This is a genomic window from Candidatus Brevundimonas phytovorans (genome assembly GCA_029203145.1).
GTDB lineage: Bacteria > Pseudomonadota > Alphaproteobacteria > Caulobacterales > Caulobacteraceae > Brevundimonas > Brevundimonas phytovorans.
Genome location: CP119309.1, coordinates 2,664,655 through 2,719,948, shown reverse-complemented (window position 1 = coordinate 2,719,948; position 55,294 = coordinate 2,664,655). Strand labels below are relative to the sequence as shown.

58 protein-coding genes (2 of these 58 running past the window's edge) are annotated in these 55,294 nt (G+C 68.1%); 35 read left to right on the top strand and 23 right to left on the bottom strand.

Translation table 11 applies throughout. The annotated features are described in order from the left end of the window. Positions 1-1,135, top strand: partial view of a TonB-dependent receptor gene (locus tag P0Y52_13370; protein ID WEK57515.1) — the end only. Its footprint begins 1,697 nt before the window's first position; 1,135 of the gene's 2,832 nt are visible here — the last part of the coding sequence; its start codon lies beyond the left edge, outside the window; the stop codon is at positions 1,133-1,135. A 190-nt stretch (positions 1,136-1,325) separates the two neighbouring features. After that, positions 1,326-2,738: a dihydrolipoyl dehydrogenase gene (gene lpdA, locus P0Y52_13365; GenBank protein WEK57514.1), complete on the top strand. Its 1,413-nt coding sequence runs from the start codon at positions 1,326-1,328 to the stop codon at positions 2,736-2,738. Between the two features lie 111 nt (positions 2,739-2,849). Here lpdA and P0Y52_13360 read toward each other — a convergent pair whose 3' ends face one another. Beyond that, a complete protein-coding gene (locus P0Y52_13360; protein ID WEK57513.1) occupies positions 2,850-3,176 on the bottom strand; it encodes a hypothetical protein in 327 nt (108 codons plus the stop codon). A gap of 184 nt (positions 3,177-3,360) precedes the next feature. On the opposite strand from P0Y52_13360, the gene P0Y52_13355 reads away from it, so the two are divergent. Together P0Y52_13355 and P0Y52_13350 are read left to right on the top strand one after the other, a co-directional pair. Then, positions 3,361-3,813, top strand: coding sequence for a hypothetical protein (locus P0Y52_13355; GenBank protein ID WEK57512.1), 453 nt, complete (start codon positions 3,361-3,363; stop codon positions 3,811-3,813). Between the two features lie 132 nt (positions 3,814-3,945). Then, positions 3,946-4,737, top strand: coding sequence for an SDR family oxidoreductase (locus P0Y52_13350; protein ID WEK57511.1), 792 nt, complete (start codon positions 3,946-3,948; stop codon positions 4,735-4,737). Here P0Y52_13350 and P0Y52_13345 read toward each other — a convergent pair. From P0Y52_13345 to fsa, 4 genes are all read right to left on the bottom strand, one after another. Beyond that, positions 4,688-5,731: an aspartyl protease family protein gene (locus P0Y52_13345; GenBank protein ID WEK57510.1), complete on the bottom strand. Its 1,044-nt coding sequence runs from the start codon at positions 5,729-5,731 to the stop codon at positions 4,688-4,690. The genes P0Y52_13350 and P0Y52_13345 overlap by 50 nt on opposite strands. Before the next feature lie 66 nt (positions 5,732-5,797). Beyond that, complete coding sequence (locus P0Y52_13340) at positions 5,798-6,727, bottom strand: tyrosine recombinase XerC (protein ID WEK57509.1); 930 nt, start codon at positions 6,725-6,727, stop codon at positions 5,798-5,800. Beyond that, a complete protein-coding gene (locus P0Y52_13335) occupies positions 6,709-7,410 on the bottom strand; it encodes a DUF484 family protein (protein ID WEK57508.1) in 702 nt (233 codons plus the stop codon). Before P0Y52_13335 ends, P0Y52_13340 begins: the two co-directional genes overlap by 19 nt. A gap of 24 nt (positions 7,411-7,434) precedes the next feature. Next, complete coding sequence (gene fsa / locus P0Y52_13330; protein ID WEK57507.1) at positions 7,435-8,088, bottom strand: fructose-6-phosphate aldolase; 654 nt, start codon at positions 8,086-8,088, stop codon at positions 7,435-7,437. Positions 8,089-8,256: 168 nt separating this feature from the next. Here fsa and P0Y52_13325 point away from each other — a divergent pair, with 168 nt between their 5' ends. Further along, on the top strand, positions 8,257-10,419 hold the full coding sequence (locus tag P0Y52_13325) for a primosomal protein N' (protein ID WEK57506.1): 2,163 nt from the start codon (positions 8,257-8,259) through the stop codon (positions 10,417-10,419). Between the two features lie 158 nt (positions 10,420-10,577). On the opposite strand, the gene P0Y52_13320 is transcribed toward P0Y52_13325, so the two are convergent. Both P0Y52_13320 and P0Y52_13315 read right to left on the bottom strand, forming a co-directional pair. Beyond that, positions 10,578-11,384, bottom strand: a complete 807-nt coding sequence (locus P0Y52_13320; protein ID WEK57505.1) for a glutaminyl-peptide cyclotransferase — start codon at positions 11,382-11,384, stop codon at positions 10,578-10,580. 2 nt (positions 11,385-11,386) lie between these two features. After that, the gene (locus tag P0Y52_13315) at positions 11,387-12,214 is read right to left on the bottom strand and encodes a TerC family protein (protein ID WEK57504.1); all 828 of its coding nucleotides are present in this window, start codon (positions 12,212-12,214) and stop codon (positions 11,387-11,389) included. A gap of 324 nt (positions 12,215-12,538) precedes the next feature. Between P0Y52_13315 and P0Y52_13310 the strand changes: the two genes are divergently transcribed. The 5 genes from P0Y52_13310 (at position 12,539) to P0Y52_13290 (ending at position 17,439) form a co-directional block, all read left to right on the top strand. Further along, a complete protein-coding gene (locus tag P0Y52_13310; GenBank protein ID WEK57503.1) occupies positions 12,539-13,093 on the top strand; it encodes a F0F1 ATP synthase subunit delta in 555 nt (184 codons plus the stop codon). A gap of 67 nt (positions 13,094-13,160) precedes the next feature. Continuing rightward, on the top strand, positions 13,161-14,693 hold the full coding sequence (gene atpA, locus P0Y52_13305) for a F0F1 ATP synthase subunit alpha (GenBank protein ID WEK57502.1): 1,533 nt from the start codon (positions 13,161-13,163) through the stop codon (positions 14,691-14,693). Positions 14,694-14,723: 30 nt separating this feature from the next. Next, positions 14,724-15,602 carry a F0F1 ATP synthase subunit gamma gene (locus tag P0Y52_13300; protein ID WEK57501.1) on the top strand — a complete coding sequence of 293 codons (879 nt, stop codon included), beginning with the start codon at positions 14,724-14,726 and terminating at the stop codon, positions 15,600-15,602. Between the two features lie 37 nt (positions 15,603-15,639). Next, positions 15,640-17,166 carry a F0F1 ATP synthase subunit beta gene (gene atpD, locus P0Y52_13295; protein WEK57500.1) on the top strand — a complete coding sequence of 509 codons (1,527 nt, stop codon included), beginning with the start codon at positions 15,640-15,642 and terminating at the stop codon, positions 17,164-17,166. Positions 17,167-17,169: 3 nt separating this feature from the next. Beyond that, complete coding sequence (locus P0Y52_13290; GenBank protein WEK57499.1) at positions 17,170-17,439, top strand: ATP synthase F1 subunit epsilon; 270 nt, start codon at positions 17,170-17,172, stop codon at positions 17,437-17,439. 72 nt (positions 17,440-17,511) lie between these two features. Here P0Y52_13290 and P0Y52_13285 read toward each other — a convergent pair whose 3' ends face one another. After that, on the bottom strand, positions 17,512-17,994 hold the full coding sequence (locus P0Y52_13285; GenBank protein WEK57498.1) for an RNA pyrophosphohydrolase: 483 nt from the start codon (positions 17,992-17,994) through the stop codon (positions 17,512-17,514). Positions 17,995-18,070: 76 nt separating this feature from the next. On the opposite strand from P0Y52_13285, the gene P0Y52_13280 reads away from it, so the two are divergent. Further along, a complete protein-coding gene (locus tag P0Y52_13280; GenBank protein ID WEK57497.1) occupies positions 18,071-18,475 on the top strand; it encodes a Tat pathway signal protein in 405 nt (134 codons plus the stop codon). A gap of 85 nt (positions 18,476-18,560) precedes the next feature. Here the strand turns inward: P0Y52_13280 and P0Y52_13275 are convergent, their stop codons facing one another. Next, positions 18,561-19,535 (bottom strand): ABC transporter ATP-binding protein, encoded by a 975-nt coding sequence (locus P0Y52_13275; GenBank protein WEK57496.1) that lies wholly within the window; start codon positions 19,533-19,535, stop codon positions 18,561-18,563. Positions 19,536-19,721: 186 nt separating this feature from the next. On the opposite strand from P0Y52_13275, the gene P0Y52_13270 reads away from it, so the two are divergent. From P0Y52_13270 to P0Y52_13225, 10 genes are all read left to right on the top strand, one after another. Beyond that, positions 19,722-20,015, top strand: coding sequence for a hypothetical protein (locus P0Y52_13270; protein WEK57495.1), 294 nt, complete (start codon positions 19,722-19,724; stop codon positions 20,013-20,015). Between the two features lie 58 nt (positions 20,016-20,073). Further along, complete coding sequence (locus P0Y52_13265) at positions 20,074-20,310, top strand: zinc-finger domain-containing protein (GenBank protein WEK57494.1); 237 nt, start codon at positions 20,074-20,076, stop codon at positions 20,308-20,310. Between the two features lie 3 nt (positions 20,311-20,313). Next, a complete protein-coding gene (locus tag P0Y52_13260) occupies positions 20,314-20,754 on the top strand; it encodes a VOC family protein (protein WEK57493.1) in 441 nt (146 codons plus the stop codon). A gap of 1 nt (position 20,755) precedes the next feature. Next, positions 20,756-21,373 carry a hypothetical protein gene (locus tag P0Y52_13255; GenBank protein WEK57492.1) on the top strand — a complete coding sequence of 206 codons (618 nt, stop codon included), beginning with the start codon at positions 20,756-20,758 and terminating at the stop codon, positions 21,371-21,373. 159 nt (positions 21,374-21,532) lie between these two features. Continuing rightward, positions 21,533-22,150, top strand: a complete 618-nt coding sequence (locus P0Y52_13250; GenBank protein ID WEK59501.1) for a nicotinate-nucleotide adenylyltransferase — start codon at positions 21,533-21,535, stop codon at positions 22,148-22,150. A 116-nt stretch (positions 22,151-22,266) separates the two neighbouring features. Beyond that, the gene (gene rsfS, locus P0Y52_13245) at positions 22,267-22,698 is read left to right on the top strand and encodes a ribosome silencing factor (GenBank protein WEK57491.1); all 432 of its coding nucleotides are present in this window, start codon (positions 22,267-22,269) and stop codon (positions 22,696-22,698) included. 21 nt (positions 22,699-22,719) lie between these two features. Next, positions 22,720-23,184, top strand: a complete 465-nt coding sequence (rlmH, locus tag P0Y52_13240) for a 23S rRNA (pseudouridine(1915)-N(3))-methyltransferase RlmH (protein ID WEK57490.1) — start codon at positions 22,720-22,722, stop codon at positions 23,182-23,184. Between the two features lie 47 nt (positions 23,185-23,231). Further along, complete coding sequence (locus P0Y52_13235) at positions 23,232-24,278, top strand: peptidoglycan DD-metalloendopeptidase family protein (protein ID WEK57489.1); 1,047 nt, start codon at positions 23,232-23,234, stop codon at positions 24,276-24,278. 144 nt (positions 24,279-24,422) lie between these two features. After that, positions 24,423-25,793 (top strand): S41 family peptidase, encoded by a 1,371-nt coding sequence (locus P0Y52_13230; protein ID WEK57488.1) that lies wholly within the window; start codon positions 24,423-24,425, stop codon positions 25,791-25,793. A gap of 299 nt (positions 25,794-26,092) precedes the next feature. Further along, on the top strand, positions 26,093-27,298 hold the full coding sequence (locus P0Y52_13225; protein ID WEK57487.1) for a divergent polysaccharide deacetylase family protein: 1,206 nt from the start codon (positions 26,093-26,095) through the stop codon (positions 27,296-27,298). A gap of 351 nt (positions 27,299-27,649) precedes the next feature. Here P0Y52_13225 and P0Y52_13220 read toward each other — a convergent pair whose 3' ends face one another. Beyond that, positions 27,650-28,087 (bottom strand): SufE family protein, encoded by a 438-nt coding sequence (locus tag P0Y52_13220; GenBank protein ID WEK57486.1) that lies wholly within the window; start codon positions 28,085-28,087, stop codon positions 27,650-27,652. A 165-nt stretch (positions 28,088-28,252) separates the two neighbouring features. Here P0Y52_13220 and P0Y52_13215 point away from each other — a divergent pair, with 165 nt between their 5' ends. After that, entirely contained in the window at positions 28,253-29,947 is a 1,695-nt protein-coding gene (locus P0Y52_13215; GenBank protein ID WEK57485.1) for a HAMP domain-containing sensor histidine kinase, read from the top strand. Here the strand turns inward: P0Y52_13215 and bioB are convergent. The 3 genes from bioB to P0Y52_13200 all read right to left on the bottom strand — a co-directional run bounded on the left by bioB (position 29,944) and on the right by P0Y52_13200 (position 33,910). Beyond that, positions 29,944-30,960: a biotin synthase BioB gene (gene bioB, locus P0Y52_13210; protein WEK57484.1), complete on the bottom strand. Its 1,017-nt coding sequence runs from the start codon at positions 30,958-30,960 to the stop codon at positions 29,944-29,946. The two genes, P0Y52_13215 and bioB, sit on opposite strands and share 4 nt — an antisense overlap. Positions 30,961-31,026: 66 nt before the next feature. Beyond that, complete coding sequence (locus P0Y52_13205; GenBank protein WEK57483.1) at positions 31,027-32,355, bottom strand: amidohydrolase family protein; 1,329 nt, start codon at positions 32,353-32,355, stop codon at positions 31,027-31,029. A gap of 73 nt (positions 32,356-32,428) precedes the next feature. Next, positions 32,429-33,910, bottom strand: a complete 1,482-nt coding sequence (locus P0Y52_13200; protein ID WEK57482.1) for a globin-coupled sensor protein — start codon at positions 33,908-33,910, stop codon at positions 32,429-32,431. Positions 33,911-34,139: 229 nt separating this feature from the next. Between P0Y52_13200 and ahcY the strand changes: the two genes are divergently transcribed. Next, positions 34,140-35,531 (top strand): adenosylhomocysteinase, encoded by a 1,392-nt coding sequence (gene ahcY / locus P0Y52_13195; GenBank protein ID WEK57481.1) that lies wholly within the window; start codon positions 34,140-34,142, stop codon positions 35,529-35,531. A 126-nt stretch (positions 35,532-35,657) separates the two neighbouring features. Here the strand turns inward: ahcY and P0Y52_13190 are convergent, their stop codons facing one another. Together P0Y52_13190 and P0Y52_13185 are read right to left on the bottom strand one after the other, a co-directional pair. Further along, entirely contained in the window at positions 35,658-36,779 is a 1,122-nt protein-coding gene (locus tag P0Y52_13190; protein WEK57480.1) for a hypothetical protein, read from the bottom strand. A gap of 103 nt (positions 36,780-36,882) precedes the next feature. Then, complete coding sequence (locus P0Y52_13185; GenBank protein ID WEK57479.1) at positions 36,883-39,042, bottom strand: TonB-dependent receptor; 2,160 nt, start codon at positions 39,040-39,042, stop codon at positions 36,883-36,885. Positions 39,043-39,190: 148 nt separating this feature from the next. Here P0Y52_13185 and P0Y52_13180 point away from each other — a divergent pair, with 148 nt between their 5' ends. Both P0Y52_13180 and P0Y52_13175 read left to right on the top strand, forming a co-directional pair. After that, a complete protein-coding gene (locus tag P0Y52_13180; GenBank protein ID WEK57478.1) occupies positions 39,191-39,394 on the top strand; it encodes a twin transmembrane helix small protein in 204 nt (67 codons plus the stop codon). 30 nt (positions 39,395-39,424) lie between these two features. Continuing rightward, a complete protein-coding gene (locus P0Y52_13175) occupies positions 39,425-39,997 on the top strand; it encodes a cob(I)yrinic acid a,c-diamide adenosyltransferase (protein WEK57477.1) in 573 nt (190 codons plus the stop codon). Positions 39,998-40,058: 61 nt separating this feature from the next. Here P0Y52_13175 and P0Y52_13170 read toward each other — a convergent pair whose 3' ends face one another. Further along, positions 40,059-40,397 (bottom strand): hypothetical protein, encoded by a 339-nt coding sequence (locus P0Y52_13170; protein WEK57476.1) that lies wholly within the window; start codon positions 40,395-40,397, stop codon positions 40,059-40,061. A gap of 124 nt (positions 40,398-40,521) precedes the next feature. Between P0Y52_13170 and P0Y52_13165 the strand changes: the two genes are divergently transcribed. The 7 genes from P0Y52_13165 (at position 40,522) to arfB (ending at position 46,620) form a co-directional block, all read left to right on the top strand. Beyond that, a complete protein-coding gene (locus P0Y52_13165) occupies positions 40,522-41,286 on the top strand; it encodes an electron transfer flavoprotein subunit beta/FixA family protein (GenBank protein ID WEK57475.1) in 765 nt (254 codons plus the stop codon). Continuing rightward, positions 41,286-42,215, top strand: coding sequence for an electron transfer flavoprotein subunit alpha/FixB family protein (locus tag P0Y52_13160; GenBank protein ID WEK57474.1), 930 nt, complete (start codon positions 41,286-41,288; stop codon positions 42,213-42,215). Before P0Y52_13165 ends, P0Y52_13160 begins: the two co-directional genes overlap by 1 nt. A 244-nt stretch (positions 42,216-42,459) precedes the next feature. Next, positions 42,460-42,741, top strand: a complete 282-nt coding sequence (locus tag P0Y52_13155; protein ID WEK57473.1) for a DUF167 domain-containing protein — start codon at positions 42,460-42,462, stop codon at positions 42,739-42,741. A 100-nt stretch (positions 42,742-42,841) separates the two neighbouring features. Continuing rightward, on the top strand, positions 42,842-44,332 hold the full coding sequence (locus P0Y52_13150; GenBank protein ID WEK57472.1) for an amidohydrolase: 1,491 nt from the start codon (positions 42,842-42,844) through the stop codon (positions 44,330-44,332). A gap of 3 nt (positions 44,333-44,335) precedes the next feature. Beyond that, positions 44,336-45,679, top strand: coding sequence for an amidohydrolase family protein (locus P0Y52_13145; GenBank protein WEK57471.1), 1,344 nt, complete (start codon positions 44,336-44,338; stop codon positions 45,677-45,679). Between the two features lie 84 nt (positions 45,680-45,763). After that, a complete protein-coding gene (locus P0Y52_13140; GenBank protein WEK57470.1) occupies positions 45,764-46,222 on the top strand; it encodes a YaiI/YqxD family protein in 459 nt (152 codons plus the stop codon). Next, positions 46,219-46,620: an alternative ribosome rescue aminoacyl-tRNA hydrolase ArfB gene (arfB, locus tag P0Y52_13135; GenBank protein ID WEK57469.1), complete on the top strand. Its 402-nt coding sequence runs from the start codon at positions 46,219-46,221 to the stop codon at positions 46,618-46,620. Before P0Y52_13140 ends, arfB begins: the two co-directional genes overlap by 4 nt. Before the next feature lie 8 nt (positions 46,621-46,628). Here the strand turns inward: arfB and P0Y52_13130 are convergent, their stop codons facing one another. From P0Y52_13130 to P0Y52_13120, 3 genes are read right to left on the bottom strand one after another with little or no spacing between them, the layout of a single operon-like run. Further along, complete coding sequence (locus tag P0Y52_13130; protein WEK57468.1) at positions 46,629-47,114, bottom strand: hypothetical protein; 486 nt, start codon at positions 47,112-47,114, stop codon at positions 46,629-46,631. 23 nt (positions 47,115-47,137) lie between these two features. Next, positions 47,138-48,721, bottom strand: coding sequence for a 2-polyprenylphenol 6-hydroxylase (ubiB, locus tag P0Y52_13125; protein WEK57467.1), 1,584 nt, complete (start codon positions 48,719-48,721; stop codon positions 47,138-47,140). Then, positions 48,709-49,491 carry a class I SAM-dependent methyltransferase gene (locus P0Y52_13120; protein ID WEK57466.1) on the bottom strand — a complete coding sequence of 261 codons (783 nt, stop codon included), beginning with the start codon at positions 49,489-49,491 and terminating at the stop codon, positions 48,709-48,711. Before P0Y52_13120 ends, ubiB begins: the two co-directional genes overlap by 13 nt. Positions 49,492-49,820: 329 nt before the next feature. Between P0Y52_13120 and P0Y52_13115 the strand changes: the two genes are divergently transcribed. Next, the gene (locus tag P0Y52_13115) at positions 49,821-50,117 is read left to right on the top strand and encodes a 4a-hydroxytetrahydrobiopterin dehydratase (protein WEK57465.1); all 297 of its coding nucleotides are present in this window, start codon (positions 49,821-49,823) and stop codon (positions 50,115-50,117) included. Further along, a complete protein-coding gene (locus tag P0Y52_13110; protein ID WEK57464.1) occupies positions 50,114-50,908 on the top strand; it encodes an SDR family oxidoreductase in 795 nt (264 codons plus the stop codon). The genes P0Y52_13115 and P0Y52_13110 overlap by 4 nt, the downstream gene beginning before the upstream one ends. A gap of 195 nt (positions 50,909-51,103) precedes the next feature. Here P0Y52_13110 and thrS read toward each other — a convergent pair whose 3' ends face one another. The 4 genes from thrS to P0Y52_13090 form a co-directional block, all read right to left on the bottom strand. Beyond that, entirely contained in the window at positions 51,104-53,044 is a 1,941-nt protein-coding gene (thrS, locus tag P0Y52_13105) for a threonine--tRNA ligase (GenBank protein ID WEK57463.1), read from the bottom strand. Then, entirely contained in the window at positions 53,041-53,289 is a 249-nt protein-coding gene (yidD, locus tag P0Y52_13100) for a membrane protein insertion efficiency factor YidD (protein WEK57462.1), read from the bottom strand. Before yidD ends, thrS begins: the two co-directional genes overlap by 4 nt. Before the next feature lie 80 nt (positions 53,290-53,369). Further along, a complete protein-coding gene (locus P0Y52_13095; GenBank protein ID WEK57461.1) occupies positions 53,370-53,840 on the bottom strand; it encodes an iron-sulfur cluster assembly scaffold protein in 471 nt (156 codons plus the stop codon). A gap of 27 nt (positions 53,841-53,867) precedes the next feature. After that, positions 53,868-54,590: a 3-deoxy-manno-octulosonate cytidylyltransferase gene (locus P0Y52_13090; protein WEK57460.1), complete on the bottom strand. Its 723-nt coding sequence runs from the start codon at positions 54,588-54,590 to the stop codon at positions 53,868-53,870. Between the two features lie 146 nt (positions 54,591-54,736). On the opposite strand from P0Y52_13090, the gene P0Y52_13085 reads away from it, so the two are divergent. Then, positions 54,737-55,294 carry the 5' portion of a cytochrome c family protein gene (locus P0Y52_13085; protein ID WEK57459.1) on the top strand. It continues 114 nt past the right edge of the window, so the window shows 558 of its 672 coding nt (coding positions 1-558); it begins with the start codon at positions 54,737-54,739; the stop codon falls past the right edge of the window.

Below are 55,294 nucleotides of genomic sequence, written 5' to 3'. Positions count from 1 at the left end.
CAACTTCGGCTACCATCTGGGCAACCAGTACGACAAAGGCCTGGTCGACGCCTATCTGGCCGCGGCCAAGGCCGCCTCGCCGCGCCGCATGCCTGACTCGCTGACGGCGGACTACACGGCCCAGGAAGACATCCTGGCCGGTTATGGTCAGGCGCGCTTCGACATCGGCGCCACCAACATCAGGGTCGGCCTGCGCGTCGAGCAGACCAGGTTCGATGGCATGGCCCTAAGCGTGGTCGATTTCGACGAGGACGATCCGACCACGGTCACGCCGGTCAACATCAGCCGCGACCACACCGACTTCTTCCCCAACCTGACTGTCCGTCACGCCTTCAGCGACAATCTGATTGGTCGTGCCGCCCTGACGCGTTCGATCTCGCGCCCGGAGTTCAGTCAGATCGTCCCGCGCCGCGTCGAGGAAACGGACGGCCTGGATATCGCCTACGAGATCGGCAACCCGAACCTTCAGCCCACGCTGTCGAACAATTTCGATGCCGGTCTGGAATACTATTTCGCCTCGCTGGGCGTCATTTCGGCCAACGTCTTCTACAAGGACCTGACCGACTATCGTTACATCCTGAACTATGAGGTCGAGCGTCCGGTCGTCGGTGAGCCGGACCCGGCCACGGATTCCTACGAGACTCCGATCAACGCGCCCGACGGTCATCTGATGGGCCTGGAGCTGAACTGGCAGCAGAAGTTCGGCTTCCTGCCGGGCTGGATGTCGGGCTTCGGCGTCTTCGCCAACTTCACGGTCACGGACGCCGAGATCAAGACGGCCCAGAGCTACGGCGGTCGCGACACCTTCGCCCTGCCGGGTCAGTCGGACACCAACTATAACGCGGCCCTCTTCTACGAGATGGGCGGTTTCTCGGCTCGCCTGTCCTACACCAAGCGCAGCGACTATCTGGAAGAGATCAACGCCGACACCGCTGACCTGGACCTCTACGTCGAGGGCCGCGAGCAGCTGGACTTCACCGCCAGCTACGACTTCGGCAACGGCTTTGAGGTCTTCGGCGAGGCCAAGAACCTGACCGACTCGGCCGGGATCAAATACTACGGCTCGCGCCAGCGGACCTATGAGTACGAGAAGTTCGGCTACAACGCCTTCGTCGGCGTGCGTTTCAAGTACTGATCGCTTCGATCAATGAACCACGGAGGGCCGGGCGGCGACGCCCGGCCCTTCTGTGTTTCGACTTTGGCTTTGGTCGGCATGGCCCCGGTTGCGATCACGGCCTATATGGGGGCTGGCGGTTGACCCCGCCGGGGTCGGCGCTAGTGTCCGCGCCGCTCCTTCCCCGCGCCAGACCGATCAGAGGAATTCCATGGCCGACGCCGCTCCCCAGACCTACGACGTAGTGATCATCGGCGGCGGGCCGGGCGGCTATAACGCCGCCATTCGCGCCGGCCAGCTGGGCCTGAAGGTCGCCATCATCGAAATGCGCGCCACCCTGGGCGGCACCTGCCTGAACGTCGGCTGCATGCCGTCCAAGGCCCTGCTGCACGCCTCGGAGCTGTATGAGGCCGCCAATACCGAATTCGCCGGCATCGGCATCGAGGTGAAGCCCAAGCTGAACCTGGCCCAGATGCACAAGGCCAAGGACGACAGCGTCGAAGCCCTGACCAAGGGCATCGAGTTCCTGATGAAGAAGAACAAGGTCGTCTGGCTGAAGGGCCGCGGCCGTATCGCCGGACCGGGCAAGGTCGAGGTCGAAGCCGCCGACGGCGCCAAGACGACCTATGAGACCAGGAACATCGTCATCGCCACCGGCTCCGAGCCGACCCCCCTGCCGGGCGTCGCCTTCGAGGACGGCAAGGTCATCGACTCGACCGGCGCCCTCTTCCTGCCCAAGGTGCCCAAGCATCTGATCGTCATTGGCGCGGGCGTCATCGGCCTGGAGCTGGGCTCGGTCTGGCGCCGCCTGGGCGCGCAAGTGACCGTGGTCGAGTTCCTCGACAAGGTCGGCGCCGGCATGGACGCCGAGGTCGCCACCGCCTTCCAGCGCGGCCTGACCAAGCAGGGCATGACCTTCCGCATGGGCACGAAGGTCACGGGCGCGACCTCGACCAAGGACGGCGTCGAGCTGACGATCGAGCCTTCGGCCGGCGGCGCGGCTGAGACCCTGAAGGGCGACGTGGTTCTGGTGGCCATCGGCCGTCGTCCCTACACCGCCGGTCTGGGCCTGGAGACGGTCGGCATCGAGACCGACAAGCGCGGCGTCATCCCCAACGACCACTTCAAGACCACGGCGCCGGGCGTCTGGGTCATCGGCGACGTCACCTATGGCCCGATGCTGGCGCACAAGGCCGAGGAAGACGCCGTGGCGGTGATCGAACTGATCGCGGGCAAGGCCGGTCACGTCGACTACGACTTGGTCCCCAGCGTTATCTACACCGGCCCGGAAGTGGCCTGGGTCGGCAAGAACGAAGAGCAGCTGAAGGCCGCGGGCGTCGCCTTCAAGAAGGGCAAGTTCCCCTTCGCCGCCAACAGCCGCGCCAAGATCAACCATGAGACCGAGGGCTTCGTGAAGGTCCTGGCCGACGCGACGACCGACAAGGTCCTGGGCGTGCACATCTATGGCCCCTCGGCCGGCGAACTGATCGGCGAGGCCTGCATCGCCATGGCCTTCGGCGGCTCGTCGGAAGACATCGCCCGCACCTGCCACTCGCACCCGACCCGCTCGGAAGCCGTCCGCCAGGCGGCCATGGCCGTCGAAGGCTGGGCCATGCAGGCCTAAGGCTCCCTCAGCCCGAACGCATCACGGCGCGCTCCGCAAGGGGCGCGCCGTTTTCGTTGGGGGGCTGTCAGAAGCGGTCGCAGCGAATGACAGCTAAGGGTGGATAGCGGACTACTTACTTCCTGGTGGCGAGAGGGGGTGGTAGTTTGGCCCAGCCTTGTACTCTTCCCATTCCATCGCCTTCGCTATGCGTCGAACACGGTCGTTGAACGCCGCGATTGTCGGAAGCTCTTGATACCCGTCGTACTGGTCGCTGATGTGCCAACCCAGCGCATGGCAGGCACGCTCAAGACCCACTCGAGAAGGGTCCACTTCGATGGCGTCAAGGAAACGGCGAAGATTGTTAAAGCCATACCAGGTGTCGGAGCCATGCGGGGGAGCGGGTTGCACCGCAAGCCACGCGTGAGCATCAGACACGACCTTCTGCAACTCGGACAATCAATCCTCCGCTCGGACCCACCGCGCTTCATAACTGGTCATGTGAAGGTCGCCTATGGGTCGATTTGCGAAGTTGGCGTCCTGCCGGAAGCCGGACGTTGGCCGGATCGGACGTCGCCAACTTCCGTTAGGGGTGTGGACCGGAAGTTGCGGCCCACACCAAAGTCATTGATGAATACAAACCATGGCTCCTCCGATTTCAATCGATCCTAAAACGGGAAGCATCTGTCTCGGCGATAGCGTTCGCCTGAGCGCAAACGACCCCAAAGCGGCGATCGAGCACAAGATTGCCGAATGGCTGCACGGCTCCCGCAACCATGGCAACGGCTACGAATGGCTTGACCTGCGCGGGTTTAGTTTCGGGGGGCATCCAGCCGCACTCTCTCTGTGTTTCCATGACGACTGCCTCGTGCAAGCGGCATGGGGCGTTCAACTGCCCAATGCGCCAAGCGAGGGAGGTTGGCCGACCCGCAAGGCGATTGATGATGAGGTGAAGTTCGTTCGGACAACCCTGACCAACATGATCGAGTTCAAGGATGGTTTCGGGCGCAGTCAGTTCCCTTGGGGCGAGGTCTGGAGCGATTTCGATAACAAGGGATTCCTGGCCAGCAATGGGCTTCGATACCGTCGCTCGTGACGTTCGCAATGGGTCGGAAGCGGGCTTAGGCTTCTGGCCCGGCGAGAACGACTTTTATGGACGCGGCCTCGCAATCGGTGACCCGCGTGACCATGTCGGGTGCTGACACTTTCACGACACCGGATCACCCTTATGGACCTTCAACTCACCGGCAAGCGCGCCCTGATCTGCGGCGGCTCCAGCGGTCTGGGACGGGCTGTGGCGCGGGCTCTGGTGGCCGAGGGGGCGCACGTGGCCCTGCTGTCGCGCGATGCGGTCAAGCTTCAGGCCGTGGCCGATGAGCTGAACGCCATGGGGCCGGGCAAGGCGGTCATCGCCCCCGCCGATCTGGCCGATCATGAGGGGCTGTTGAAGGCGGTGGACGTGGCCGAGGCGGCTCTGGGCGGGCCGATCCAGATTCTGCTGAACAACACCGGCGGGCCGCCGCCGTCGGGGGTGAATGGGCTGGAGCCCTCGGTCTGGCGCGATCATTTCGAATCCATGGTGCTGTCGGTCTTCCGCCTGACCGACCGGGTGCTGCCGGGCATGCGGGCCATGGGCTGGGGGCGCATCCTGAATGTCGCCTCCATCACCGTGATCGAGCCGGTCGGGACGCTCGGCGTGTCCAACACCCTGCGCGCCTCGGTGGCGGCCTGGGCCAAGACCCTGGCCGGCGAGGTCGCGGCCAATGGGGTGACGGTCAACACCCTGCTGCCGGGCCGTATCGACACCCCGCGCATCGAGCGTCTGGACGCCGCCCGCGCCGCCGCCACCGGGATCGAACCCGCCGAGGCGCGCGCGGAATCGGTCAAGACCATCCCGGCGGGTCGCATCGGCACGACGGAGGAATTCGGCGCCGTCGCCGCCTTCCTGGCCAGTCCGCTGGCAGGCTATGTCACCGGCTCGCTGATCCGGGTGGACGGCGGGGCTGTGAAGGCGATCTGACGGCCGGGGGCGGGGGACGCCGTAACAGGCCGCCGAAGGCGATGCGCGACTGTCCATAGTCCAGGGTGATGCGGCTGAAACGCGTCAGAATGTCTGCGCCCAGCAACAGCGCCGGCCGCTCGACCAGTTCCAGCACCCGGAAGGCGTGCAGGTCGCCGAACAGCAGCGGCGTGGCGCCTAGTTCGCGTCGCGCCAGGCGTAGACTTGAGACCACGCCGCTGTCGACCATCAGAGACTGGCCAATGACGCCATAGACCCGGATCGACTGGCGAGCAGCGGCGCCGATGCGGGCGTCGATGGATCGCATCAAGGCCAGGTTGGCGATCGAGTACTGGGCGCCGCTGTCGACGAAGGCGACCGCATCGACGCCATCGACCTGTACGCTGGTCAGGATCAGCTGACCGAAGCGGGCGCGGCGCGTATTGGTGATGTCGTTGCGCACCCGACTGGCGCGACCGAAGGCGATGCCCCGCTCGACCACGTCCGGCCCCGACGGCGCCATCATGACCCGCCGCTGCCGCAGTTCCAGCGTCAGGCGGAAACGCGATAGTACGTCCAGTCCCAGCAGGCCCTCGGCGCCCAGCACCTCATAGGGAAAGACCGGCGGCGTCAGCTGGGTGAAGCGGCGCCCCGAGAAATCCACCCTGGGCAAGTCTACCGTCCGCACCATTTCGGCCGCTGTGATCCCGTGAACCAGCACCGGCGGCCCTGGGCGTAAATTCAGTTCGGCGGCCAGCCTATCCGAGATGGCGGTGCGCTCCGCCCCCGTGTCGATGACGAACAGCGGGTCACGCAGGCTGCCGACGTTCACCTTGACGGCCATGCGCGTCAGCAGGTTCTCCAGCAGACGCTCAGTTGAATCGGGATCAGACGGCGCAGGCGTTTGCGGCGCGACCTGGGCGTCGGCCGGAAGGGCGAAGGTCAGGGCTCCACCGGCGGTCAGGGCGAGCGCCGACCGGCGCGAGGGGCGGCAGACGGACTCTGGTCCAGGCAACGGCTGACCTCCACGCCGCATTCATCCCCAAGCGGAGAATAGGCGCCGTTCGTGGCCGCTGACCAGTCAGCTTCTGGGGTGCGCGTCCGCGTAGGCGGCCAGCAGGCGGGCGGCGTCGACCTGGGTGTATTTCTGGGTAGTGGACAGGCTGGCGTGGCCCAGCAGTTCCTGAATCGAACGCAGGTCGGCGCCGGCGCCCAGCAGGTGGGTGGCGAAGCTGTGGCGGAGCGCATGGGGCGTGGCCGAGGCGGGCAGGCCCAGACGGCCGCGCAGCCGCTGGACCGTGGCCTGGACGTGACGCGGGCTGAGCGCCCCGCCGCGTTTGGCGCGGAACAGGGGCGCGTCGGCGTCGAGGATGAAGGGCTGGAGGGCCAGATAGGCGTCCACCGCCTCGCGCACCTGGGGCAGGACCGGGGCCAGCCGCATCTTGCCGCCCTTGCCGGTGATGCGCAGGGCGTCGGGCAGAGGGGCGTCGGACCGCTTCAGCGACAGGGCCTCCGAGATGCGAAGGCCGCAGCCGTAGAGCAGGGTCAGGACGGCGCGGTCGCGCGCGGCCTCCCACGGTTCCGCGTCGGGATCGGCCTCGGGTTCGTGCAGCAGACCCCTGGCCTGATCCTCCGTGACCGGGCGGGGCAGGGACGGCTTGACGCGCGGGCCGCGCACCAGGGCCAGTTGCGGCGCGGGCGTGCCGCAGCGCCGGTCAAGGAAGAGATGAAAGCCGCGAATGGCGGCCAGCGTCTGGCTGAGCGAGCGGGCGTTCAGGGGGCGGTCGCCGCTGCGGCGCTCGGCCAGATGGGCGCGAACCTCGGCGGCGGTGACGGCGCCGAGATCAGACAGGGTCTGAGGCCCGCCGCGATGGCGTTCCAGAAAGGCGACGTAGAGGCGACCTATGTGGCCATAGGCCTCCAGGGTGCGCGGCGACAGGCGACGCTCGTGCGCCAGATGCTCGAGCCAGGCGAAGAGGGCCTGTGACGCCGTCAGGCTTGCGTCGGCCATCGCTCGGCCATGCGTTCGACCACGCGGGTGATGAAGGCCACCAGTTCGCAGCCCATGGCCGGGGTGAAGCCGTCGTCCTCGTGCGAGCCAAAGGCGCACAGGGCGGGGCGGGCGCCGTCGGCGCCGGGCAGATGCAGGCTCATGCGGACCAGAGCCACCGACTTCACCTCGCCCTCGGCGGGGCCGAACAGGTCGAGGCCGGTGAAGTTGGGGCCGAGCCATTCCAGACCATCGTCGCCGAGGAGGGCGTCGACGCGGCCCGGCTCCAGCGGCTTCCAGCCGAAGGGCACGACGCCGGGTTTTTCGATGGCGATGGCGCCGCCGGCGAGGCCGAAGCGGGCTTGCGAGGTGGCGTCCAGCTGGCGCGACAGTTCGGCGTGGCTGGTCGCCTCCATCAGGTCCAGGGCCGAGACATGGGTCTGGGTCTGGGCGGCGAAGTTGGCGCGGGCGATCTCTTCGATCTGCTTCCTCGCGCCGGCTTCGCGCTGGACCACGGCTTCCAGCCGGGTCAGGGCCGCGCGACCGAAATCGACCACGTTGCGGCCGGTGGCGCGCAGGCCCAGTTCTTCCAGAAGAGTGCGGTCGTCCAGCAGACGATCGGGGTTGGCGTTCAGCCAGGCCCGCACCTCGGGCCAGTGAAGGCCCTCGGCGGCGTCAGGAGAGAGGTCCAGGGAAGTGCTCAAGCGGACCTCTTTCCGGGTCGGAATTTACAGAATGGACTGACCGGTCTTGCCCCAGTCCGCCAGGAAGGCATCAAGCCCTTTGTCGGTTAACGGGTGCTTTACCAGGGCCTTGAAAGTGTCGGCGGGCAGGGTGGCGGCGTCGGCGCCGGCGATGGCGGCGGCGGTGACGTGGTCGGGGTTGCGCAGGGATGCGGCCAGGATCTCGGTGTCGAAATCGTGGATGTCATAGAGGGCGCGGATTTCCTCCAGCAGACCCACGCCGTCAGCGCCGACGTCTTCCAGGCGGCCGACGAAGGGCGAGATGAAGGTGGCGCCCGCCTTGGCGGCCAGCATGGCCTGGGCCGCCGAGAAGCAGAGGGTGACGTTGGTCTTGATCCCCTTGTCGGCAAAGGCCCGCGTGGCGCGCAGCCCGTCCCAGGTCAGGGGCAGTTTGACGACCACGTTCGGGGCGATGGCGGCCAGCTTGTCGCCCTCCTTCACCATGGTCTCGAAATCGGTCGCCACGGCCTCGGCGGAAATCGGCCCCTCGACGAGGGCGCAAATCTCAGCGATGACCTCGGCGATGTTCCGACCCGACTTGGCGATCAGCGACGGATTGGTGGTGACGCCGTCCACCATCCCGGTGGGCAGCATGTCCTTGATGACGGCGACGTCGGCGGTGTCGAGAAAGAGTTTCATGGGATCAGGTTTTAGCGCCGACGAAGGCGAAGGGCGAGCGCAATCCTCCCTCGCAAGCGCAGCGCGGCGGGGGAGGGGGCGGATTTCAAGCCCCGCGTCTGGCTCCGCCCCCTCCACCATGCTGCGCATGGTCCCTCTCCCCCGCTATGCAGGGGAGGATCGCCGATCATGAAAGTCGCCTCCGTCCTCATTCCCCTGCCGGTGCCCGAGGCCTTTGATTACGAGGTCCCGGAGGGGCTGACGGCTGTGCGCGGCGATCAGGTGACGGTGCCGCTGGGGCCGCGCCTGATCCGGGGCGTGGTCGCCGAGGTGTTCGAAACCACGGGATCGAACCGGCGGCTGAAGGCCATCGATCAGGTGGTGAGCGAGCATCGCCTTCCGGAGCGGACGCTGACCTTTGTCGAATGGGCGGCGCGCTGGACCCTGAGCCCGCCGGGCGAGATGGCGGCGACGGCCCTGAAGGGCCTGCGCGCGCCCCGGCCCCGGCCCGAGCGGCGGGTCAAGCGGGTCGAGGGACGCAGCCCCGCCCGCCCCACGGCGACGCGGACGGCGGTGCTGGAGGCTCTGGGCCAGCGCTCCATGACCGGCGCAGACCTGGCGCGCGCGGCCAATGTCTCGACCGGCGTGATCAAGGGCCTGGTCGACGAGGGGGTGCTGACGGTCATCGAGATCGAGGCGGTCGCCGGCTTCGACGCCCCCGATCCCGACTATGCCCCCGCGACCCTGAACCCGGATCAGGCGGCCTCGGCCACGGTCATCGCCGACGCCGTGGCTGCGGGCGGCTTCGCCCCGTTCCTGCTCGACGGGGTCACAGGGTCGGGCAAGACCGAGGCCTATCTGGAGGCGGCGGCGCGGGCGCTGCGGCATGATCCCACCGCCCAGGTGTTGATCCTGCTGCCGGAAATCGCCCTGACCCAGGCCCTGATCGAGCGGATCACCGCCCGCTTCGGCGCGGCCCCGGCGGAATGGCATTCGGGCGTGACCCCGCCCAAACGTCGTCAGGTCTGGGAGGCGGTGGTCGCCGGGCGCTGCAACATCGTGGTCGGGGCGCGCTCGGCCCTGTTCCTGCCCTACGCCAACCTGCGGCTGGTGGTGGTGGACGAGGAGCACGACGGCTCGTTCAAGCAGGAAGAAGGCTTGGTTTATCACGGCCGCGACCTGGCCGTGGCGCGTAGCCGCATCGAGGGGGCGACCGTGGTTCTGGCCTCGGCCACCCCTTCGCTGGAGACCCTGTGGAACGCCCGCCAAGGCCGCTATGGCTGGTTGAGGCTGGCGGCGCGGCACGGGGCGGCGGTCCTGCCCGACATCGACCTGATCGACCTGCGCACCTGTCCGCCGGACCCGCAGACCTGGCTGTCCGCCCCCTTGCGCGAGGCTATCGGCGAGACCTTCGCGCGTGGCGAGCAGAGCCTGTTGTTCCTCAACCGGCGCGGCTATGCCCCGGTCGTCCTGTGCCGCGCCTGCGGCCACCGGCTGACGGCGCCGGATACGGATTCATGGCTGGTCGAGCATCGCTACACCGGGCGGCTGGTCTGCCACCTGACCGGGTTTTCGATGATGAAGCCCAAGCTCTGTCCGTCGTGCGGGGCCGAGGACTCGCTGGTGCCGGTGGGGCCGGGCGTCGAGCGGGTCGAGGAGGAGGTGCGTCGGCTCTTCCCCGAGGCGCGCACCGCCATCTTCAGCTCCGACACCGTGCCGGACGGGGCCTCGGCGCGCGCCCTGATCCAGTCGATGGCCGAGGGCGAGATCGATATTCTGGTGGCGACGCAAGCCGCCGCCAAGGGCCACAACTTCCCGCGCCTGACCCTGGTCGGGGTGGTGGATGCCGATCTGGGCCTGCGCGGCGGCGACCTGCGGGCGGCCGAGCGCACCTATCAACTGCTGGCCCAGGCGACGGGCCGAGCGGGGCGGGCGGACAAGCCGGGCCGCGCCCTGTTGCAGACCTGGACGCCGGAGCATCCGGTGCTGATGGCCCTGGCGGCGGGCGACCGCGACGCCTTCGTCGAGGCCGAGATGGGCGAGCGCGAGGCGGCGTCCCTGCCGCCGCACGGGCGTCTGGCGGCGATCATCCTGTCCAGCGAAAACGCCATGGCGGTGGAGAAGGTCGCCCGCGATCTGGCCGAGGCCATCCCCAACGCCGAGCGGCTGGAGGTCTATGGCCCCGCCGACGCGCCCCTGGCCCTGGTGCGCGGGCGGCGACGCAAGCGGCTGCTGGTCCGGGCCGATCGCGATGTGAACCTGCAGGCCTTCCTGCGCGCCTGGTTGGCGCGGGTGAAGGTGCCGGCCTCGGTGCGGCTGACGGTGGACGTGGACCCCTATAGTTTCTTGTAGGGCGCTACCGCTCGCGACGCGGTCGCTCGCTGCTTGAGCGGGCCCTAAGCGCTAGCGCTCGCCGCGCGGCGGCTTGCTGCTTGAGCGCCGCCCTCACCTCCGCCCACCCCGGCGGACGCCGGGGCCCAGTGAGAACCTCAGACGCGGGCTGCTTAAGCTTAGCGCGGCCCGGTCAGCTTGATCTCGAACAGGCTGGGCCAGTTCTTGCCGGTGACAAACAGGCGGCGGGTCGTCTCGTCCCAGGCGATGCCGTTCAGGACGTCGTCGTTCGGGTCCTTCACCAGACCGGCGGGCAGCAGTCCGGTCAGGTCGATGACCCCGACCACATGGCCCGAGGTCGGGTCGATGCGGACGATGTAGGGAGTCTGCCAGACATTGGCCCAGACCTCGCCGTCGATCCATTCCAGCTCGTTCAACTGGCGCACCGGGCGACCGTTCAGGGTGACGGCGACGCGGCCCGTCTCGGCGAAGCTGGCGGGGTCGAAGAAGCGCAGGGCGGGCGATCCGTCCGACAGGATCAGCCGGGTTCCATCGTGGGTCAGGCCCCAGCCCTCGCCTTCATAGCTAAAGCGTGCCAGCGGCTTCAGGTCGTCGGCGTTCCAGACGAAGCCGACGCCGTTGTTCCAGGTCAGGGTGATGACGCGGCCGTCGATCTCGGTCAGGCCCTCGCCGAAATATTCGGGATCAAGTTCGCGCTTTTGCAGCACGACGCCGTCTTCCAGCCTCACGCGGCGGACGCTGGAGGGCGCGCGGCCTGTGCTCTCGATCAGTTCGCCGTCGCGAATGACCAACCCTTGCGTGAAGGCGGTCGGGTCGTGGGGGAAGGTTCGCACCACCTCATAGCCATAGACGGGGACGGCGGTGGGGGAAGTAGAAGCAGATGAGGCGGCCGGCCCCGACGACTGCGCCCCGGCCGACGCGGGAAGCGCCAGCAGAAGCATCGTCAGGACCGGCCAGAGACGCACGATCAGACGCCGGGCTCGGCGGTTTCGGCCTTGTTCAGCGCCGCCTGGGCGGCTTCGGCGGCCTTGTCCTTTTTGATCTGGGCGTTACGCGACCACATGTTCAGTCCCTCGACCAGGGCCGAGAAGGCCATGGCGGCGTAGATGTAGCCCTTGGGTACGTGAACGCCGAAGCCGTCCGCGATCAGCACGGCGCCGATCATCAGCAGGAAGCCCAGGGCCAGCATGACCACGGTCGGGTTCTTGTCGATGAAGTTGGCCAGCGGGTCCGAGGCCAGCAGCATGACCAGGACGGCGATGACCACGGCGACCATCATGATCGGCACGTGATCGGTCATGCCGACGGCGGTCAGGATGGAATCGACCGAGAAGACCAGGTCCAGCAGGATGATCTGGACGATAGCCGAGCCGACGTTGTTGATGACGACGTCCTTCTTGTCCTTCTCCAGAATGTCGTTGGACGGGGTGACGTCGACAGCGTGGTGGATTTCCTTGGTGGCCTTCCACACCAGGAACAGGCCGCCGGCGATCAGGATCAGGTCGCGCCAGCTGAAGGCGGTGTCGAAGCTCTCGCCATGAATGCCCAGGTCGAAGACGGGCGCGGTCAGGCCGACGATCCAGCCGATGGCGGCCAGCAGGGCCAGACGCATGACCAGGGCCAGACCGATGCCGATGCGGCGGGTGCGCTGGCGATGCTCGGGCGGCAGCTTGTTCGACAGGATCGAGATGAAGATCAGGTTGTCGATGCCGAGCACGACCTCCATGACCACCAGGGTCACGAGGGCCGCCCAGGCGGCCGGATCGCTCAGCAGGGGGGTTATGCTTTCAAGCATCGGGGTTCCAGAATGTGATGATGGCCATAAGCGGTAACGGGACCGTGAGGTTGCATCAAGCGCTCGTGGGCGGCGATGTCGTCGCACCCGGCCGGGCCGCAAGGGTCTGGCGTTCGGCAAAAGAGCGCGGGTGCGACCTTATCGTTCCGTTCCCGTCGGTTGCGACCGGAGACCTTGCATGCTATCAGCCGCGCGGCTTTAGCGAAGGACGCATCAACAGATGTGTCCCAAGTGTGCTTTCTACATGCAAATCAAGCCCTTGTCTGGCGCGAGAGATCGCCGCCGGACTCGACCCAAACGCTTCAAATCGCGGACCTTTATTACGTGGCGGACGATTTCAGAACGACGGAAGTCGGCGAACGGTATGCTCAGGCGCTGTTCGACCTCTCGCAAGAGACGGGGGCGCTCGACGCCGTGCGCGGCGATCTCGCCTCGCTGAAGGCCGCCTGGCTGGACAGCGCGGACCTGCGCCGCCTGGCCCAGTCGCCGGTGATTTCGGCGGAGGACCAGGCCAAGGGCCTGTCGGCCATCGCCGACAAGGCCAAGTTCAACGCCACGACCAAGAAGTTCCTGGGTCTGCTGGCTGCTAACGGCCGGGCCCGCGACCTGCCCGGCGTGATCGCCGGCTTCCAGGCCCTGCACGCCAAGCTGACCGGCGTCGTGGCGGCCGAGGTGGTCTCGGCCCTGCCGCTGTCGGCGGCCCAGACCAAGAACATTCAGTCGGCCCTGCGCGCGTCGCTGGGCCGCGATCCCGAACTGACCGCCCGCGTCGATCCGTCGATCCTGGGCGGGCTGAAGGTCAAGGTGGGCTCGAAGCTGTTCGACGCCTCGCTGAAGACCAAGCTCGACCAGATGAAGTTCGCGCTCAAGCGCGCTTAAGCCCCGAATTCCAAGTTCAAGCCGGGCCAGCGGGCCCGCACCGAAGACGAAAGCCAGAGAGCCCACCATGGACATCCGCGCCGCCGAAATCTCGGCCATCCTCAAGTCGCAGATCGCCAACTTCGGCGTTGAAGCCGACGTTTCCGACGTCGGCCAAGTGCTGTCGGTCGGCGACGGCATCGCCCGCATCCACGGTCTGGACAATGTCCAGGCCGGTGAAATGGTCGAATTCCCCAAGGCCGGCGTGAAGGGCATGGCCCTGAACCTCGAGCGCGACAACGTCGGCGCCGTGATCTTCGGCGCCGATGCGCAGATCGCTGAGGGCGACGAAGTCCGCCGCCTGGGCGAAATCGTGGACGTGCCGGTCGGCAAGGGCCTGCTGGGCCGCGTCGTCAACCCGCTGGGCGAGCCGATCGACGGCAAGGGCCCGATCCAGTTCACCGAGCGTCGCCGCGTCGACGTCAAGGCGCCGGGCATCATCCCGCGCAAGTCGGTTCACGAGCCGATGCAGACCGGCCAGAAGGCGATCGACACCCTGATCCCCGTCGGCCGCGGCCAGCGCGAGCTGATCATTGGCGACCGTCAGGTCGGCAAGACGGCCATCGCCGTCGACACCATCCTGAACCAGAAGAAGGTTAACGCCTCGACCGACGAGTCGGCGAAGCTGTATTGCATCTACGTCGCCATCGGCCAGAAGCGCTCGACCGTCGCCCAGATCGTCAAGACCCTCGAAGAGTCCGGCGCCCTGGAATACACCATCGTCGTCGCCGCCACGGCTTCGGAACCGGCCCCGCTGCAGTTCCTGGCCCCGTTCGCCGGCACCGCCATGGGCGAGTTCTTCCGCGACAACGGCATGCACGCCCTGATCGTCTATGACGATCTGTCCAAGCAGGCTGTGGCCTATCGTCAGATGTCGCTGCTGCTGCGTCGTCCGCCCGGCCGTGAAGCCTACCCGGGCGACGTCTTCTACCTGCACAGCCGCCTGCTGGAGCGTTCGGCCAAGCTGAACGAAGACAATGGTTCGGGCTCCATGACGGCGCTGCCGATCATCGAAACCCAGGCCAACGACGTCTCGGCCTACATCCCGACCAACGTGATCTCGATCACCGACGGCCAGATCTTCCTGGAATCGGACCTCTTCTACCAGGGCATTCGTCCGGCCGTGAACGTCGGCATCTCGGTGTCGCGCGTCGGCTCCTCGGCCCAGATCAAGGCCATGAAGCAGGTCGCCGGTTCGATTAAGGGCGAGCTGGCCCAGTATCGTGAAATGGCCGCCTTCGCCAAGTTCGGCTCGGACCTGGACGCCTCGACCCAGAAGCTGCTGGCGCGCGGCGCCCGCCTGACCGAGCTGCTGAAGCAGCCGCAGTACTCGCCGCTGGCCGTCGAAGAGCAGGTCGTCTCGATCTACGCCGGCACGCGCGGTTACTTGGACAACGTGGCCGTGTCGGACATCGGCCGCTTTGAAAGCGAACTGCTGGCCCGCGTTCACTCGAACCACGCCTCGCTGCTGGAAGGCATCCGCACCAAGAAGGCGCTGACGCCGGAACTGGAAGCTGAGCTCAAGGACGTCCTGGCCGCCTTCGCCAAGACCTTCGCGTAAGAACTGACCAGAGAGCGAGAGTAGCGCCGGATGGCCAGCCTCAAGGAAATGCGCAATCGGATCGGAAGCGTCAAAGCGACGCAGAAGATCACGAAGGCCATGCAGATGGTCGCAGCGGCCAAGCTGAAGCGTGCGCAGGAGCAGGCGGAAAACGCTCGCCCCTACGCCACGCGGATGGCCTCGGTCATCGCCAACCTGGCCGCCGGCGTCTCGGGCGACAGCGCCCCGAAACTGCTGGCCGGCACGGGCGCGGATCAGCGTCACCTGATCGTCGTCGCCACGGCGGACAAGGGTCTGGCGGGGGGCTTCTCGTCCAACGTCGTCCGCGCCGCCCGCGACCGGATCAACAGCCTGATCGCCCAGGGCAAGGACGTTCGCGTCATCGCCGTCGGCAAGAAGTCGCGTGATCCCCTGACGCGCCTGTTCGGCGACAAGGTCGTGAAGACCTTCGAGCTGAGCGAGCACAAGGTCCTGGGTCTCGCCGCCGCACAGCCGATCGCCGAACTGATCGCCGAAAGCTTCGAAGGCGGACAGGCTGACGTCGTCACCCTGTTCTACAGCAAGTTCCAGTCGGTGATCGCTCAGGTCCCGACCGCGAACCAGCTGATCCCGGCCGTCGTGGCCGGCGATGCGGCGCCGATCGACCTGAACGGCGCGGTCTATGAGTATGAGCCCTCGGAAGAGGAAATCCTCGAGACCCTGCTGCCGCGCAACCTGACGACGCAGATTCTGGCCGCTCTCTACGAAAACCAGGCCGGTTTCTTCGGCGCGCAAATGGCCGCGATGGACAACGCCACGCGCAATGCGGGCGACCTCATCAACAGCCTGACGCTCCAGTACAACCGCAAACGCCAGGCCCAGATCACAACCGAGCTGATCGAGATCATCGCCGGCGCCGAAGCGCTCTGATCCCGACCTGCCAGACATTCCGATACGGACACGCACGATGACCGACACCACCGCCCCGAAGAAAACCGCAGCCAAGAAGCCGGCTGCTCCCAAGAAGGCCGCAGTCGCCGCCGTCGCAGGCTCGGGCAAGATCGCCCAGGTCATCGGCGCCGTCGTCGACATCGAGTTCACCGGCGCCCTGCCGGCGATCCTGAACGCGCTGGAAACCCAGAACGTCGACCAGAAGACGGGTCAGCCCTTCACCCTGGTTCTCGAAGTCGCCCAGCACCTGGGTGAGAACATGGTCCGCGCCATTTCGATGGACACCACCGAAGGCCTGACCCGCGGTCAGCCCGTCGTGGACACCGGCAAGTCGATCATGGCGCCGGTCGGTCCGGGCACGCTCGGCCGCATCATGAACGTCGTCGGCCAGCCGATCGACGAAGCCGGTCCGATCAAGACCACGGAATACCGTCCGATCCACCGCGAGGCCCCGACCTTCGAAGAGCAGTCGACCTCGTCGGAAATCCTGGTCACGGGCATCAAGGTCATCGACCTGATCTGCCCCTACACCAAGGGCGGCAAGACCGGTCTGTTCGGCGGCGCCGGCGTCGGCAAGACCGTGACCATGCAGGAACTGATCAACAACATCGCCAAGGCTTACGGCGGTTACTCGGTTCTGGCCGGCGTGGGTGAACGCACCCGTGAAGGCAACGACCTGTATCACGAGATGATCGAGTCCAACGTGAACGTGGACCCGGCCAAGAACAACGGCTCGACCGAAGGCTCCAAGTGCGCCCTGGTTTACGGCCAGATGAACGAGCCCCCCGGCGCCCGCGCCCGCGTCGCCCTGACCGGCCTGTCGATCGCGGAATACTTCCGCGACGAAGAAGGCAAGGACGTGCTGCTGTTCGTCGACAACATCTTCCGCTTCACGCAAGCCGGTTCGGAAGTGTCGGCTCTGCTGGGCCGCATCCCCTCGGCCGTGGGCTATCAGCCGACGCTGGCCACCGAGATGGGCAACCTGCAAGAGCGCATCACCTCGACCAAGAAGGGCTCGATCACCTCGGTCCAGGCCATCTACGTTCCCGCCGACGACCTGACCGACCCGGCGCCCGCCGCCTCGTTCGCTCACTTGGACGCGACGACCGTTCTGAACCGCGACATCGCGGCCCAGGCCATCTTCCCGGCCGTGGACCCGCTCGACTCGACCTCGCGCATCATGGACCCGCTGGTCATTGGTGAAGAGCACTACCGCGTCGCCCGTCGCGTTCAGGAAACCCTGCAGCAGTACAAGGCGCTGAAGGACATCATCGCCATCCTGGGCATGGACGAACTGTCGGAAGACGACAAACTGGTCGTGTCGCGCGCTCGCAAGATCCAGCGCTTCCTGTCGCAGCCCTTCTTCGTGGCTGAGCAGTTCACCAACTCGCCCGGCAAGTTCGTCGAGCTGAAGGACACCATCCGTTCGTTCAAGGCCATCTGCGACGGCGAGTACGACCACCTTCCGGAAGCCGCCTTCTACATGGTCGGCGCCATTGAAGAAGTCGTCGAAAAAGCCGCCAAGATGGCTGCGGAAGTCTGATCCATGGCCGGTAAGCTGAACTTCTCCCTCGTCGCCCCGGAACGCGAAATCTTCGCGGGCTCGGTCGATCAGGTCGATGCGCCGGGCGTCGAGGGCGACTTCGGCGTCCTGCCCGGCCACGCGCCCTTCATGACCACCCTGCGCGAAGGCGTGGTGACCGTTTACGAAGGCGCGGCGCGTCGTCAGTTCGCGGTCAAGGGCGGCTTCGCCGACGTCAACGGCGAGGGTCTCAGCATCCTGGCCGAAGAAGCCTCGGAAATCGTCGAAGCCTGAGGCTTCGGCGACGCCGACAAGATCAGGGCCCCTCGCTTCGGCGGGGGGCCTTTTTCCTTGGGGGGGGCGGCTTCAGCTCTTCGGCAGGTCTTCGAAGGCCGCCACCACCTGCTGATAGACGTCGCGCTTGAAGGGCACGATCAGGTCGGGCGCCTCTTCCAGCGCGCCCCAGCGCCAGGCGTCGAACTCCGGCTCGCCGTGGGCGGCCAGATCAAACTCCGAGTCCTCGCCGGTGAAGCGGAAGGCGAACCAGACCTGCTTCTGGCCCTTGAAGCCCTTCCACGCCTTCGGCCCGCCCATCCCCTCTGGGAAGTCATAGACGATCCAGCCCCCGGTCCGGCCCAGCAGTTCGACCGACCGGGCGCCGGTCTCTTCCTGCAACTCGCGCAGGGCGGCGGCTTCCAGATCCTCGCCCTCGTCGACGCCGCCTTGCGGGAACTGCCAGTTCCACGGCTCGGGGGTGTTGGCGCGGCGGCCCAGCCAGACCTGTCCGGCGGGGTTGAACAGCACCACCCCGACATTGGGGCGATAGGCGGAAAGATCGATCTGGCTCATCCGTCCCGATTACGCTCCGGCGCGACGACCCGCCAGCCGTAACCGGGCCTTAAGCCGCGGCAGGGCAGGGTAGGACATGGATCGTCGCGCACTGATCGGCCTCGCGGCCTTGGGAACCGCCTTCATCGCCGCCGAGGCCGAGGCTTCCGGCAAGAGCGAAGGCGGCGGGGCCCCCGCCAACGCCTATATCCCCCTGCCCACGGCCACGGCCACCATCCTGCGCCGCGACGGTCGCCGGGGCGTGATGACGGTCGAGGTTGGGGTCGATGTGGCCGATCCGGCCCTGCGCACCCGCGCCGACCAGTCCAAGCCGCGTCTCAGCGCCGCCTATAACGAAGTGGTCCGGCTGGCGGGCGAACGCATCCTGCCCGGCGCCCCGCCGGACGTGGAATGGCTGAGCCGCGCCCTGCAGGCGGCCACCGACCGGGTTCTGGGCAAGCCGGGAGCCAAGATGCTGCTCGGGACGGTGATGGTGGTCTAGCGTTACCCATCTTTCGTCATCCCCCGGTCTCCGCTTCGCTGCGCCGGAGGATGACGAAGGAGGGAGCGGGCCAGAGACTGGCGGCTCAGTCCTGCGTCGGGCTGGGCCGGCTTGCGTCGCCGTAGGTCATGGCCAGGAAGACGTCTTCCAGATCCGGGTCCTCGGTGGCGATGTCCTTGATCTTGACGCCGGCGGCGCGGACGGCGGCCAGCACCTGTTCGACGCTGGACTCGCCGGTGCGATAGGTGACGACGAAGGCCCCGTGCGGGCGCGGGGCGACGGCGAAACCGTGCAGGTCGGGCAGGACCTCTTGCGGCGTCTCCGGCGTCACCACGACGTTGCGGGTGTCCAGACGCTTCAGCAGGGTCTGGGTCGGCTCGCAGGCCACGACCTCGCCCCGGTTGATGATGGCGATGGTGTCGCACAGCTCCTGGGCTTCTTCGAGGTAGTGGGTGGTCAGGATGACGGTGACGCCCTCCTCGTTGATCTTGCGCACATAGTCCCAAAGCTGGCGGCGCAGTTCGACGTCCACGCCCGCCGTCGGCTCGTCCAGGATCAGGACGGGCGGATTGTGCACCAGGGCCTTGGCCACCATCAGGCGGCGCTTCATGCCGCCGGACAGGGCGCGGACATAGGCGTTGGCCTTGTCCGACAGACCCAGGGCCGCCAGCAGTTCGTCCGAGCGGCGCTCGTTGGCCGGCACGCCGTAGAAGCCGGCCTGGACCTCCAGCGCCTCGCGCGGAGTGAAGAAGACGTCGGCGACGATCTCCTGCGGCACGACGCCCAGGGCTGCGCGCGCGTCGCGGGCCTCATGCTCGATGTCGCGGTCCCAGATGCGGACCGTGCCCTCGGACTTGTTCACGACGCCGGCGATGATGTTGATCAGGGTCGACTTGCCGGCGCCGTTGGGGCCCAGCAGGCCGAACATCGAGCCGCGCGGCACCGTCAGGTCGACGCCCCGCAGGGCCGTCTTGGCCGGCGACTTCTTGTTGCCCGCATAGGTCTTCTTCAGGCCCCGCACCTCGATGGCGTTGACGGGCAGGGCAGGGGTCTCGGTCATGCGGGCGTTCACTCGGGCGGCGGAAGCGTGCGGCATAGGTAGGGGGCCAGGGGCGGTTCGCCAAGGCGTTGTCGTAGCGCTTTTGGACAAGTTTGCTCGTCTTTGTGTAAATGACGCTTGACGTGTCGTCTGAGTGTGTCTAGCTTGCTTGTCATAAAGACAACCTGACTTGATGGAGAGACATTCATGACCGCCCTGCCAGTCCAGATGAAGAAGCCTCTGACCCGCACCCGCCTGATCGGGTTTGTCGCCATGGGCGTCTGCGCCGTCGGCTACACCGGCATGGGTCTGGCCCTGTTGGCGGGCAAGCTGGGCTATCTGGACATGACCTATGCGGCCCTGCTGGCCGCCGTCGCCGCTCTGATCGGCGAGATCGGCCTGTGGGTCGGCGCAGGCTGCCTGGGCCTGACCCTGTTCAAGAAGCGCAAGGCCATGCTGGACAAGCTGTTCCGCCGCCAGCCGCGCCCTTCCGAGGTTTGACCTATAGGTCCGGTCCTTCTAGGAACGGCGCAAGCCATTCCAGACTGGACCGGACCCCATGCCTCCCCGCCATACCGACGCCGTCATCCCCGCCCCCGAAGAGATCGTGGTCTCGTCCAAGCGCGTCGCCTGCGACGGCGGCGGCGTCCTCGGCCACCCCCTGGTCTATCTGGAGATGGGCGACGAGGATGCCGTCGAGTGCGGCTACTGCGACCGCCGCTTCGTCCTGTCGGCGCACGCGCACCCCGAGAACGAATACCTCGACCCGGCGGCCCGCCCGCCCGAGGCGCACTGAGCCATGCGCTATCTGCACACCATGGTCCGCGTGAAGGACCTGGAGGCGTCGCTGCACTTCTATCGCGACCTGCTGGGTCTGGTGCAGACGCGCCGGATGGACAGCGAGGCCGGGCGCTTCAGCCTGATCTATCTGGCCGCGCCTCAGGATACCGCCCGCGCCGAAGCCGAGAAGTCGCCCGAGGTCGAGCTGACCTGGAACTGGGACCCCGAGGACTATCAGGGCGGCCGCAACTTCGGCCACCTGGCCTTCGAGGTCGAGGACATCTACGCCGCCTGTCAGCGTCTGATGGACGGCGGGGTGGTCATCAACCGTCCGCCGCGTGACGGCCACATGGCCTTCATCCGCTCGCCCGACGGCATCTCGATCGAACTGCTGCAAGGCGGCGCGCGTCTGGCGCCGGCCGAGCCCTGGGCCTCTATGCCCAACGTCGGGGCCTGGTGATTTGACGACGGCGCGTCTGAGCGTCCTGCTGGCCGCGACCGCCATCCTGGCCGGCTGCGCCTCGGTGACGGAGACCAATCCGGCGCGGACGGCGACCGACATGCTGCTGGTCAACCGCGCCGCCGATCGCGCGGTCGAGGGCCTGACCCTGCCGATCCCGCAAGGCGCGCGCGTCTTCATCGACGAGACCTATTTCCAGGCCGAGAACGCCCGCTATGCGCTGAGCGCTATCCGCGCCGCCCTGTCGGACGCCGGCTACGCCATCAGCCGCGACCGCGACAGCGCCGACGCCATCTTCGAGGTCCGCGCCGGGGCCCTGTCGCTGGAGCAGATGCGCCGGGTCTTCGGCATTCCCGACATGCGGGTGCCGATCAACGAGACGCTGAACGTCGTCTCCATCCCGGAACTGTCGATCTATTCCAACCGCGACCGCATGGGCGTGGCCGAGTTTTCCGGCTTCCTCTACGACGGTCGGACCGGCCTGCCGCTGGGCGCGGTGACGCCGATGATCGGTCAGTACAAGATCCGCAGCCACAAGGCCCTGATGGTCGTGACCTGGGGTCAGCAACTGGCCCAGCCGGGCGAGCGCGATCCAGGCTCGAGCTGGAAGGAGTTCTGAGCCTTTCGTCCGTCCGCTGAGGCGAGACAGGGGCGTCGCGGCGTGTTAGGGCGCGGGTGAGCATAAGTCCGCCCTCTCGTCGCCGCCGCCAAAGAGCCGCCCTTGTCCTTCTTCCACGCCGGTCCCGCGCCGAAAGGCCTCGGCCCTCGACCCGGCGCCCTGCGCGACGGCCTGGGGCTGCGCCCGGGCATGAAGGTCGGCCTGTTCGGCGGCTCCTTCAATCCGGCCCACGACGGCCACGCCCATGTGGCGGAGACGGCGATGCGGCGTCTGGATCTGGACCGGGTGGTCTGGCTGGTCTCGCCGCAGAACCCGCTGAAGTCCAACCACGAGACGGCGCCGCTGGCGGCGCGCATGGCCTCGGCCCGCGCGGTCGCGGCCACGGTGGGCCCGGCCATGATCGTCTCCGATTTCGAGACCCGCGCGGGTGTGCAGTGGACCGTGGACACCCTGCGGCTGCTCAAGGCCCGCTATCCCGGCGTGCAGTTCGTCTGGCTGATGGGCTCCGACAACCTGGCCAGCTTCCATCGCTGGCGCGGCTGGACCGACATCATGCATCTGATGCCGGTGGCGGTAATCGCTCGGCCGGGCAGCCAACTGGACAGCCGCACCGCGCCCGCCGCCTCGCGCTATGCCCGGTTCCGCATTCCGGCGGCCCGCGCCGGCCTGCTGCCCAGCCTGGCGGCGCCCGCCTGGACCTATCTGACGGCGCCGCTGAATCCCCGCTCCTCGACCGCGATCCGGCGGGGCGAAGCGCCGATTCCCGGCGATGGGTGACCTTTCCGGCGAGATGTGCTAGGCTGCCGCTTTAGTAATCTCCCCGGAGCCCTCCGCTGACCCCCTCGCCCGCGCACGATGCGCAAGACGCCGCCGTTTCCAACGCGGCCCACGAAATGGACCCGATGGATTCCGTCCATTCCGAAGACGGTCAGGCCGAAGGCGGTCCCAGTTTCGGCGATCAAGCCCCGATTCCGGTTGGCCTGACCGATCTGGAACGCGCTGTCATCGCCAAGCTCGATGAAGACAAGGCCCTCGACATGGTCCTGATCGACCTGCGTGGCAAAAGCCCGATGTCCGACGCCATGATCGTGGCCTCGGGTCGGTCGAACCGTCACGTCGGCGCCCTGGCCGATCACCTGCTGCGCCTGTTCAAGGAAATGGGTCTGGGCAAGGTCAAGGTCGAAGGTCTGCCCCACTGTGACTGGGTGCTGCTGGACGCCGGCGACGTCATCGTTCACCTGTTCCGCCCGGAAGTGCGCACCTTCTACAACATCGAGAAGATCTGGGCTGTCGACAGCGCCCACCGCGGCGCCGGCGCCGCCTGATCCTCGGACTGAGCTGACCTCATGAAGCTGGCGATCGCGGCCATCGGCAAGCCGGGCCGCGGTCCCGAGGCCGCCATGGCCGACGACTACGCCCGGCGGGCGACCCTGGCGGGTCGTCCGTTGGGGCTCGGTCCGTTGGAGCTGGTCGATCTCGAACCCCGGAAATCGGGCAAGGCCCCTGAGGCCGAGCTGATCCTGGCCTGCGCCGAGGGCGCGCACCTGATCGCCTGCGACGAGCGCGGCAAGACCTATGCCTCGCGCGCCTTCGCCGACCACATCGCGACCCTGCGCGATCAGGGCGAGCGGCGGCTGGTCTTCGCCATCGGCGGGGCCGACGGGCTGGACCCCCGCGTGCGCGCCGCCGCCCGCTCGACCCTGGCCTTTGGCCCCCAGACCTGGCCCCACGCCCTGGCCCGCGCCATGCTGGCGGAACAGCTTTACCGCGCCGTGACCATCCTGTCCGGCTCCCCCTATCACCGCGACTGATGCGCCGGGGGGCGGGGCTTCTTCTGCTGTCGTCGGAGTTGGCGCTGATGCTGGCGGGCCCGGCGTCGAGCCAGCGCGCGGCTGCGCCCAGTCCTGAACTGACCCGGCTTCAGGCCGAGTATCGCGACGAGACCGCGCGCGCGCGGCGCCTGCGCGCCGAGGCGGCCGCCGCCAGCGACGAGGTGGTCGATCTGGACCGGCAACTGGCCGAACTGCGCCGGGCCGAGGCCGAGGACGACGTGCAACTGGAATCCCAGCGCGCCCGCCTCAAGGAACTGGGCGACCGCGAGGCCGGCCTGGTCGCCTCCCTGTCGCGCGAACGCGCCAGCCAGGGCCGTCTGCTGTCGGCCTTGCAGATGATGAGCCGCAAGCCGCCGCCGCCCCTGTTGATCCCGGCGGACAAGGCGGTCGACACGGTGCGAGCCTCAATCCTGATCCGCGCCATGACCCCCGAACTGCAAGGCCGCGCCAAGGCCCTGGTCGAGCGCCAGGCCGAGGTCATCCGCATCCGACGCCTCGCCGCCCTGTCCAGCGAACGCCTGTTCACCGTCGAGAGCGCGCAAGGGGATCGTCGCGCCGAGATCGAGAGCCTGTCGGCGCGCAAGGTCGCCCTGCGCGCCGTCCTGCGCGCTGAGGCCGCGCGCGCTGAACGCGCCACCCGCTCGCTGGAGGCCCGCATTCGCGAGCTGGGCGGCCAGACGCCAGTGGTGGCCGAAGCCGCCTCCGAGGCCCCCGCCGCCCGTCTGCCCGCCGGTCGCAGCCGTCTGACCGCCCCGGTGCAGGGCGCGCCGTCGCAGCGCTTTGGCGGCGGTTCCAGCGGCTGGCGCTGGCGCTCCAGCCACGAGGTCATCGCCGCGCCCGCCCCCGCCCGCGTCGCCTATGCCGGGCCGCTGAAGGAGTGGGGCGAGGTGGTCATTCTGGACCTCGGCCCCGGTTGGCGCGTGGTCGTGGCCGGGCTGGACCAGCTGTCGGTGGACACCGGCCAGCGCGTCGCCGACGGTCAGGCCCTGGGCCGCACCGGCGAGGACGGCGAGGCCTATTTCGAACTGCGCCGCGACGAGCGCCCCATCGACCCGGCGCCCTGGCTGCAATAGGGGTCCATAGGCGGTGTGTCCGCGCGAAAGTCCTTTCAAATCCGCGCGGACGCTGATTGTATCGTCCCATCTGACGTCGGCGTGTGAACGCCTGCGCCTCCCTGGACGACCGGAGCCCGAGCGGGTCCGATGGAAAGACACCGAATGCGTAAACTGCTTCTCATCGGTTGCGCCGCCCTGGCCCTGGGCGGATCGGCGGCGGCTGTCGCCAGCCAGACCCCGCGCAACGAGACCTTCCGCATGCTCCAGATGTTCGGCGACGTGCTGGGCATCGTCGAGCAGGCCTATGTGGTGCCGGTCGACAACAAGAAGCTGATCGAGGCGGCGCTGTCGGGGATGATGACGGCGCTGGACCCCCACTCCAACTATCTGCCGCCCAAGTCCTATGGCGACCTGCGCGAGCGGACCTCGGGCGAGTATTCCGGCGTCGGCCTGACCATCACGTCCGAGGGCGGCCTGGTGAAGGTCATCTCGCCGATGGACGACAGTCCGGCCGGTCGCGCCGGCGTCCAGGCGGGCGACGTCATCAGCGCCATCGACGGTCAGAACGCCGCCGGCCTGAGCGTGTCCGAAGTCTCCGAGAAGCTGCGCGGCGCCATCGGCGCCAGCGTCACCGTCACCTTCCTGCGCGACGGCGAGGAGCCGCGCGAAGTGGTCCTGACGCGCGAGGTCATCAAGGTCGAATCCGTCACGGGTCGTCTGGAAGGCGACTTCGGCTATCTGCGCATCTCGACCTTCAACGAGAACACCGGCCGCGAACTGACCGAGACCATCGAGCGGCTGAAGCGAGAGAAGCCCGGCATCAAGGGCTATGTCCTGGACCTGCGCAACAACGGCGGGGGGCTGCTGACCGCCGCCATCGACGTGTCCGACGCCTTCCTGGAGCGCGGCGAGATCGTCAGCCAGCGCGGCCGCAAGCCCGACGACATCGAACGCTACGCCGCCAAGCCGGGCGACCTGACCGGCGGCCTGCCGGTCGTGGTCCTGATCAACTACGGCTCGGCCTCGGCGTCTGAAATCGTGGCCGGCGCCCTGAAGGATCAGGAGCGGGCCACCGTTGTCGGCCTGACCAGCTTCGGCAAGGGCTCGGTGCAGACCGTCATCCCGCTGCGCGGCGGCGCCGACGGCGCCCTGTCGATCACCACGGCGCGCTATTTCACGCCCTCGGGCCGGTCGATCCAGAAGATCGGCATCGAGCCTGACCTGGAGGTCGCGCGTTCCGAGGCCGAGGCCCGCATCGTCTCGCGCTCCAGCTTCATCTATTCCGAGGCCGCCTACGCCACGGCGCTGGACGCCTCCATCGGGGCCGAGCGAAAGGGCGCCCACACCCCCAACGAAGCGCCGGGCAAGGATTTCGACAAGGCCAAGGACTATCAGCTGCAACGCGCCCTGGACGTGCTGCGCGCCGGCGGCGACCTGACCAAGCTGGCCGCCGCGCCCGCCGATGTCGTCGTCACCGCGCCGGGCTCCAAGCCGGTCGAGACGGCCGAGGCTGATGAGGCCAAACCGCAGTAGCCCTTGTCCCCTTGGGGGAGAAGGTGGGCGGCAAAGCCGCTCGGATGAGGGGTAGGGTTCGGCGGGCAGGGCGGGCGATGTTGAGGATGGTCAGGCGGCCCCCTCATCCGTCCCGCTTCGCGAGCCACCTTCTCCCCCAAGGGGAGAAGGAAGCGTCTGATGCCTATGCTGCCCCTTCTTCGACGTGGTGAATGGCGCGTTAGGGTTTCTTAACCGGCGCTGGGGATAAGTAAGGATCGAGGAGGGCCGCGTCCTGCGGTTCCCCGTTTCGTCCCTGTCGTCCGAGCGCCGCCCTGTCCATGTTCGCCAAGCGCCAGTCCGCCCTCGCCGCCGCCGCCGGTATGCCGCCGGAGGATCGCGCCCGTCTGAATCTCGACACCGTCGTGGTCGTGCTGAAGAAGCCGCCGGTCGCCGTGGCCGCTGCCGGCGTCTTCGTTCTGGCCGCCGGCGCTCTGTTCGTCGCCGTCATGGGCGATCCGCGTGCGGGCGCGCCCTCGGCCCGGGTGGCGCTGGAGCGTCCGGCCGCCGTCGCGGATCCGGCCCCGACCGGCGCCGATGCCTTCGCCATGAGCGGCCTGGACCTCTATCAGGACATGGCCGGCGGCGATCCCGCCCTGCTGGACCCCAATGGCGCGGCCGGGGGCGAGGCCCTGATCACCCTGCCGGACGGCGCCAGCGTGGCGGGCGGTTCGGCCATCGCCGCGCCGGTGCGCAGCCCCTCCAATCCCCTGCCCAAGGCCCCGATCGCGGGCCTGTTCTCGCCCGGACCCAATGGCCCCCTGCCGCGGATCGCGCCGGACGGCCGCGTCCCGGCCCAGGCCTACGCCCGCCCCTTCCGCTCGAACGGCAAGCCCATGGTGGCCCTGGTCGTCGGCGGCCTGGGCCTGAACGCCGTCACCACCCGCGCCGCCATCGAGCGCCTGCCCGCCGAGGTGACGCTCAGCTTCGTCCCCTATGCCGAGGGTCTTCAGGCCTGGATCGACCAGGCCCGCGCCCAGGGCCACGAGGTGATGATCGAACTGCCGATGGAGCCGACCGGCTATCCTGAGAACGATCCCGGCCCCTATACCCTGCTGTCCAGCGGCGGCGCCGACGACGTCGAGGCCAAGCTGGACTGGTTGCTGGGCCGCGCGACCGGCTATTTCGGCGTGACCAACTATCTGGGCGACCGCTTTTCGACGTCGGACGAGGGCATGGGCGCCATGCTGGCCGTGCTGCGTCAGCGCGGCGTGGCCTTCCTCGACGACGGCTCGATGCGCAGGAAGCCCGGCGCCTTCGCCCGCGCCAGCGCCGACCGCATCATCGACGAGACGCAGAGCCCCGCCGCGATCATGGGTCAGCTCAACGCCCTGGAAGCCGCCGCCAAGACGCGCGGCGCGGCGCTGGGGACCGGCTTCAGCTATCCCGTCACCGTCGAAGCCGCCGCCCGCTGGACGGCGGGACTGGAGGCGCGCGGCCTGCAATTGGCGCCGGCCTCGGCCATGACGCGGCGTCCGGGGCGCTAGCTAGATCAGCACCGCCGAGAGCCAGGCGCCGACGAACGAGGCGGTGGCCAGGATCAGGAGCAGGCCCTCGAACGGGGAGAGGGTCCAGGCTGAGCGTCTGCGGCGGATTCGGCTGTCCATCTTTGCCTCTCACTCATGATGACGACCTTGAGGGCCAGGGCCGCCGCGCCGCGGATCGGCAGGGGCTGGCCGTAAAGGCCCCGCCACAGCACATCCATCGCGCGATCAGCTTCCCCCAAGGGTTCCATGCGCGCATTGGGCCATCGTCGGACGGCGGTCGTCGCCATCAAATGTTAGGTCTTGTGGACAACGTCGGTTTTTGTGTTCGAGGGCAAAAACCTAGGCTGTGGATCAGCCTTGAGCCGCGGCCTCGCGAATCCGGCCGACCATGCTGTTCAGGCCGTTGGCGCGTTGTCGGGTCAGGGCGGCGGGCAGGCCCAGCCGGTCCAGCGCCGCGCGCGCGTCGAAGGTCAGAATCTCGGCGGGCAGGCGACCGGAATAGAGCTTCAGCAGCAGGGCGATATTGCCCTTGGACAGGGCGCTGTCGCTGTCGGCGTCGAAGAAGAGCCGTCCGCCGGCGCGACGGGTCGACAGCCAGACCTGGGCGGCGCAGCCCGGCACCTTGTTGGCCTCGACGCGGGCGTGCTCCGGCAGGGGCGGCAGGCCCTTGCCCAGGTCGATGACGTATTCGATCCGGCCTTCCCAGTCGCCCAGCAGGTCGAACTCCTCAACCAGTTCGGCCACGGTGTCGTCGAGGGTCAGGGCGGGGGCGGCGTTGGTCGAGGTCATGGCCGCCGACATAGGCCCGGACGCCCCGCACGACAACTGTCCCGCCCCCGCGGCGATCCGCGCCTGCCCCGTTTTGGGACAGTCGCCCGCCAGGCGAGCGGCCTTTGGTCGGCCTTGGTCGGGGTCTAGACTGCACGGTTGAATCAACCGCCTCAAAGGCCCGGATTGAAGCCGCCGCCCGCCCTGTTCGAACCGATCCGTTCGCCCGACGCGCCCGACGCGCGGGAGGGCGCCGCCGTGGCCGCCTGGCATGCGGGCTGGGCGGCGGCGGTCGGTTTGACGGCTCTGGCCGGCGACTGGCTGGGCCGAGGAGGAGAGGCCACAGGTCTCGACGCCTCGGCGGCCTTGGCTATGGCCACGCCGGGCCTGCTGGGGCTGGTGCTCCTGGCGCGCGACGGGCGGACGATCCGGGCGGCCCTGCTGGCGGCCTGGGGTCTGGCGGCGGTGGCGGCGTCCGGGCTGTCGGGCGGCTTGATCGGGCCGCTGGGCGGCTTCGTCTTCATGCCTCTGGCCGCAGCCGTGGCCCTGGGATCGTCGCGCTGGGCCCCCTTCGGCCTGCTGGGCGCAGGCGCGGCGGCGGTCGTCGGTCTGGCGGCGACGGGGGTGAAGGGCGTTCCGCCCGCCGCGCCCGGCATGGCCACGGTCGCGGCGTTGTTGACGCTCGGGGCGGCGGCTCTGGCTTTCCGTCTCAGCGCCGGGGCCCAGGCCCGTCGGCTGGCCGCGGTCGAGGCGGCGGTGGCCCAGGTCGAGACGGTGCTGGCCGGTCAGCCGGGCCTGACCCTGGTGCTGGACGCCTCGGGCGCGCCTCTGGCGGCCTATGGCGCGGCCCCAGCGGCCTTGCCGGTCGATCCTCTGTTCGACGAGGGTCTGGTCGCCTCGGTCCACGCGCCGGATCGCCCGGCGGTGCTGGCCGCCCTGGCCCGCGCGGTCGCCGGGTCGGAGGCCCAGGTGCGTTTCGCCCCGCGTCTGGCGCTGGACCGTCGTATTCTTCTGATGCTGCGGCGTCAGGCTGCGACGGAGCCTCCGCGGCTGATCGCCGTGGCGCTGGACGCCACCCTGCAACATGCGCGCGAGGAAGGCCTCGACGCCGCCCGCCTGGAGGCCGAGGCCCAGAGCGCGGGCAAGACGCGCTTTCTCGCCCACATGAGCCACGAACTGCGCACGCCGCTGAACGCGGTGATCGGCTTCTCCGACATCATGCGCCAGCGTCTGTTCGGTCCGGTGCCCGACCGTTACGCCGAATACGCCGACTCGATCCATACGGCGGGCCGGCACCTGCTGGCCCTGATCAACGACGTGCTGGACGTCAGCCGCATCGAGGCCGACCGCTACGACCTCAATATCGAGACCTTCGATGTGCGCGAGACGGTTTCGGCGGCCCTGGCCCTGGTGCGGGTGCAGGCCGACGACAAGGGCGTCGATCTGGCCGCCGTCCTGCCGCCCGAGGCCGTGAGCGTCGCCGCCGACCGCCGCGCCGTGAAGCAGATGCTGCTGAACCTTCTGTCCAACGCGGTGAAGTTCACCCCGTCGGGCGGCGCCGTCACCGTCTCCGCCGAGGCGCTGGGCGGGATGCTGGAACTGAGCGTGGCCGACACCGGGGTCGGCGTCGCGCCCGAGGACCTGGCGCGTCTGGGGCGTCCCTATGAACAGGCGGGCGGCGCAGAGCAGAGGGCGCAGGGCGCCGGCCTGGGTCTGTCCCTGGTCCGCGCCCTCGCCGAACTGCATCAGGGGACGATGAGCCTCGACAGCACGCCGGGCGAGGGCACCGCCGTGACCTTGTGTCTGCCCGTCGTCGTGGCCCGCCCGGCGGTCGAGGCCGAGAAGGCGGGGGAGGTCATCCCCCTGAACCGCAGCGCCTAGGCGCGGGCTTCGACCCTCAGCGGCATGGGCTTGAGATCCAGAAGGGCGAACAGCTTGGCGTCGTCGTCTTCTTCCGGGTTGGGCGTGGTCAGAAGCTTGCCGCCGACGAAGATGGAGTTGGCGCCGGCCAGGAAGCACAGGGCCTGCATCTCCGGCGTCATGCCTTCGCGGCCAGCCGACAGGCGGACCATGGACCGGGGGCAGACCAGACGGGCGACGGCCACGGTGCGGACGAACTCGATCGGGTCGATCTCGCCTTCCTTCAGCACCCGCTCGCCCAGGGGCGTGCCGCCGACGGGAACCAGGGCGTTGACCGGCAGGCTGTCGGGATGGGCGGGCAGGGTGGCCAGGGCGTGCAGCAGGCCGGCGCGGTCGCGGCGCTTCTCGCCCATGCCGACGATGCCGCCGCAGCAGGTGCTCATGCCCGCGTCGCGGACGTGCTGCAGGGTCTCAAGCCGGTCCTGATAGGAGCGGGTCGTCACCACCTCGGCGTAATACTCAGGCCCGGTGTCGAGGTTGTGGTTGTAGTAGTCGAGGCCCGCGTCCTTCAGCTGTTTCGCCTGGTCGGCGTTCAGCATCCCCAGGGTGGCGCAGGTCTCCAGGCCTAGGGCCTTTACGCCCGAGATCATGGCCGCCAGCTTGGGCGTGTCGCGGTCCTTCAGCTCGCGCCAGGCGGCGCCCATGCAGAAGCGGCTGGCTCCGCCCGCCTTGGCCGCCATGGCCTCGGCGATGACGGCGGTCGGCTCCATCAGCTTCTCGGCCTTGAGGCCGGTCTTGAAGCTGGCCGACTGCGAGCAGTAGCCGCAGTTCTCGGCGCAGCCGCCGGTCTTGACCGACAGCAGCTGGGATTTCTGCACCTCGCTGGGGTCAAAGGTGCGCCGGTGAACGGTCGCGGCCTCGAACACCAGCTCCATGAAGGGGCGGGCGAACAGGGCCTCGACCTCCTCCAGCGTCCAGTCGTGACGGGGGATCGAGAGATCGCGGGCGGGTCGGATCGAAGCGTCGTCAGCCATGGCCGACGGCTTAACCGCGCACGGCGGCGCGGCCAAGCCGGAAGTCGAGTGACGCCGTTCGACGGGTTAGCGTTCGTCCTTGTAGATGCGGCCGTCGCGCATGACGAAGGCGACCGTCTTCAGTCTCGTCACATCGGTCAGCGGATCGCCCGTCACGGCGATGATGTCAGCGCGCTTGCCCGGCTCCAGCACGCCCACCTCGTCGGCCAGGCCGAGAAGGTCGGCGGCGTTGACGGTGGCGGCCTCGATGGCGGTCATCGGCGTCATGCCGTTCTTGACCATCAGCTCGAACTCGTCAGCGTTGCGGCCGTGTTTCGACACGCCGGCATCGGTGCCGAAGGCGATGCGGACCCCGGCAGGGACGGCGCGTTGCAGCGACTGGCCGGTGATGGAGATGCGCCAGCGGATCTTGGGCAGGACCTCGGGCGGGTAGGCCTCGGGGTCGGCGGCCAGCCGTTCGGTGTAGCCGTTCACTGTCGACAGGGTCGGGACGTAGTAGGCGCGAGTGCGGCGCAGCAGCTGCAGGGTCTCGTCGTCGAAGATGGTGCCGTGCTCGATCGAGTCGGCGCCCATACGCAGGGCCAGGTTGATGCCGTCGGCGCCGTGGGCGTGGACCGCGACCTTCTTGCCGTAGAGGTGGGCCGTGTCGATCAGGGCCTTGGCCTCGTCCTCGAACATCTGGGCGCCGAGCCCTGCGCCGATGCGGCTGTTGACCCCGCCGGTGGTGGCGATCTTGATCACGTCGACGCCGCGTCCGACCTGAAGGCGCACCGCTTCGCGACAGCTCTCGGCGCCGTTGCAGACGTTGTCATGCGCAATGTGCTCGCGGAAATCGTCGTTGAAGCCGAGGCGCGCATCCATATGGCCCGAGGTGGCCGAGATGCTGTTGCCGGCGTCAATGATGCGGGGCCCGGGCAGGCGATGCGCCGCCGTCTCTTCGCGCAGGGCCAGAGTGACCCCGCCCGTGTCGCCGAGGTTTCGCACAGTGGTGAAGCCGGCCATCAGCGTCTTTCGCGCATTCATGGCGGCGCTGTAGGCGTGCACGGGCAGATTGTCGGTGATCTCGGACAGGAAGCCGGCCTGTCCGGCGAGATCAGACACGAGGTGCACATGGCTGTCGATCAGGCCCGGAAGGACGAAGCGGTCGCGCTGATCCACCACGGTCGCGCCGGGGAAGCCTGACGCGTCGATGAAACCGTCACGGATTTCGACCACCATGCCGTCGCGCACCACCAGGGTGGAAGGTCCGCGCGGCGCCCGGCCGGGGTGGTCCAGCAGCCGCCCGGCCTGGATCAGGGTCACGGCGCCGGTTTCGGGCGCGGCGGTCTGGGCGGCGGCGGGCAGGGCGGTCGTCAGCGCAAGCGCGCAGACGGCGCCGGTCAGCAAGGTCTTCATGGTCGAAACTCCCCCTTCGAACTTGGGGGAGTTAAGCCGTGTCCGACGCCGTGCGCCAGTCTCTAAACCGGGGTCAGCTGACGGCGCGCAGGTGCGGCCCTCCGGCGCCGCGGTCCAGACGGAAGCGGCCGACCTGCTGGTTCAGGCTGACGGCTTCGTTGGCCAGTTGGCGGGCGGCGGCGGTGGCTTCCTCGGTCATGGCCGCGTTCTGCTGGGTGATGTCATCCATCTCGCCCATGGTGCGGCGGACGCGGGCCAGGCCCTCGGCCTGTTCCTGGGCCGAACCGGCGATGCCGCCGGCCAGACCGTCGATGGCCACCACGCGACCGCCGATCCGCTCCAGCGCCTCGCCGGTGCGTTCGACCAGATCGACGCCGCGCGCCACCTGAGCCGAGGAGGTGGAGATCAGGGTGCGGATCTCGCCGGACGCTTCCGACGAACGCTGGGCCAGAGCGCGGACTTCCTGGGCCACGACGGCGAAGCCGCGACCGGCGTCGCCGGCGCGCGCGGCCTCGACCCCGGCGTTCAGGGCCAGCAGGTTGGTCTGGAAGGCGATCTCGTCGATCAGGCTGGTGAAGCGGGCGATGCCGGTCGAGGATTCGGCGATGGCGTGAATGGCGGCGACGGCTTCGCCGACCACCTGGCTGCTTTCCTCGACATCGACGCGGGCGGCGGCGAGGGCTTCGGCGGTCTGGCGGGCGTTGTCGGCGGTCGAGGCCACGGCGCGGGCGATGGCGTCGGCCTCGTTGACCGTGCGCTCCAGGTTGGCGGCCTGGCGCTCGGTGCGGCTGGCCAGGTCTTCGGAGGCGGTGGCCAGCTGGTTGGAGCCGGCGCTCAGGCTCTGCACGCTGTCGGCCACGGCGCGGACGGCGGTGCGCAGGGCGCGGGTGGCGGCGTGGAAGTCGTTTTGCAGGCTGCGGTACTGTTCGGGGAAGACGCCGGGGATGGTGGTCGACAGGTCGTTCTCGGCCAGGTCGTGCAGAGCGGCGCCCAGGGCGCGGACCACCTCGGTCTGGCGCGCCTCCGCCTCGTCGTGAGCGGCCTTCACCCGGTCGCGCTCCTCTTGCAGCACTTCGAGGTAGATGGAGATGGCCAGGTCCATGTCCAGCATCACCCGCTGGGTCAACTCGGCGACAGCTTCGGCGGTGACGAGGTCATGCTCGCGCTTGTTGGCCCAGAACTTCCGCGGACGCTCGGCGATGGCGCGGGTCAGGTGGGCCAGGATGACGCTGTAGCCGCCGATGTACCAGCGCGGCTCCAGCCCGATGCGGGCGTGGACATGGCCGATGGTGCGCACGGACTTGGCGTAGTCGGCGTCGGCGCGACCGTCGATGATGGCGTCCCAGTGCCTCACCTGCGCCTTGCTGGCGGCGGCGATGTGAGCCTCTTCGCGGAAGAAGCGGCGGGTGATCGGCTCGGCGCGCACCCGGTCATAAAAGGCGGCCAGGGCGATCGGGGTTTCGCGACGCAGCACAGGGCTCATGGCGCGATAGCCGGCCGAGGCCGGACCCAGGCCCATGAATTTCATGCGATGTTCGATGTCTTCGCCGGCCATGTCCGAGGTTCTCTATGCAACGCTGCTGAGCGCAGGGGAGCGCGCCCGTTTATCCCTTTGAACCTTATGGGTATTGCGTGCCTTAAGACGCGGCTGCGTAGAATCCCGTAGGGGTCGTTCAGACGGTCATGCCGAGGGTCATATAAAGACATCCTTATGGGTTGATTGCCCCGGCGGGCTGGGCGCGCTATAGCGGCGCCTTGAAAATCCTCGCCGCGAGAACCCCCTCATGACCGACTACATCGTTCGCGACATTTCCCTGGCCGATTTCGGCAACAAGGAAATCGCCATCGCCGAAACCGAAATGCCGGGCCTGATGGCGCTGCGCGACGAGTTCGGCGCCGCCAAGCCGCTGAAGGGCGCCCGCATCGCCGGCAGCCTGCACATGACCATCCAGACGGCGGTTCTGATCCAGACGCTGGAAGCCCTGGGCGCAGAAGTGCGCTGGGCTTCGTGCAACATCTTCTCGACCCAGGACCACGCCGCCGCCGCCATCGCCGCCGCCGGCACCCCGGTCTTCGCTCTGAAGGGCGAAACCCTGGAAGAGTACTGGGACTACGCTCACAAGATCTTCGAATGGGCTGACGGCGGCTACCCGAACCTGATCCTCGACGACGGCGGCGATGCGACCCTTCTTTGCGTGCTTGGCCCGAAAGCCGAGAAGGACCCGTCGGTCCTGAACAACCCGCAAAACGAAGAAGAAGAAGCCCTCTACAAGGTCATGAAGCGTTACCTGGCCGAGAAGCCGGGCTTCTATTCGGCCATCCGTGACGCCATCGGCGGCGTGTCGGAAGAGACGACCACAGGCGTTCACCGCCTGTATCAGATGGCAGAGCGCGGCGAACTGCCCTTCCCCGCCATCAACGTCAACGACAGCGTCACCAAGTCCAAGTTCGACAACCTCTACGGCTGCCGTGAGAGCCTGGTCGACGCCATCCGTCGCGGCACCGACGTCATGCTGTCGGGCAAGGTCGCCGTGGTTTGCGGCTACGGCGACGTGGGCAAGGGCTCGGCCGCTTCGCTGCGCAACGGCGGCGCCCGCGTCATCGTCACCGAGATCGACCCCATCTGCGCTCTGCAGGCCGCGATGGAAGGTTACGAAGTCCAGACCCTGGAAGACGTCGCCGACAAGGCCGACATCTTCGTCACCACGACGGGCAACAAGGACGTCATCCGCCTCGAGCACATGCGGGCGATGCGCAACAACGCCATCGTCTGCAACATCGGTCACTTCGACTCGGAAATTCAGGTCGCCGCCCTGAAGAACTTCAAGTGGGACGAGATCAAGCCTCAGGTCCACCACGTCGAGTTCCCGGACGGCAAGAAGATCATCCTGCTGTCGGAAGGCCGTCTGGTGAACCTGGGCAACGCCACGGGCCACCCGTCCTTCGTGATGTCGGCCTCCTTCACCAACCAGACCCTGGCCCAGATCGAGCTGTGGACCAACGCCAAGTCCTACGCCAACCAGGTCTACACCCTGCCCAAGCATCTGGACGAGAAGGTCGCCTTCCTCCACCTGGCCAAGCTCGGCGCCAAGCTGACCAAGCTGTCGCAGGAACAGGCCGACTACATCTCGGTCCCGACCGAGGGTCCGTTCAAGCCGGAACACTACCGCTACTAGGTCCTGCTGAAGGTCTGAATGCAGAAACCCCGCGCCGGCGACGGCGCGGGGTTTTCTTTGGGCCGGGGAGAGGGCGCGCTAAATCCTCCCCCGCTGCGCAGGGGAGGATTGTTTTGGCGAAAATCCTCAGGCCGCGTCGCGCGGGTCGAAGGTGTCGGTTTCCCGGCCCATCAGGCCGGTCTCGAAGTCCATGAAGATGTCGATCAGTTCGTCGACCCCGACCGGCGGCGCCTTGGGGCCGAAGCGGAAGCGCCAGAAGCTGACGATGTGCTGCACCGCCCCCAACTGGTCGCCCAGACGCGCGAACAGGGCCGGCGCCTCCAGCAGGAAGTCGCGGAAGGCCAGGGGCTTGCCCTCGCGCGTCAGCCCGGCATAGGCGTCGTCGTAGTAGCGCAGGGTGCGGCTGACCTCCTCGCAGGTCTTCATGATCCGGCCGCGCAGGACGCTGCGCCCCCGGTCGATGTATTCCTTGGCGGCGCGGTCGCTGGGGCCGACCGGCTTGACCGTGCCGACCTCGTCGGCGACGTGGACGATGTCAGCCATCAGGCTGGCCAGGGCCCACTTGTAGTAGAGGAAGCCCTTCCAGCAGAAGACGCCCTCCTGATACTGCTCGGGCTCCAGCCTGAGGGTAGCGCGCAGGGCCTCCAGCCGGTCGCCGGGGGCGTTGGACAGGATCTTGGACGCCATGCGCGCGGTCGATCCGACGGCCGCCACGTCGCCGCCCATGCTGAGGGTGACGAGGGGCTCGATCTCGCTCTGGACAAAGGCCAGCATTTTCTCGAGGTCGGCCTCGCTGAGCGCGAAATAGCAGGGGGCCGCATCGACCTCGCCGCGCCTCAGTTGCTCACGCAGCAGGAAGGGGTCCAGCGACGGCAGCTGATCCATCAGCCGCAGGGTTTTCAGGTCGGGATGGTCGGAAGCGATGCCGAACGCCTCCTGCATGGCGCGCTCGAACCCGATCTGGTTGACGAAGACGAAGCGGCCTCCGGTCTTCAGGTCGGTGCTGTCGATCGGCACCACCACCTTGGTCGCCACCTGGCGCCGGCCGGGAAAGGAGTCGGTTTCGTTGCGCCGCAACCGGTGCTTGATGATCAGGCAGGTGTTCAGCGCCGGGGTGCGGAACATGGGGCGTTCGTGCCAGTCCTCGGTCTCGCCATGCTCGTCATAGACCTTGAGCAGGTTCAGCACGCGCGCCGTCGAGGCGCTGCGGCGCAGGTGTTCCAGATTGCGGACGGCGCGGTCGGTCATGGCGAGGACACTGCCCGGCAAAGATGACTAACGGCTTAGCTGTCAAAGAAAGAGGGCCGCCTCGGTCGAGACGGCCCTTGTGAGTTTGGGGAGGAAAGGGGGATCAGAAGGTCGTCGTCACCGACACCCAGAGGCGGCGCGGCTCCTGATTGTTGGCGTATTCCGGCGCATAGGCGACCGGCGCGCCGTAGGGCTTGAGGCTGACGAAGTCCTTGTTGAACAGGTTGTAGACGGCGGCGTTGATCGTGATGCGATCACTCACCTGATACGATCCGCCCAGGTGGAACAGATCATAGGCCTTGTAGTCGCCCCAGGCGTCGCGGGCCGCACCCAGACCGCGGAAGCGCTCCGAGCGATACTCGCCGCGCAGCCACAGGTTCATCTTGTCCGTGGCGTTCCACCGCAGGCTGGCGTTGACCATGTGCTTGGGCGTGTCGGTCAGGGGCAGGCCCTTGGCCGCGCCCGACTTCTGCTCGCTGTCGGTGTAGGTGTAGTTGCCCGACAGGGTCCAGTCCGGGGCGAAGCGCCAGCGCGCCGCCGCCTCGAGCCCGCGCGTTACGGCCTCGTCCACGTTCACCTGCTGGCCGAAGGTGGCGTAGGCGGCCCAGAAGCCGACGTCGACGCAGCCAGTCTTGTCGTAGGCGCCGGCGTCATACTGGGCCTGGGTCAGGCCGAAGGTGCAGTTCGCGACCGGGGGCCCTGCGGCGATCTTGTCCTGGAAGGTGTTGTGGAAGACCGTGAGGTTGGCGCGGAAGGTCGAGCCGTTGTCGTAGAAGACCGCGACCTCGCTGGAGGTCGAGGTCTCGGGCTTCAGACCCGGCGACCCCAGCAGGGGCAGACGGCCCTGTGAACCGAAGCCGTTGATGCCCTCGGCCAGCTGTTCCAGGCGCGGGGTCTTGAAGCCCTGGCTGACGCCGCCCTTGAGGGTCCACTCGGGCGAGGCGTTCCACACCAGATAGGCGCGCGGGCTGAAGTGGGCGCCGAACTTGGAATGGTCGTCGTGACGCGCGCCCAGGGTCAGGGCCAGCGTGTCGGTGAAGCGCCACTCATCCTCGGCGAACAGGGCCCACTGGGTGTGCTCGAACGTCGTCGGGGCCACGCCGTCGACCATCTGGGCGTCCCAGTACTGACCCCCGACGGTGAAGCTGTGGTTGCGCCACTGCGAGAACAGCTTGGTGTCGAAGATGGTGTTTTCCGACACCAGGTCCCGCGCGCCGCCGGCGCCCGCCACCCCGTTGGGGATGATGCGGCCGATGGTTTCCGTCCTGCCGAACGACAGGTTGGATTCCAGCACGCCGAACGGCAGGCGCCAGTTGTGGGCCAGGGCGACCTGGTCCCGGTTGAACTCCAGCGCATTTCCATAGCCGCCGGCGGTGGTGTTGGTGCCCATCTGACCCTTGGCGTTGTCATACCACTGACGCGAGACGTCCACGTCCAGCCACAGGTCGTGGTCGGCGTGCGGCGTCAGGGTCAGGCGGCCGCCCAGGGTCCAGATCTCGTTCTCGGTCGAACTGCGGCCGAAGCCGGTGACGGGGGTTTCGACGCCGCCGACGGTCTCGAACTTCAGGTTCGACTGCTCGCGCGTCAGATAGGAGCCGCGTACGGCCAGACCCAGCAGGTCCTTCACCAGCGGGCCGTTGGCGTAGAAGTCGCCGCCCCAGATGGCGCCGAACTCGTCGTCGCCCTGCAGGGTGTAGTGGGCCGAGGCCGCGCCGCCCCAGACGTCGCCGACCTTGCGGGTGATGATGTTGACCACGCCGCCCATCGCATCCGACCCATAGAGGGTCGAGACCGGGCCGCGCACGACCTCGATGCGCTCGATGGCCGAGACTGGGGGCATGAAGCTTGAGGACGTCTCGCCAAACCCGTTCGGCGTCACGCTGCCCGCCGTGTTCTGGCGGCGGCCGTCGATCAGGATCAGGGTGTAGTCCGAGCCCATGCCGCGAATGTTGATGGTCTGGCCGCCGGTCTTGCCGACGGCGGCGCCCACGTCGACGCCCTCGATATTGGTCAGGATCTCGGCGACCGAGGCGGCGCGCAGTTCCTGGATGTCCTTGCGCGGCACGACGCTGATCGAGGCCGGGGCCTGGGTGATGCGTTGTTCGAAGCCCGAGGCCGTGACGACGACATCCTCAATGGTCGTGGTCTGGAGACGGCCCTGGTCGGCCAGGTCTTCCGCTGTCGCGCCTCGGCCCCCCGAGAGCATGGCCAGGGCGGAGGTGGCCAGCAGGGTCGAACGGCGAGAGACGGTGAAGAAAGACATGAACAGCCCCGGTTGATTGCGAGCGCTTCTCAACAGCAAGGCGGGCGGGGTGGCAACCGGGGTGTGCGAATAGGTCGCAATTGCGGAATTGGCCGGCGCGGCGTCGCGGACGCTGGCGCCCGCCTCCAGCGGAGCCTAGAAGGCGGTCATGGAAATCTTCGACATCCTGATCCTCGTCGCCATTGCGGCCGTCGCCATCACCCTGGGTTTCGGCGTCTATTCCCTGTATCGCGGCGGCGAATTCGCCCGCTCGCACTCCAACAAGCTGATGCGGCTGCGGGTGGTGCTGCAGGCCGTGGCGGTGCTGCTGCTGGTCGGCGGCATGTGGTGGAAGTCCACGCACGGCGGTTGAGACGACAGGCAAGCTTAGGGGGCTGAAACCATGGTCACGCTGAACAAGATCTACACCCGCACCGGCGACGGCGGCCAGACCCGTCTGGCCTCGGGCGCGCCCGTGTCCAAGACCGACCTGAGGGTCGAGGCCTATGGGACCGTTGATGAGTTGAACGCCGTCATCGGTCTGGCCCGTCTGAACAGCGGCCAGAACGACCGCATTGACGCCATGCTGGGCCGTATCCAGAACGAGCTGTTCGACCTCGGCGCGGACCTGGCCACGCCGCTGGACCCGGCCCCGAAATGGGAGGCCCTGCGCATCATCGCCTCCCAGGTCGAGCGTCTGGAAAGCGAGATCGACTGGATGAACGAGAGCTTGAAGCCGCTGGACAGCTTCATCCTGTCGGGCGGTTCGCCCCTGTCGGCCCACCTCCACCTGGCGCGCACGGTCTGCCGCCGGGCTGAACGTGACGCCATTCGTCTGCTGGAATCGGGCGAGCAGGTGAACCCGGACGCGGTCCGCTATCTGAACCGGCTGTCGGACCACCTGTTCGTCGCCGCCCGCCGCGCCAACGCCAATGGCGCCGCCGACATCCTGTGGAAGCCCGGCGCGACGCGCTGAATCGGCCAAGAACGAACGCAAACTAAAATCCTCCCCCGTTCACGGGGGAGGATCGTCTGTTTTATCGCTGCAAGGCCGCGACCCGCGCGCGTTCGGCCTCGGTCGCCGCCGCGCGGGCGCGTTTCTCGGCGTTCAGCTGGTCTTCGATGTCGATCAGCTCCTTGTTCTTCTCGGCCGAGGCCTGGGCGCGGGTGACGCCGATCGGGCGGCCGGTGATTTCGGCGATGGAGATGGGCTGGGCGCAGATGCGGCTTTCCATATCGTACCACTTGCCCTCGGCCTCGCAGCGCTCGCCCGGTTCCATCCAGTAGCGCTGGAAGACGAAGACGCCGGCGATCATCACTGCGAACAGGCTGAAAAAGAGGGCGCTCAGGCGGCCGATGGTCAGAAAGCGTTTCATACGGGTCTCATAGTGGAAAATTGGGTCGCGGACACGAACAGAGTTCACGTAGCGTTACGTTGACAGGCCGGTTTCGCCGGTCCAATCCCTCGACCCATATTTCGATGACCAAGTGGATAGGCTCATGAAGGTACTCGTCCCGGTGAAACGGGTGATCGACTATAACGTCAAGGCTCGCGTCAAAGCGGATCAGACCGGCGTCGATCTGGCCAACGTCAAGATGAGCATGAACCCCTTCGACGAGATCGCCGTCGAAGAGGCCGTGCGTCTGAAGGAAGGCAAGGAACATCATGCCGCCGGCACGGCGACGGAAATCGTCGTCGTCTCCATCGGCGTGACCCAGGCCCAGGAAACCCTGCGCACCGCCCTGGCCATGGGCGCCGACCGCGGCGTCCTGATCCAGTCCGATACGGACCTTGAGCCGCTGGCCGTCGCCAAGCTGCTGAAGGCGGTGGTCGATGAAGAAAAGCCTGACCTGGTCCTGATGGGCAAGCAGTCCATCGACGGCGACAACAACGCCGTGGGTCAGATGCTGGCCGCCCTGCTGGACTGGCCCCAGGCCACCTTCGCCGGCAAGCTGGTCATTGACGGCGGCAAGGCGACCGTGACGCGTGAAGTGGACGGCGGCCTGCAGACCGTGGCGGCGACCCTGCCGGCCGTGGTCACGGTGGACCTGCGCCTCAACACCCCGCGCTACGCCAGCCTGCCCAACATCATGAAGGCCAAGAAGAAGGAGATCGCGGTCAAGGCGGTCGCCGACTACAGCGTCGATGTCGCGGATCGCCTCAAGGTCCTCAAGGTGACGGAGCCGCCGAAGCGTTCGGCGGGCGTCAAGGTCGCCGACGCGGCCGAACTGGTTTCCAAGCTCAAAGACGCAGGGGTTCTGTAATGGCCGTTCTCGTCATCGCCGACCACGACGGCGCGATCGTTCGCGACACCACCCACAAGACCGTGACGGCGGCTCTGGCCCTGTCGTCCGACGTGGACGTTCTGGTGCTCGGCCAGAACGCCAAGGGCGTGGCCGACGCCGCCGCCAAGATTTCCGGCGTGCGCAAGGTCCTGCTGGCCGAGGGCGACGCCGTCGCTCACGGTCTGGCCGAGGCGGTCGAGGCCACTGTCCTGCCGCTGGCCGGGAACTACGACGCTATCCTGTCGCCCGCCACCACGGACGGCAAGAACTTCGCCCCGCGCCTGGCCGCCAAGCTGGACGTCGCCCCGATCTCGGACATCGTCGAGGTCGTCTCGGCCGATACCTTCGTGCGCCCGATCTACGCCGGCAACGCCCTGGAGACCGTCCAGTCGGCTGACGCCAAGAAGGTCATCACCGTGCGCCCGACGGCCTTCGCCGCCGCCGCTGAAGGCGGCTCGGCCTCGGTCGAGAGCGTCGCCGCCGGTGAAGCGCCCAAGACCGCCTTCGTCTCCGAGGAAATGGTCAAGTCGGACCGCCCCGAACTGGGCGCCGCCAAGATCATCGTCTCGGGCGGCCGCGCCCTGGGCTCGGCCGAAGAGTTCCACGCCGTCATGGACCCCCTGGCCGACAAGCTGGGCGCCGCTGTCGGCGCCTCCCGCGCCGCCGTCGACGCGGGCTACGCCCCCAACGACTATCAGGTCGGTCAGACCGGCAAGGTGGTGGCCCCGGCCCTCTACATCGCCATCGGCATCTCGGGCGCCATCCAGCACCTGGCCGGCATGAAGGACTCCAAGGTCATCGTCGCCATCAACAAGGACGCCGACGCCCCGATCTTCCAGGTCGCCGACTACGGCCTGGTCGCCGACTACAAGACCGCCGTGCCGGAACTGATGGCCGCCCTGGGCTGATCGGTTCCACAGGCTGAACATGAAGCGCGCCGGATGGGGAACCGTCCGGCGCGTTTTCAATTGGCTGTCTCCCTCCCCCTTGGGGGAGGGTGGCGCGCAGCGCCGGGTGGGGGCGGCCAGGCAAGTCAGCCGCGCCTCGGTATCGCCTCGCCCTCCCCACCCGGTCTTCGCTTCGCATCGACCACCCTGCCCGAACGGGGAGGGAGAGCTTGCACCGTTGGGCCGGGATGACGGACATAGGGCCATGACCGCCCGCCTCGCCATCAAGCTGACGCCCCGCGCCGCCGCCGACCGCATCGACGGCTGGGACGTGGACCCCGACGGCCGCCCGGTGCTCAAGGTCCGCGTGCGGGCCCAGCCGGTCGAGGGCGAGGCCAACGCCGCCCTGGTCGCCTTCCTCGCCAAGGCGCTGGGCGTCCCCAAGCGCGACGTGACCCTGGCGCGCGGGGGGCAGTCGCGGCTTAAGATGATCGAGGTCGAGGGGCTGAGCGAGGCCGAGGTCCGCGACCGGTTGTCCCCCCGCTGAGCAAATTGCCTGACATTTCCCCTTTACGGCGAGGCTGAACCTCCCTTGTATGCCATCCCATTGTCTGCCCGCTGTCTGCGGGCGCGAGGGGGTCTCGCTCATGTTGCTTAACCGTCTGCGGGGTCCAAGCCTCGCTGTCCTCACCTGCGCGCTCGGCGTTCTCAGCCTGTCGGCCTGCGCCACGACCGGCGACGCCAAGCCCAGGACCGAGACGGCCTCCCCGTCGTCCACGGACCGCACCATGGCCCCGGGCCTGGACGGCTGGGCCAACACCGACCCCTATCCCTCGACCTATCGCGGCCTGCCGCGTGAAAACCTGGCCCTGGTCGGCGCCACGGTTCTGACCGGCACGGGTCAGAAGATCGACGGCGGCGTGGTCATCGTCACCGACGGCCGCATCGCCGCCGTCGGCGGGGCCGACACCCCGGTGCCGGCGGGCCACAAGGTGGTCGATGCGCGCGGCCGCTACGTCACGCCCGGCGTCATCGACATCCACAGCCACCTCGGCGTCTATCCTTCGCCCGGCGTTCAGGGCATGAGCGACGGCAACGAAGCGACCAATCCGAACACGGCCCAGGTCTGGGCTGAACACTCCCTCTGGCCCCAGGACCCGGGTTTCAACACCGCCCGCGCCGGCGGCGTGACCACGCTTCAAATCCTGCCTGGCTCGGCCAACCTGTTCGGCGGTCGCGGCGTGACGGTGCGCAACATCCCCTCAGTGACCATGCAGGGCATGAAGTTCCCGGGCGCTCCCTATGGCCTGAAGATGGCCTGCGGCGAGAACCCCAGCCGCGTCTATGGCTCGCGCAACCAGTCGCCGGCCACCGGCATGGGCAATGTCGCCGGCTATCGCGCCGCCTTCATCGCGGCCCGCGAATACAAGGCCAAGTGGGACAAGTGGCGCGAGGACGGTCAGGGCGCGCCTCCGACCCGCAACCTGCAGCTTGAGACCCTGGCCGGCGTGCTGGACGGGTCCATCCTGATCCAGAACCACTGCTACCGCGCCGACGAGATGGCGGTCATGCTCGATGTGGCCAGGGAGTTCGGCTACAAGGTCACCACCTTCCACCACGCGGTCGAGGCCTACAAGATCGCGCCCCTGCTGGCCCGTGAAGGCGTCTGCGCCGCCATGTGGACCGGCTGGTGGGGCTTCAAGATGGAGGCTCTGGACGGCATCGAGGAGAACGCTGCCCTGACCGACGCGCCCGAGGGTTCCTGCGCCGTCATCCACTCCGACGACGCCGAACTGACCCAGCGCCTCAACCAGGAAGCCGCCGCCGCCCTATCGGCTGGCCGTCGCGCCGGGATGAACATCTCGGAAGAACACGCGATCAGCTGGATCACCCTGAACGCCGCCAAATCCATCGGCATCGACAAGGAGACCGGCTCGCTGGAGCCCGGCAAGCGCGCCGATGTGGTGATCTGGAGCGCCGATCCCTTCTCGATCTACGCCCGCGCCGATCAGGTCTTCATCGACGGCGGTCTGGCCTTTGACCGTCAGAACCCCGCCTTCCAGCCCGTGTCCGATTTCGAACTGGGTCAGCCCGGCTTCGGCCAGGCCGCCGCCGGCGTCGCCCAGGGAGCTCGCTGAACCATGCGTATCCAAACCCTCCTCGCCGGCGCGGTTGCAGCCCTCGCCCTCGTCGGTCCCGCCATGGCCCAGGACGTCGCCATTACCGGCGGTCGCGTCCTGACCGGAACCTCGGTGATCGAGAACGGCACCGTGGTCATCCGCAACGGCAAGGTCGTTTCCGTCGGGACCGGTGCGGCCCCGGCGGGCCTGCGCACCATCGACGCGCGCGGTCAGATCGTGGCCCCCGGCTTCGTCGCCGTAGATTCCGGCCTCGGCGGTTCGGAAGTCGGCTCGGTGCGCGGCTCCAACGACCTGTCGAACAGCGCCAACACCCTGAGCGCCGCCTTCGACCTTTCCTACGGCCTGGACCCCTGGTCCTTCACCCTGCCGGTGGCTCGTCTGGGCGGCGTCACCCGCGCCGTGGTCACGCCCCAGCACGCGGGCTCGGGCGGCGGTCACAGCCATGACGACAGCGACTTCGCGGGCGCGGGCGCGGGCGGCTTCCAGACGCCGGGCCTGTTCGCAGGGCAAGCGGCGGTCATCAAGCTGGGCGGCGCCGACATCCTGGTGAAGCCGCGCGTGGCCATGGTCGCCCCCTTCGGCGAGGCCGGCAAGGACGTGGCCGGCGGCGCGCGCGGGGCCGAGTTCGTCCTGTTCAAGGAGACCCTGGCCGAGGTTCGCCTCTATGCCCGCAACAAGGCCGCCTATGACCGGGCGGCGCTGCGCGACCTGTCGCTGTCGCGCGCCGACCTTGAGGCCCTGATCCCGGTGGCCAATGGCTCGATGCCGCTGATCGTCAGCGTCAACCGCGCTTCGGACATCCAGCAGGTCCTGCGCCTGGCCAGAGAAGAAGGCGTCAAGGTCATCCTCGACGGCGCCGCCGAGGGGTGGCTGGTCGCCAACGAAATCGCGGCGGCCAAGGTCCCGGTCCTGCTGCACCCGATCACCAACCTGCCCGGCAACTTCGAGATGCGAGCGGCGCGGATGCAGAATGCGGCGGCGCTGAATGCAGCGGGCGTGGTCATCGCCCTCAAGGGCAACGAGGGATCGACCCACCGCGCCCGCGACATCCGCTACAACGCCGGCAACGCCGTCTCTCACGGCCTGCCGTTTGCGGCGGCGATCCAGGCGATCACGGTCAACCCGGCGCGCATCTTCGGCTTCGACGGCCAGTTCGGCGAGCTGAAGCCGGGCGCGGCGGGCGACGTGGTGGTCTGGTCGGGCGACCCGCTGGAGCCGCTGAGCCAGCCCTCGGCCGTCTTCATCGACGGGGTGGAGCAGCCGCTGCAGGCCCGCAACCTGCTGCTGCGCGACCGCTATCGCACTGGCGGCGAGGGGGCCATGCCGGTGGCCTATCCGCAGTAGGGCGCAGCTCGAATGACGTTGAGGGCGTCGGTCGCAGGACCGGCGCCCTTTTCGTATGCGCCAAAGGCCGGATAGAAGGGCGCCATGCCCACCACCCTCTACATCGACGCCGACGCCTGCCCCGTAAAGGAAGAGATCTATCGCGTAGGCCGCCGCTACGGCCTCAAGGTCTTTGTGGTGTCGAACGCCTGGATCAATGTCCCGCGCGAACCGCTGATCGAACAGGTGGTGGTCGACGCCGGACCGGACGTGGCCGACGACTGGATCGCCGAGCGCGCCGCGACCGGCGACATCGTCATCACCGCCGACATTCCCCTGGCCGACCGCTGCCTGAAATCCGGCGCCCAGGCGCTGAAGGCGAACGGCCAGCCCTTCACCCCCGATTCCATCGGCTCGGCCCTGGCCGGACGCATGGTGGGCGAGCATCTGCGCTCCATGGGCGTGGCGACCAGCGGCCCGCCGCCCTTCTCCAACGCCGACCGGTCGCGCTTCCTGCAGGCGCTGGACACGGCGGTCGTCCGTGCACGGAAAGTCAGTCCGTGAGCCGCATTCCCGAGGACGAGCTGGAGTTCCGCTTCTTCCGCTCCGGCGGGCCGGGCGGGCAGAACGTCAACAAGGTCTCGACCGCCGTGCAGATGCGGTTCGACGTCAAGAACTCGCCCAGCCTGACCGAGCCGGTCAAGGCGCGGCTGATGAAGCTGGCGGGCAGTCGCCTGACGCTGGACGGGGTGATCGTCATCACCGCCGTCCGTTTCCGCACCCAGGAACGCAACAAGGCCGACGCCGTCGCCCGGCTGGACGAGATGGTGGCCGAGGCCTCGATCAAGCCGGTCTATCGCGTGCCGACGCGGCCCACGCGCGCGTCCAAGGAGCGACGGCTGAAGGGCAAGTCTACCCGCTCGACGATCAAGAGCGGGCGCGGCAAGCCGTCGCTGGATTAGTCGGGGCCTCAGTCTCGGGCTGGACGGAACAGCAGGGCCGCGATCTGATTGTCCTCGTCGAAGGCGATGACCCAGTCGGTGGTCTGTTTCTCGAACACCACCCGGAACAGGTCGGCGCCGTCCTGCTGGCCGACATGGTTGATGGATTTCAGGGCGCCGAACTGTTGCACCAAGGGGGTGACGTTGCCGGCCTGCTCGCGAATCTGCACCGCCAGGTCGTCGCTGAAGACGGAGTAGTCGACATTCCCGGACTGGAAGGAGGCGATGGCGGCGCGCAGGGCCTGTTCGGAGCGGGCGATGTCCGGGGCTTCCGCAACAGGAGCGGCCGGAGCAGCCGCGAGGGGCGCCGCCGTCGGGGCCGGTTGGCCAAAGGCGTCGGGCAGAGTCGCCGCGGCCCCGGCAGTCGGTCCGGGAGGCGTTGTCGCCGTCTGCGCCGCGACGGGCATGGCCAGAAGGCTGGCGCCCAGCATGGCGGCGAGGATCGAGGTCTTCATAGGCGGCGGGCTCCGAAGAAACGTCAGGCGACGATCATCGGCCAGAGTGTCAGGACCAAGGCGGCGACCGACGCACAGACGGCGACGGTGACGGCGGCGACCACCCAGGCCCGGGTTCCGGCCTTCTCGATCACTAACGTCTGAGATTGCGGCGGGTTCTGCGCCAGGTGCGACAAAGCCTTCAGCGTGGCGAGAGCCTCTTCCACCGTCTCACGGATCTGCGCTTGAGGCCCCAGTTCGCGCTTGATCCAGCGCTCGACCACGGGCTTGGCCGCCTCCCACAGGTCGTGGTCGGGATTGAGACGCCGCGCCACGCCCTCGACCGAGACCATGGTCTTTTGCAGCAGCACCAGTTCCGGCCTCAGGTGCATGTCGAACAGGGCGGTGATCTCGAACAACTGGCCCAGCAGGCGCCCCATCGACACCTGGCTGGCCTGACGCCCGATCACCGGCTCGCCGACGGCGCGCAGGGCCTGGGCGAAGGTGTCGACCGAGTGGTGCGGCGGCACATAACCGGCCTCGAAGTGGACCCGGCTGATGCGGTCATAGTCGCGGCTGATGAAGCCCCACAGGATCTCGGCCAGGTAGCGGCGCTCCGCGGGTCCCAACCGCCCGACGATGCCGAAGTCGATGGCCGTCACCTTGTCCGGGGCGTCGGCGAAGAGATTGCCCTCGTGCAGGTCGGCGTGGAAGACGCCGTGGTCCAGGGCCTGGATCAGGAAGGCGCGCACCACCTTGTCGGCCAGGGCGTCCTTGTCGAGTCCGGGCAGGGCCTCCAGCGCCGGATCGGTCATCGGCAGGCCGGGGGCCCACTCCAGCGTCAGCACCCGCTTGCCCACCCCGTCCCAGACGATGGCGGGGGCCGACATATAGCCGTCCTTGGCCATGACCTCGGCCAGTTCGGAGGCGGCGGCGGCCTCCAGCCGCATGTCCAGCTCCAGCGACAGGGCGCGGGCGATGATCTCGACAAAGGCCTGGGGCTCCAGCCGCCGCGCGGGTTCCACGAACTTCTGCACCAGCTTGGCGCCCAGACGCATGGAATCCAGTCCGCGCGCGACGCGGCGCTCGACGCCGGGCCGCAGCACCTTGACCGCCACCTTGCGACCGTCCGCCAGCCAGGCCGGATGCGCCTGCGCAAGGGAGGCGGCGGCGACCGGCTGGCCCAGATCGCGGAACAGGCTCTCGACCGGACGGCCCAGCGAGCGCTCGATCTCGGCGCGGGCTTCGTCCAGTGGGAAGGGCGGCAGTTTGTCCTTCAGCCGACCCAGGTCCTGGGCGAACTGGATGCCGAAGATGTCGGCGCGGGTGGCCAGAACCTGACCCAGCTTGATGGCCACGGGGCCGAGATGCTCGAAGGCTTGCCCCACGCGCTGGCCGGGGCGACCGGCGCGGTGCTTGCGGCTGGCCGTCATCTGCACCAGCCGCGCGAACGGGCGGGTCCAGGCGGGCAGCAGCGGATTGACCTCGCGCGGGATCAGGGCGTCGTGACGCGCCAGCACCCAGCCCCAGCCGATCAGGCGAAAGGCGGCGCCCAGCGGGTCGCGGACGGGCTCCGGCGTCGGCGCGGGCGGCGGGGTCTTGACGGACAGCCGGCTCAGATCGCCCACCCGTGGTGGATGGCGGCGATCCCGCCCGACAGGTTGGTGACGCTGACGCGGCTGAAACCGGCGTCCTCGATCATCCGCTTGAAGGTCGCCTGATCGGGGAAGCGACGGATGCTCTCAACCAGATACTGATAGCTGTCGCGATCCTTGGCGACCCATTCGCCGATGCGCGGAATGGCGTGGAAGGACCAGGCGTCATAGGCCTTGCGCAGAGCCTCGGTGGTGGGCCGGGAGAACTCCAGGCAGATGAAGCGGCCGCCCGGTTTCAGCGCGCGCCGCGCCTCCTTCAGCGCGCCCGCCACGTCCGACACGTTGCGGATGCCGAAGCTGATCGAATAGGCGTCCAGGCAATCGTCGGGGAAGGGCAGGTTCATGGCGTCGCCGACGCCCCAGGCCATCTCGGGCTCGCCGCCCTTGGCCACGCCGTTCAGGATCATCTCGGCGTTGTAGTCCATGACGATGACGGTGGCGTCCTCGCCGCCGCGACGCTGCTGGGCCGCGCGCGCCATCTTGGAATAGCGCCGCGCCATGTCGCCGGTGCCGCCGGCCATGTCGAGGATGACCTCGCCGGGCCGGGCGTTCAGCTTGGCCGCCGTGGCGTCCTTCCACAGGCGGTGCACGCCCGCGCTCATCAGGTCGTTCATCAGGTCATAGTTGGACGCGACGGAATCGAAGACGCCGCGCACCATCTGGACCTTTTCCCTGGCGTCCACGTCGCGGAAGCCGAAGGAGGAGGTCTTGCCGGAGGAGGAGGAGGGATCGGCCTGGGTCATGACAGGGGGTGTAACGCCTCATGCGCGCGGCGTCATCCGGGGAAGCGTCGCAGCCCTTTGAAAGCCTTCTGATCCTCCCCTGCGAAGCGGGGGAGGGGGACCGTGCGAAGCATGGTGGAGGGGGCGAAGTTCAAGCGTTTGTTTTCGGGTCATGACGACGAGAGGGCGATAAATTGGGTTTGAGGTTGTGCTTGCGTCCGCCCCCTCCACCGCTTCGCGGTCCCCCTCCCCCGCACGCGGGGGAGGAGAAGTCAGCGCGTTGACGCAGCGTCACGGCTTGTCGCCCCCTCGGGCGCGCGATACGCCTGATGAAAATCAAGGAGACGCTCATGACCGCCGCCCTCGACGTGACCGAAGTTCTGGCAGGTCTGCCTGACTGGCGCCGCGCCGACGACCCCCGCCCGGCCATCGCGCGCAGCCTGCGCTTCAAGGACTTCAACGCCGCCTTCGGCTTCATGACCCGCGTGGCCCTGCTGGCGGACAAGGCGGACCACCATCCCGAATGGTCGAACGTCTACAACCGCGTCGAGGTGCTGCTGACCACCCATGACGCGGGCGGCGTGACCGAGAAGGATGTCGCCATGGCCCGCTTCATCGACGACGCCGTCAAGGGCCTGGTGGGATGAGCGCCCCGCATTCTGGGCGCGTCGCCGGCAAGGCCGCCCTCATCACCGGGGCGGCGGGTGGTCTGGGTCAAGCCATGGCGCGGATGCTGGTGCGCGAGGGGGCGCGGGTCGCCGTCTCCGACCGCGACTTGAACGGGGCGCGGGCTCTGGCTGAGAGCATCAACGCCGAGCATCCGGGCGCGGCCTTCGCCTATGAGCATGACGTGACGCGCGAGGACGACTGGGTCCGCGTAGTCGCCGCCGCCGCCGCGGACATGGGCGGCCTGTCCATCCTGGTGAACAACGCCGGCATCGGCGGCAAACTGGTCTGGGCCGAGCAGGACACGCTGGAGAACTGGCGTCAGGTTCAGGCGGTCAACGTCGAGTCCGTCATGCTGGGCTGCAAGCACGCCATGCCGCACCTGCGGGCCTCCGGCGCGGGCTCCATCGTCAACATCTCGTCGATCGCGGGACTGGCGGCGGCGCCGGGCATGGGCGCCTATAACGCCACCAAGGCGGCGGTCTGGCTCTACACCAAGACGGTGGCGTTGGAGTGCGCCAAGGCGGGCTGGAACGTGCGCGCCAACTCGGTCCACCCGGTCTTCATCAAGACGCCGATCCTTGATCCCTTCGTCGCCATGGCCGGCGGCGACGAGACGACCGCGCACGAAAAGCTGGCGCGCGGCATCCCGCTGAAACGCATCGGCGAGCCCGACGACGTGGCTTACTGCGTCCTGTATCTAGCCTCGGACGAGTCCAAGTTCGTCACCGGCGCCGAATTCAAGATCGATGGGGGCATGACGGCGCAGTGACTTAAACTCCGCTCATCCCCGCGGAGGCGGGGACCCAGTAAGAGCTTCACACGCCGCGGTCTGGGTAGGCTCTGTGATTATCGGTGACGGAAACGCTCGGAGCCAAAGCACTGGGTCCCCGCCTCCGCGGGGATGAGCGGATACATTGATCCCAAAGAAAAACGCCCCGGTCTTTCGACCGGGGCGTTCTCATGTTCAGGCGTGACCGTCGCGGAGACGTTTCAGGTCCGGGGCCAGGGCCTCGTCGGTCAGGATGGCGATGGCCTCCTCGACGGTGACGATGGTCTGGGCCTGGCTGCCCAGGCGGCGAATGGCGACCTTGCCCTCCTCGGCCTCCTTGCGGCCGACGACGGCGATGGCGGGCACCTTGCCGACCGAGTGTTCGCGGATCTTGTAGTTGATCTTCTCGTTGCGCAGATCGATCTCGGTGCGCAGGCCCGCGGCGCGGAACTTGGCGACGACTTCCTCGGCATAGCCGTCGGCGTCCGAGGTGATGGTGGCCACCACGGCCTGGGTCGGCGCCAGCCACAGGGGGAAGGCCCCGGCGTAGTTCTCGATCATGATGCCGATGAAGCGCTCGAACGACCCCAGGATCGCGCGGTGCAGCATGACCGGGCGGTGCTTCTGGCCGTCCTCGGCGATGTAGGTCGCGTCCAGACGGTCAGGCAGGACATAGTCCAGCTGGATCGTGCCGCAGGTCCATTCGCGGCCGATGGCGTCCTTGACGATGAAGTCCAGCTTGGGCGCGTAGAAGGCGCCGTCGCCCTCGGCGATCACCACATCGACCCCGGCGTGACGAGCGGCTTCGGCCATCTGGGCCTCGGCCTTGTCCCAGAACTCGTCCGATCCGGCGCGGACGTCGGGACGGGTGGCCAGGTTGATGTAGGCCGTCTCCATGCCGAGGTCTGCGTGGACCGACTGGGCCAGCTTGATGAACTCGGCCGTCTCGTCGACGATCTGGTCTTCGCGGCAGAAGATGTGGGCGTCGTCCTGGGTGAAGCCGCGCACGCGCATCAGGCCGTGCAGCGAACCGGACGGCTCATAACGGTGGCAGGCGCCGAACTCGGCCATGCGCAGCGGCAGTTCACGATAGGAGCGCTGGCCCTGATCGAAGATCTGCACGTGACCGGGGCAGTTCATCGGCTTGAGCGAAAGGGTCTCGCCCTCCACCGTCTCGCAGACGAACATGTTGGGGCGGTACTTCTCCCAGTGGCCCGAGGCCTCCCAGAACTTGCGGTCCAGAACCTGGGGCGTCTTGACCTCGACATAGCCCGAGGCGTCCAGGCGGCGGCGCATATAGGCCTCCAGCACGCGCCACAGGACCCAGCCCTTGGGGTGCCAGAAGACCATGCCGCGGCCCTCTTCCTGCATATGGAAGAGCTCCATGGCGCGGCCCAGCTTGCGGTGGTCGCGCTTCTCGGCCTCTTCGATGCGCAGCAGATAGGCGTCCAGGTCCTCCTTGGTCGCCCAGGCGGTGCCGTAGATGCGCTGCAGCTGGGCGCGGCTGGAATCCCCGCGCCAGTAGGCGCCGGCCAGCTTGGTCAGCTTGAAGGCCTTGCCGACGAACTTGGTCGTGGGGAAGTGCGGTCCCCGGCACAGGTCGGCCCATTCGCCCTGCTTGTAGACGGTGATGGTCTCCGTCCCCGGCAGGTCGCGGATCAGTTCGGCCTTGTAGGTCTCGCCCACCGACTCGAAATGCTTGATCGCCGTGTCGCGGTCCCAGACCTGACGCTCCAGCGGAGCGCCCCGGTCGATGATCTCGCCCATCTTCTTTTCGATCTTGGCGAAGTCGTCGGTCGAGAAGGGCTCGTCGCGGGCGAAGTCGTAATAGAAGCCGTCCTCGATCGCCGGGCCGATCGTGACCTGGGTGCCGGGGAACAACTCCTGCACCGCCTGGGCCAGCACGTGGGCGGCGTCGTGACGAATGGTCTCCAGCGCCTCGGGATCGTCGCGCATCAGCAGGCGGAAGTCGCCGTCGCCGTCGATGACGCGGTCCAGGTCGCGCTGCTCGCCGTTCCAGACGACCAGGGCCGCCTTCTTGGCCAGCGAAGGTGAGATGGCCGCAGCCACGTCGCGACCCGTCGAGCCGGCCGGATACTGACGCACGGCGCCGTCGGGGAATTTCAGTTCGATCATGACGGTCGTTCTTTTTCGATCTTGGCGGGCGGCACGGGATCATAGCCCGAACCGCCGAAGGGATGGCATTTACAGAGACGGCGCACGGTGAGCCATCCCCCCCGAACCGGACCGTGCTGGAGCAGGGCGTCGCGCCCATAGTCCGAACAGGTCGGTAGAAACCGGCACGACTGGCCGAAGAAGGGGGACAGCGTCACCTTGTAGCCCCGATGGGCCGCGCGGACGCTGCGTTCGTAGAGAGACATCTGTCCCTTCGCCGGGGGCTCTGTTTCGGGTTCGCCGTGCTTATCCCTCTTCATGACAGGGGGATCAACCGGACGGCGCCTCAGGCCGCGCCGGCGAGACGAGTTCGCGTATCGCTGTGGTGCTTTTCGAGCGCTTGATTGACCGCGTCCAGCGTGGCCTCCAGCGCCACCATGGTCGAGGCGTGGCGCGCCGGATAGTCCGCGACCTGCTTGAGCACCCGCAGCCCTTCGAAGCGCCCGACCGGGCCGTCGCCGCCGGATTTCAGCATGGCCAGCATGGCGTCTCTGGCCTCAAGGATCTCCGACGCCGAGGCGCCGAGGATGCTCTCGCCCACCACGCCCGCCGCCGCCTGACCCAGGGCGCAGGCCTTCACCGCCTGGGCGAACTCCTTGATGCGGCCCTCAGCGTCGAGGATCACGTCCACCGTGGCCTTGGACCCGCACAGCTTGGCCACCCGCTCGGCCGTCCCTTGCGGCGCGGCCAGCCGCCCGCTGTGGGGCAGGTTGGCCGCCAGCGACAGGATGCGCGCGCTGTAGAGGTCGTCGATCATGGAGTGAAGATAGGCGTTTGAGGCCGGTCAGGCCAGAGCCCGCGCCGCCTCCAGATCCGCCGGATTGTCGACTGACAGCGGGGCTTCGTCGATCACCGAGGCCCAGATCTGCAGCCCCATCTCAAGCGCCCGCAGTTGTTCCAACTTTTCGCGCCTCTCCAGCGGCGACGGCGGGGCGGCGCAAAAGCGCATCAGGGCCTCGCGGCGATAGCCGTAGATGCCGACGTGGCGCCAGATGGGGCCGTCGCCATAGAGGGTCGAACGGGTGAAATAGAGGGCGCGGCCGCTGGTCTCGCCTTCCGGCAGGGCCAGGACGGCCTTGACCACGTCAGGGTTGGTGCGGTCCGACGTCTCGGCCTCGGTCGCCACCAGGGTCGCGATGTCGCAGGCTGATTCGCGGCCCAGCAGATCGGCGCAGGCGCGCGCCAGATCGGGCGAGGCGAAGGGCATGTCGCCCTGAATGTTGATGATGATGTCGTGGGCGCCGTCAGGATCGACAGCCTCGACCGCCGCGCGGATGCGGTCCGAGCCGCTGGGCAGGTCGGGATCGGTCAGGACAGCCAGGCCGCCGGCCCCCTCGACCGCCGCGACGATCTCGGGATCGCCTGCCGCCACGGCGACGCGGAAGCCGGACCGGGCGGCCTGTTCCCAGGCCCGCACGATCATCGGCTTGCCGCCGATATCGGCCAGGGGCTTGTCGGGCAAACGGGTCGCCGCCATGCGAGCGGGTATCATTATCAGGGGATTCATCGACTTGACGACGTCCTGTGTCGCCCGGAAGCGTCCGGGCCGGTTGCGAAGGTCGCGCTAGCGTGTAAGAGACGCCCACGCAAGAATATGCCTGACACCGCTTCCGTGGTGGGGGGGCTCATTAGATACGGGAAGCGACGACGCGCATGAGCGGCGATCTGAAGTGGAACAAGATTATGGGCGCGTGCCTGGGCACCGCCTTTGTCATCCTGGTGGTCCAGCAAGTTTCGGGCATGGTCTATCACACCAAGCAGCCTGAAAAGATGGGCTACTTCGTGGACGCGCCGGAAGAATCCGCGGGCGCCGAGCCGGCCGCCTTGCCGATCGACTGGGGCACGGTCCTGCCGACCGCCGACCTGGCCGCTGGTGAAGCCGCCTTCGCGCGCTGCCAGGCCTGCCACGACGCCCACAACGGCGGCGCCGACAAGATCGGTCCGAACCTGTACGGCGTCATCGGCGGCCCGGTCATGCACCGCGCCGGCTTCGCCTATTCGGACGCTATGGCCAAGCACAAGGCCGAGGCCCCGACCTGGGGCTATGACCAGATCGACGCCTTCCTGACCGCGCCGGGCCGTTACGTCCCGGGCACCAAGATGTCCTTCGCCGGCATCCGCGACGAGAAGACCCGCATCAACCTGATCGCCTGGCTGCGCACGCAGGGCTCGGGCGGCTTCGCCATCCCGGCCTCGGACCCGGCCCGCCAA

Excerpts from the sequence above, each read along its gene's own strand:
- bioB (WEK57484.1), bottom strand. The coding sequence starts at position 30,960 with ATGGCTGACGACGCTTCGATCCGACCCGCCCGCGATCTCTCGATCCCC.
- P0Y52_13290 (WEK57499.1), top strand. The coding sequence starts at position 17,170 with ATGGCCGGTAAGCTGAACTTCTCCCTCGTCGCCCCGGAACGCGAAATC.
- P0Y52_13175 (WEK57477.1), top strand. The coding sequence starts at position 39,425 with ATGGTCACGCTGAACAAGATCTACACCCGCACCGGCGACGGCGGCCAG.
- P0Y52_13095 (WEK57461.1), bottom strand. The coding sequence starts at position 53,840 with ATGATCGACGACCTCTACAGCGCGCGCATCCTGTCGCTGGCGGCCAAC.
- P0Y52_13260 (WEK57493.1), top strand. The coding sequence starts at position 20,314 with ATGCGCTATCTGCACACCATGGTCCGCGTGAAGGACCTGGAGGCGTCG.
- P0Y52_13200 (WEK57482.1), bottom strand. The coding sequence starts at position 33,910 with ATGGCCGGCGAAGACATCGAACATCGCATGAAATTCATGGGCCTGGGT.
- P0Y52_13115 (WEK57465.1), top strand. The coding sequence starts at position 49,821 with ATGACCGCCGCCCTCGACGTGACCGAAGTTCTGGCAGGTCTGCCTGAC.
- P0Y52_13270 (WEK57495.1), top strand. The coding sequence starts at position 19,722 with ATGACCGCCCTGCCAGTCCAGATGAAGAAGCCTCTGACCCGCACCCGC.
- P0Y52_13350 (WEK57511.1), top strand. The coding sequence starts at position 3,946 with ATGGACCTTCAACTCACCGGCAAGCGCGCCCTGATCTGCGGCGGCTCC.
- P0Y52_13225 (WEK57487.1), top strand. The coding sequence starts at position 26,093 with ATGTTCGCCAAGCGCCAGTCCGCCCTCGCCGCCGCCGCCGGTATGCCG.
- P0Y52_13145 (WEK57471.1), top strand. The coding sequence starts at position 44,336 with ATGCGTATCCAAACCCTCCTCGCCGGCGCGGTTGCAGCCCTCGCCCTC.
- P0Y52_13120 (WEK57466.1), bottom strand. The coding sequence starts at position 49,491 with ATGACCCAGGCCGATCCCTCCTCCTCCTCCGGCAAGACCTCCTCCTTC.
- ahcY (WEK57481.1), top strand. The coding sequence starts at position 34,140 with ATGACCGACTACATCGTTCGCGACATTTCCCTGGCCGATTTCGGCAAC.
- P0Y52_13190 (WEK57480.1), bottom strand. The coding sequence starts at position 36,779 with ATGACCGACCGCGCCGTCCGCAATCTGGAACACCTGCGCCGCAGCGCC.
- P0Y52_13205 (WEK57483.1), bottom strand. The coding sequence starts at position 32,355 with ATGAAGACCTTGCTGACCGGCGCCGTCTGCGCGCTTGCGCTGACGACC.
- P0Y52_13280 (WEK57497.1), top strand. The coding sequence starts at position 18,071 with ATGGATCGTCGCGCACTGATCGGCCTCGCGGCCTTGGGAACCGCCTTC.
- P0Y52_13170 (WEK57476.1), bottom strand. The coding sequence starts at position 40,397 with ATGAAACGCTTTCTGACCATCGGCCGCCTGAGCGCCCTCTTTTTCAGC.
- P0Y52_13285 (WEK57498.1), bottom strand. The coding sequence starts at position 17,994 with ATGAGCCAGATCGATCTTTCCGCCTATCGCCCCAATGTCGGGGTGGTG.
- P0Y52_13220 (WEK57486.1), bottom strand. The coding sequence starts at position 28,087 with ATGACCTCGACCAACGCCGCCCCCGCCCTGACCCTCGACGACACCGTG.
- P0Y52_13110 (WEK57464.1), top strand. The coding sequence starts at position 50,114 with ATGAGCGCCCCGCATTCTGGGCGCGTCGCCGGCAAGGCCGCCCTCATC.
- P0Y52_13315 (WEK57504.1), bottom strand. The coding sequence starts at position 12,214 with ATGCTTGAAAGCATAACCCCCCTGCTGAGCGATCCGGCCGCCTGGGCG.
- P0Y52_13160 (WEK57474.1), top strand. The coding sequence starts at position 41,286 with ATGGCCGTTCTCGTCATCGCCGACCACGACGGCGCGATCGTTCGCGAC.
- atpD (WEK57500.1), top strand. The coding sequence starts at position 15,640 with ATGACCGACACCACCGCCCCGAAGAAAACCGCAGCCAAGAAGCCGGCT.
- atpA (WEK57502.1), top strand. The coding sequence starts at position 13,161 with ATGGACATCCGCGCCGCCGAAATCTCGGCCATCCTCAAGTCGCAGATC.
- P0Y52_13180 (WEK57478.1), top strand. The coding sequence starts at position 39,191 with ATGGAAATCTTCGACATCCTGATCCTCGTCGCCATTGCGGCCGTCGCC.
- P0Y52_13325 (WEK57506.1), top strand. The coding sequence starts at position 8,257 with ATGAAAGTCGCCTCCGTCCTCATTCCCCTGCCGGTGCCCGAGGCCTTT.
- P0Y52_13150 (WEK57472.1), top strand. The coding sequence starts at position 42,842 with ATGTTGCTTAACCGTCTGCGGGGTCCAAGCCTCGCTGTCCTCACCTGC.
- yidD (WEK57462.1), bottom strand. The coding sequence starts at position 53,289 with ATGTCTCTCTACGAACGCAGCGTCCGCGCGGCCCATCGGGGCTACAAG.
- P0Y52_13340 (WEK57509.1), bottom strand. The coding sequence starts at position 6,727 with ATGGCCGACGCAAGCCTGACGGCGTCACAGGCCCTCTTCGCCTGGCTC.
- P0Y52_13355 (WEK57512.1), top strand. The coding sequence starts at position 3,361 with ATGGCTCCTCCGATTTCAATCGATCCTAAAACGGGAAGCATCTGTCTC.
- P0Y52_13300 (WEK57501.1), top strand. The coding sequence starts at position 14,724 with ATGGCCAGCCTCAAGGAAATGCGCAATCGGATCGGAAGCGTCAAAGCG.
- P0Y52_13090 (WEK57460.1), bottom strand. The coding sequence starts at position 54,590 with ATGAATCCCCTGATAATGATACCCGCTCGCATGGCGGCGACCCGTTTG.
- thrS (WEK57463.1), bottom strand. The coding sequence starts at position 53,044 with ATGATCGAACTGAAATTCCCCGACGGCGCCGTGCGTCAGTATCCGGCC.
- rsfS (WEK57491.1), top strand. The coding sequence starts at position 22,267 with ATGGACCCGATGGATTCCGTCCATTCCGAAGACGGTCAGGCCGAAGGC.
- P0Y52_13155 (WEK57473.1), top strand. The coding sequence starts at position 42,460 with ATGACCGCCCGCCTCGCCATCAAGCTGACGCCCCGCGCCGCCGCCGAC.
- rlmH (WEK57490.1), top strand. The coding sequence starts at position 22,720 with ATGAAGCTGGCGATCGCGGCCATCGGCAAGCCGGGCCGCGGTCCCGAG.
- P0Y52_13140 (WEK57470.1), top strand. The coding sequence starts at position 45,764 with ATGCCCACCACCCTCTACATCGACGCCGACGCCTGCCCCGTAAAGGAA.
- P0Y52_13265 (WEK57494.1), top strand. The coding sequence starts at position 20,074 with ATGCCTCCCCGCCATACCGACGCCGTCATCCCCGCCCCCGAAGAGATC.
- P0Y52_13185 (WEK57479.1), bottom strand. The coding sequence starts at position 39,042 with ATGTCTTTCTTCACCGTCTCTCGCCGTTCGACCCTGCTGGCCACCTCC.
- P0Y52_13235 (WEK57489.1), top strand. The coding sequence starts at position 23,232 with ATGCTGGCGGGCCCGGCGTCGAGCCAGCGCGCGGCTGCGCCCAGTCCT.
- P0Y52_13165 (WEK57475.1), top strand. The coding sequence starts at position 40,522 with ATGAAGGTACTCGTCCCGGTGAAACGGGTGATCGACTATAACGTCAAG.
- lpdA (WEK57514.1), top strand. The coding sequence starts at position 1,326 with ATGGCCGACGCCGCTCCCCAGACCTACGACGTAGTGATCATCGGCGGC.
- fsa (WEK57507.1), bottom strand. The coding sequence starts at position 8,088 with ATGAAACTCTTTCTCGACACCGCCGACGTCGCCGTCATCAAGGACATG.
- P0Y52_13130 (WEK57468.1), bottom strand. The coding sequence starts at position 47,114 with ATGAAGACCTCGATCCTCGCCGCCATGCTGGGCGCCAGCCTTCTGGCC.
- P0Y52_13230 (WEK57488.1), top strand. The coding sequence starts at position 24,423 with ATGCGTAAACTGCTTCTCATCGGTTGCGCCGCCCTGGCCCTGGGCGGA.
- P0Y52_13275 (WEK57496.1), bottom strand. The coding sequence starts at position 19,535 with ATGACCGAGACCCCTGCCCTGCCCGTCAACGCCATCGAGGTGCGGGGC.